The 57461-nt window shown below is 63.2% G+C and carries 51 protein-coding genes and 1 pseudogene (2 of these 52 cut by a window edge); 39 read left to right on the forward strand and 13 right to left on the reverse strand.

The window, feature by feature from the left end:
* Together ACQ4WR_RS17145 and ACQ4WR_RS17150 are read right to left on the reverse strand one after the other, a co-directional pair.
* Positions 1-517 carry the 5' portion of a DUF2239 family protein gene (locus tag ACQ4WR_RS17145; RefSeq protein ID WP_436488680.1) on the reverse strand. Its footprint begins 155 nt before the window's first position, so 517 of the gene's 672 nt are visible here — the first part of the coding sequence; its start codon is at positions 515-517; its stop codon lies off the left edge, out of view.
* Between the two features lie 89 nt (positions 518-606).
* Entirely contained in the window at positions 607-1104 is a 498-nt protein-coding gene (locus ACQ4WR_RS17150) for a pyridoxamine 5'-phosphate oxidase family protein (protein WP_436488682.1), read from the reverse strand.
* Positions 1105-1402: 298 nt separating this feature from the next.
* Here ACQ4WR_RS17150 and ACQ4WR_RS17155 point away from each other — a divergent pair, with 298 nt between their 5' ends.
* From ACQ4WR_RS17155 to ACQ4WR_RS17180, 6 genes are all read left to right on the forward strand, one after another.
* Positions 1403-2056, forward strand: a complete 654-nt coding sequence (locus ACQ4WR_RS17155; protein ID WP_102298128.1) for a PepSY-associated TM helix domain-containing protein — start codon at positions 1403-1405, stop codon at positions 2054-2056.
* A gap of 33 nt (positions 2057-2089) precedes the next feature.
* Complete coding sequence (locus tag ACQ4WR_RS17160) at positions 2090-2605, forward strand: DUF2271 domain-containing protein (protein ID WP_102298125.1); 516 nt, start codon at positions 2090-2092, stop codon at positions 2603-2605.
* A gap of 12 nt (positions 2606-2617) precedes the next feature.
* Positions 2618-3442 carry a DUF4198 domain-containing protein gene (locus tag ACQ4WR_RS17165; RefSeq protein ID WP_102298124.1) on the forward strand — a complete coding sequence of 275 codons (825 nt, stop codon included), beginning with the start codon at positions 2618-2620 and terminating at the stop codon, positions 3440-3442.
* 28 nt (positions 3443-3470) lie between these two features.
* Entirely contained in the window at positions 3471-4499 is a 1029-nt protein-coding gene (locus ACQ4WR_RS17170; RefSeq protein WP_436488685.1) for an FAD:protein FMN transferase, read from the forward strand.
* A 13-nt stretch (positions 4500-4512) separates the two neighbouring features.
* Positions 4513-5886, forward strand: a complete 1374-nt coding sequence (locus ACQ4WR_RS17175) for a sulfite reductase subunit alpha (RefSeq protein WP_436488687.1) — start codon at positions 4513-4515, stop codon at positions 5884-5886.
* A gap of 70 nt (positions 5887-5956) precedes the next feature.
* Entirely contained in the window at positions 5957-6508 is a 552-nt protein-coding gene (locus tag ACQ4WR_RS17180) for a glutathione peroxidase (protein WP_102298117.1), read from the forward strand.
* A gap of 96 nt (positions 6509-6604) precedes the next feature.
* On the opposite strand, the gene ACQ4WR_RS17185 is transcribed toward ACQ4WR_RS17180, so the two are convergent.
* From ACQ4WR_RS17185 to ACQ4WR_RS17210, 6 genes are all read right to left on the reverse strand, one after another.
* Complete coding sequence (locus ACQ4WR_RS17185; protein ID WP_436488689.1) at positions 6605-7831, reverse strand: DUF2325 domain-containing protein; 1227 nt, start codon at positions 7829-7831, stop codon at positions 6605-6607.
* Between the two features lie 39 nt (positions 7832-7870).
* The gene (locus ACQ4WR_RS17190) at positions 7871-8197 is read right to left on the reverse strand and encodes a hypothetical protein (protein ID WP_436488691.1); all 327 of its coding nucleotides are present in this window, start codon (positions 8195-8197) and stop codon (positions 7871-7873) included.
* Between the two features lie 86 nt (positions 8198-8283).
* Positions 8284-8481: a hemin uptake protein HemP gene (gene hemP / locus ACQ4WR_RS17195; RefSeq protein WP_102298110.1), complete on the reverse strand. Its 198-nt coding sequence runs from the start codon at positions 8479-8481 to the stop codon at positions 8284-8286.
* A 296-nt stretch (positions 8482-8777) separates the two neighbouring features.
* The gene (locus tag ACQ4WR_RS17200; protein ID WP_436488772.1) at positions 8778-9584 is read right to left on the reverse strand and encodes a Crp/Fnr family transcriptional regulator; all 807 of its coding nucleotides are present in this window, start codon (positions 9582-9584) and stop codon (positions 8778-8780) included.
* A 348-nt stretch (positions 9585-9932) separates the two neighbouring features.
* On the reverse strand, positions 9933-10577 hold the full coding sequence (locus ACQ4WR_RS17205) for a response regulator (protein WP_034750556.1): 645 nt from the start codon (positions 10575-10577) through the stop codon (positions 9933-9935).
* A 144-nt stretch (positions 10578-10721) separates the two neighbouring features.
* Positions 10722-11189: a universal stress protein gene (locus ACQ4WR_RS17210; RefSeq protein ID WP_102298108.1), complete on the reverse strand. Its 468-nt coding sequence runs from the start codon at positions 11187-11189 to the stop codon at positions 10722-10724.
* Between the two features lie 469 nt (positions 11190-11658).
* On the opposite strand from ACQ4WR_RS17210, the gene ACQ4WR_RS17215 reads away from it, so the two are divergent.
* The 18 genes and pseudogenes from ACQ4WR_RS17215 (at position 11659) to ACQ4WR_RS17300 (ending at position 33023) form a co-directional block, all read left to right on the forward strand.
* Positions 11659-12525, forward strand: coding sequence for a protein phosphatase CheZ (locus tag ACQ4WR_RS17215; protein ID WP_436488693.1), 867 nt, complete (start codon positions 11659-11661; stop codon positions 12523-12525).
* The gene (locus ACQ4WR_RS17220; protein WP_436488695.1) at positions 12525-14399 is read left to right on the forward strand and encodes a chemotaxis protein CheA; all 1875 of its coding nucleotides are present in this window, start codon (positions 12525-12527) and stop codon (positions 14397-14399) included. The genes ACQ4WR_RS17215 and ACQ4WR_RS17220 overlap by 1 nt, the downstream gene beginning before the upstream one ends.
* A gap of 276 nt (positions 14400-14675) precedes the next feature.
* Complete coding sequence (gene leuC / locus ACQ4WR_RS17225) at positions 14676-16079, forward strand: 3-isopropylmalate dehydratase large subunit (protein WP_436488697.1); 1404 nt, start codon at positions 14676-14678, stop codon at positions 16077-16079.
* Between the two features lie 163 nt (positions 16080-16242).
* Positions 16243-16365 carry an entericidin A/B family lipoprotein gene (locus ACQ4WR_RS17230; RefSeq protein WP_010400408.1) on the forward strand — a complete coding sequence of 41 codons (123 nt, stop codon included), beginning with the start codon at positions 16243-16245 and terminating at the stop codon, positions 16363-16365.
* A 51-nt stretch (positions 16366-16416) separates the two neighbouring features.
* Positions 16417-17064 carry a 3-isopropylmalate dehydratase small subunit gene (gene leuD / locus ACQ4WR_RS17235; RefSeq protein ID WP_436488699.1) on the forward strand — a complete coding sequence of 216 codons (648 nt, stop codon included), beginning with the start codon at positions 16417-16419 and terminating at the stop codon, positions 17062-17064.
* Between the two features lie 10 nt (positions 17065-17074).
* Positions 17075-18145, forward strand: a complete 1071-nt coding sequence (gene leuB, locus ACQ4WR_RS17240) for a 3-isopropylmalate dehydrogenase (RefSeq protein ID WP_436488700.1) — start codon at positions 17075-17077, stop codon at positions 18143-18145.
* A gap of 45 nt (positions 18146-18190) precedes the next feature.
* Positions 18191-19318, forward strand: a complete 1128-nt coding sequence (asd, locus tag ACQ4WR_RS17245; RefSeq protein ID WP_436488702.1) for an aspartate-semialdehyde dehydrogenase — start codon at positions 18191-18193, stop codon at positions 19316-19318.
* A 294-nt stretch (positions 19319-19612) separates the two neighbouring features.
* Positions 19613-22102, forward strand: coding sequence for a motility hub landmark protein FimV (locus ACQ4WR_RS17250; protein ID WP_436488704.1), 2490 nt, complete (start codon positions 19613-19615; stop codon positions 22100-22102).
* A 189-nt stretch (positions 22103-22291) separates the two neighbouring features.
* Positions 22292-23122, forward strand: coding sequence for a tRNA pseudouridine(38-40) synthase TruA (gene truA / locus ACQ4WR_RS17255; protein ID WP_436488706.1), 831 nt, complete (start codon positions 22292-22294; stop codon positions 23120-23122).
* Positions 23123-23176: 54 nt separating this feature from the next.
* Positions 23177-23872 (forward strand): annotated as a pseudogene (locus tag ACQ4WR_RS17260) (phosphoribosylanthranilate isomerase); the annotation flags it as partial.
* Complete coding sequence (trpB, locus tag ACQ4WR_RS17265) at positions 23865-25115, forward strand: tryptophan synthase subunit beta (protein WP_436488708.1); 1251 nt, start codon at positions 23865-23867, stop codon at positions 25113-25115. The pseudogene ACQ4WR_RS17260 and the gene trpB, both read left to right, overlap by 8 nt.
* Positions 25116-25200: 85 nt before the next feature.
* Positions 25201-25998: a tryptophan synthase subunit alpha gene (gene trpA / locus ACQ4WR_RS17270; RefSeq protein WP_102296572.1), complete on the forward strand. Its 798-nt coding sequence runs from the start codon at positions 25201-25203 to the stop codon at positions 25996-25998.
* Positions 25999-26195: 197 nt separating this feature from the next.
* Entirely contained in the window at positions 26196-27068 is an 873-nt protein-coding gene (accD, locus tag ACQ4WR_RS17275; RefSeq protein WP_010400390.1) for an acetyl-CoA carboxylase, carboxyltransferase subunit beta, read from the forward strand.
* 174 nt (positions 27069-27242) lie between these two features.
* Complete coding sequence (folC, locus tag ACQ4WR_RS17280) at positions 27243-28541, forward strand: bifunctional tetrahydrofolate synthase/dihydrofolate synthase (RefSeq protein ID WP_436488710.1); 1299 nt, start codon at positions 27243-27245, stop codon at positions 28539-28541.
* Positions 28542-28565: 24 nt separating this feature from the next.
* Positions 28566-29561 (forward strand): SPOR domain-containing protein, encoded by a 996-nt coding sequence (locus ACQ4WR_RS17285; RefSeq protein ID WP_436488712.1) that lies wholly within the window; start codon positions 28566-28568, stop codon positions 29559-29561.
* Positions 29562-29581: 20 nt separating this feature from the next.
* Complete coding sequence (locus ACQ4WR_RS17290) at positions 29582-30070, forward strand: CvpA family protein (protein ID WP_102296567.1); 489 nt, start codon at positions 29582-29584, stop codon at positions 30068-30070.
* Between the two features lie 39 nt (positions 30071-30109).
* Positions 30110-31633 carry an amidophosphoribosyltransferase gene (purF, locus tag ACQ4WR_RS17295; protein ID WP_102296565.1) on the forward strand — a complete coding sequence of 508 codons (1524 nt, stop codon included), beginning with the start codon at positions 30110-30112 and terminating at the stop codon, positions 31631-31633.
* A 148-nt stretch (positions 31634-31781) separates the two neighbouring features.
* The gene (locus ACQ4WR_RS17300; RefSeq protein WP_436488715.1) at positions 31782-33023 is read left to right on the forward strand and encodes a cystathionine gamma-synthase family protein; all 1242 of its coding nucleotides are present in this window, start codon (positions 31782-31784) and stop codon (positions 33021-33023) included.
* Positions 33024-33092: 69 nt separating this feature from the next.
* Here the strand turns inward: ACQ4WR_RS17300 and lexA are convergent, their stop codons facing one another.
* Positions 33093-33728, reverse strand: coding sequence for a transcriptional repressor LexA (gene lexA, locus ACQ4WR_RS17305; RefSeq protein ID WP_071322550.1), 636 nt, complete (start codon positions 33726-33728; stop codon positions 33093-33095).
* 275 nt (positions 33729-34003) lie between these two features.
* Between lexA and rpsF the strand changes: the two genes are divergently transcribed.
* The 7 genes from rpsF to ACQ4WR_RS17340 all read left to right on the forward strand — a co-directional run bounded on the left by rpsF (position 34004) and on the right by ACQ4WR_RS17340 (position 38813).
* Positions 34004-34402, forward strand: coding sequence for a 30S ribosomal protein S6 (rpsF, locus tag ACQ4WR_RS17310; RefSeq protein WP_436488717.1), 399 nt, complete (start codon positions 34004-34006; stop codon positions 34400-34402).
* A gap of 20 nt (positions 34403-34422) precedes the next feature.
* The gene (priB, locus tag ACQ4WR_RS17315) at positions 34423-34722 is read left to right on the forward strand and encodes a primosomal replication protein N (RefSeq protein WP_034750494.1); all 300 of its coding nucleotides are present in this window, start codon (positions 34423-34425) and stop codon (positions 34720-34722) included.
* Positions 34723-34747: 25 nt separating this feature from the next.
* Positions 34748-35038, forward strand: coding sequence for a 30S ribosomal protein S18 (gene rpsR / locus ACQ4WR_RS17320; RefSeq protein WP_010400024.1), 291 nt, complete (start codon positions 34748-34750; stop codon positions 35036-35038).
* Positions 35039-35065: 27 nt separating this feature from the next.
* A complete protein-coding gene (gene rplI / locus ACQ4WR_RS17325; protein ID WP_034783456.1) occupies positions 35066-35521 on the forward strand; it encodes a 50S ribosomal protein L9 in 456 nt (151 codons plus the stop codon).
* A gap of 135 nt (positions 35522-35656) precedes the next feature.
* Positions 35657-37042 carry a replicative DNA helicase gene (locus ACQ4WR_RS17330; RefSeq protein WP_071322553.1) on the forward strand — a complete coding sequence of 462 codons (1386 nt, stop codon included), beginning with the start codon at positions 35657-35659 and terminating at the stop codon, positions 37040-37042.
* 91 nt (positions 37043-37133) lie between these two features.
* Entirely contained in the window at positions 37134-37760 is a 627-nt protein-coding gene (locus tag ACQ4WR_RS17335; RefSeq protein ID WP_102296560.1) for a DUF47 domain-containing protein, read from the forward strand.
* A gap of 39 nt (positions 37761-37799) precedes the next feature.
* Positions 37800-38813: an inorganic phosphate transporter gene (locus ACQ4WR_RS17340; protein ID WP_436488720.1), complete on the forward strand. Its 1014-nt coding sequence runs from the start codon at positions 37800-37802 to the stop codon at positions 38811-38813.
* Between the two features lie 52 nt (positions 38814-38865).
* Here the strand turns inward: ACQ4WR_RS17340 and ACQ4WR_RS17345 are convergent, their stop codons facing one another.
* Both ACQ4WR_RS17345 and ACQ4WR_RS17350 read right to left on the reverse strand, forming a co-directional pair.
* Positions 38866-39036: a hypothetical protein gene (locus ACQ4WR_RS17345; RefSeq protein ID WP_180979496.1), complete on the reverse strand. Its 171-nt coding sequence runs from the start codon at positions 39034-39036 to the stop codon at positions 38866-38868.
* Between the two features lie 89 nt (positions 39037-39125).
* On the reverse strand, positions 39126-40016 hold the full coding sequence (locus ACQ4WR_RS17350; RefSeq protein ID WP_102296557.1) for an MBL fold metallo-hydrolase: 891 nt from the start codon (positions 40014-40016) through the stop codon (positions 39126-39128).
* 198 nt (positions 40017-40214) lie between these two features.
* Here ACQ4WR_RS17350 and ACQ4WR_RS17355 point away from each other — a divergent pair, with 198 nt between their 5' ends.
* From ACQ4WR_RS17355 to ACQ4WR_RS17390, 8 genes are all read left to right on the forward strand, one after another.
* Positions 40215-41837, forward strand: a complete 1623-nt coding sequence (locus ACQ4WR_RS17355) for an HD domain-containing phosphohydrolase (RefSeq protein ID WP_436488722.1) — start codon at positions 40215-40217, stop codon at positions 41835-41837.
* Positions 41837-44107, forward strand: a complete 2271-nt coding sequence (locus tag ACQ4WR_RS17360; RefSeq protein WP_436488775.1) for a CHASE2 domain-containing protein — start codon at positions 41837-41839, stop codon at positions 44105-44107. The genes ACQ4WR_RS17355 and ACQ4WR_RS17360 overlap by 1 nt, the downstream gene beginning before the upstream one ends.
* A 215-nt stretch (positions 44108-44322) precedes the next feature.
* Entirely contained in the window at positions 44323-45933 is a 1611-nt protein-coding gene (locus tag ACQ4WR_RS17365; protein WP_436488724.1) for a ShlB/FhaC/HecB family hemolysin secretion/activation protein, read from the forward strand.
* Positions 45934-45949: 16 nt separating this feature from the next.
* A complete protein-coding gene (locus ACQ4WR_RS17370) occupies positions 45950-52312 on the forward strand; it encodes a YDG domain-containing protein (RefSeq protein WP_436488726.1) in 6363 nt (2120 codons plus the stop codon).
* A gap of 4 nt (positions 52313-52316) precedes the next feature.
* Positions 52317-53039, forward strand: coding sequence for a FecR family protein (locus ACQ4WR_RS17375; protein ID WP_436488728.1), 723 nt, complete (start codon positions 52317-52319; stop codon positions 53037-53039).
* Between the two features lie 104 nt (positions 53040-53143).
* The gene (locus tag ACQ4WR_RS17380; RefSeq protein ID WP_436488730.1) at positions 53144-55564 is read left to right on the forward strand and encodes a heavy metal translocating P-type ATPase; all 2421 of its coding nucleotides are present in this window, start codon (positions 53144-53146) and stop codon (positions 55562-55564) included.
* A gap of 1 nt (position 55565) precedes the next feature.
* Positions 55566-55985 (forward strand): Cu(I)-responsive transcriptional regulator, encoded by a 420-nt coding sequence (gene cueR, locus ACQ4WR_RS17385; protein WP_102294576.1) that lies wholly within the window; start codon positions 55566-55568, stop codon positions 55983-55985.
* A gap of 21 nt (positions 55986-56006) precedes the next feature.
* Positions 56007-56735 (forward strand): glutathione S-transferase, encoded by a 729-nt coding sequence (locus tag ACQ4WR_RS17390; RefSeq protein ID WP_436488733.1) that lies wholly within the window; start codon positions 56007-56009, stop codon positions 56733-56735.
* A 62-nt stretch (positions 56736-56797) separates the two neighbouring features.
* On the opposite strand, the gene ACQ4WR_RS17395 is transcribed toward ACQ4WR_RS17390, so the two are convergent.
* Both ACQ4WR_RS17395 and ACQ4WR_RS17400 read right to left on the reverse strand, forming a co-directional pair.
* On the reverse strand, positions 56798-56998 hold the full coding sequence (locus ACQ4WR_RS17395) for a heavy-metal-associated domain-containing protein (protein WP_436488735.1): 201 nt from the start codon (positions 56996-56998) through the stop codon (positions 56798-56800).
* Between the two features lie 65 nt (positions 56999-57063).
* On the reverse strand, positions 57064-57461 hold the end of the coding sequence (locus ACQ4WR_RS17400) for a bestrophin family protein (protein ID WP_436488737.1). 544 nt of this gene lie beyond the right edge of the window; 398 of the gene's 942 nt are visible here — the last part of the coding sequence; the start codon falls outside the window, past its right edge — the gene reads right to left on this strand; the stop codon is at positions 57064-57066.

Here is a 57461-nt window from a genome sequence, read left to right on the forward strand (position 1 = left end):
CGCCAGCCAGCGCGCGCATGAATTTGTATGCCGCTTCGCGCGCCTGACGCTGTGCGTCCGCCGCCTTGTTGTCGCGCTGCGCGTGCTCCACCAGCTTGCGCAAGGCCACGGAAGCGCCGCCCGGCTGCGTGGCCAGCCACTCCCAGTGCCGCGGCAGCAAGGTGATTTCACGCGCCACCACGCCCAGCTTCGGCCGACCCGCCGTACGGGCCGTTGGCGGTGCGGCAACGGCTGGTGCAGCCACTGGCGCGGTAGCCGATACCGCCTCCGCTTGCGCCGCCATGGCTGGCGCCGCGCGTGGCCGGGGCAGGCGCTGCAGCACGTCTGCCAGGCTGCCGTGCAGGTTCAGGTCCACCTGGCTGCCGGTGGCGTCGTCGAAAATCAGGATTTGTGCGTCGGGATCGCGCGTGACCAGCGCTTTCAGCGTGTGTGCAAGCGCGTGCAAGGTGCCGGCCGCCACCTTCTGTTGGCCGGCGAAGGCCGTGAGCTGCGCTGCTGCGGGGGTATCGGTGTGCATGCGTGCCTCCATGGGAATGCAGGCAATTTTACCCGGGTAAAATGGAAAGTCAACAAACAAAGATACCCGGATAAAGTCATCCGCCCCTGCTACAGGTCGACCCGGCCGTGCTCGCCCACATCCTTCGGTGGCTCGCCCGTGATGGCGGCCTTGGCCATTTCATAGAATTGCATCATCTTGCTGGTGCCGCTGTCCCAGTATTCGGCGGACTGGATGGTGACCTTGATCAGCGACAGCTTCGGATCGTCGAGTCCGCCCGGGAACCAGGCTTTCACCAGCGGGTTCCACAGTTCTTCCGCCTTGGCGCGGTCTTTCAGCAACTGCGCGTGGCCGCAGACCGAGACATACAGGCTGTCGCCCGTATCGACAAAGCTGACATTGACTTGCGGATTGTTCGGCAGATCGCGCGTGTAGGCGGCGTCGTCCGAGACAAAGAACCAGATCTGCCCTTCGTTGTCCACCTGCTGCTGCGTCAGTGGCCGGCTGGTCAGGGTGCGCATGTCGTCGCTGGTGGTGAGCATGCCAAATTTCACGCTCTTGATCTTGGCGGCGATGCCGGCCAGTTGTTCGCTGGAATACTGTTGCATGGTGTGCTCCCTTGGTGATTGTCCTGAACAACAGCATAGGCGGTCGCCGATAGCCGCTCTGTACGGCAGCTTACCTAGCAGCCCATTCTTGCCAGGCCATGCAGGCGCGTGGCATGTTTCAGAGTTGTTACAAAACGCTGGCCTGGCGGGGGCTCCCATGTATTGACTTAATAAATGATAATCATTATCATTTGTTTGAAACTATCGGAAACTATCGGCATGGACTTTGATTGAAGGATGGGAATGAAGCACACTGACTTGTCGCGCCACCTGGCGCGCTCCTTGCCGGGAGCGGTCCATGGCTAACGCGGGCGCCGCAGACAAGGCCAAGAACAATGCCAGCCGTGCCGTCTGGCTAAAGAATTTGCACCAGTGGCACTGGATCAGTTCGGCGCTTTGCCTGCTGGGCATGTTTCTGTTTGCCATTACCGGCATTACCCTGAACCATGCCGGCCAGATCGAAGCCAAGCCGGCGATCACGCGCCAGAAGGCGGAATTGCCGGCGCCCCTCGTCACGCAACTGGCCGCCTATGCCGCCAAGCATGATGGCGCCAACGCGCCCATGCCGGCCGCCGCCGAAGCCTGGCTCAAGCAGCAATGGTCGCTGAATGCGGGCGGCCGTCCCGCCGAATGGAGCATCGACGAGGTGTACTTGCCGCTGCCCAAGGCGGGCGGTGACGCCTGGGTGCGCATCGGCCTGGAAGACGGCGCCGCCGAATATGAATTGACGGACCGGGGCTGGGTGTCCTGGCTCAACGATGTCCACAAGGGCCGCAACACGGGCGTGGCCTGGAGCTGGTTCATCGATATTTTTGCCGCTGCCTGTATCGTCTTTTGCCTCACCGGCTTGCTGATTTTGAAGTTCCATGCGGCCAACCGGCCATTTACCTGGCCGATGGTTGGCCTCGGTATCCTGATACCTTGCGCGATCGCCTTGCTGTTTATTCACTGATCGTTTTTATTCTCACTTTTTTACAGGCACACCATGAAATTACGCTACACCCTGGCGCTTGGCCTTCCCCTGATCGGTACGTCGGCGATGGCGGCCGATCTGTCCCTCAAGATTGAACTGCCGCAACTGAACGTGGCGGAATATCACCGTCCCTACGTGGCGGCGTGGCTGGAAACGGCGGACCAGAAGGTCGTGGGCAACCTGGCTGTGCTGTACGACGTGAAAAAGAAGGACAAGGCCGGTGAAAAATGGCTGAAGGATATGCGCCAATGGTGGCGCAAGAGCGGCCGCGACCTGGCCATGCCGGTTGACGGCGTCAGCGGCGCCACGCGCGCACCGGGCGAACATACCCTGACTTTCCCTGGCGCCAAGGCCTTGCTCGACAAGCTGCCGCCAGGCGAATACCAGGTCGTCGTGGAAGCGGCGCGCGAAGCGGGTGGGCGCGAACTGGTGCGCGTGCCGTTCCAGTGGCCGCTGAAATCGGCCCAGTCCGTGCCTGCCAAAGGCAAGGAAGAACTCGGTAATGTCGTCGTCCAACTCAAACCATAAGGCGCACCCATCATGTTCAAGCAATTCAACAAGACCCTGATCGTCCTGGCCCTGGCCGGCCTGTCCATGCACGCCCACGCCCACCGTGGCTGGATGGTGCCATCGAGCACGATGGTGGAAAGCAAGGACGCCTGGGTGACGGTGGATGCCGCCGTGTCCGACGGCCTGTTCGATATCGACCACCAGCCACTGCGCCTGGATGCGCTGCAAGTAATCGGCCCCGACGGCGCCAAGGTCGCGCCCGCGAACACCATGACCGGCCGTCTGCGCAGCGTCTTCGACGTGAAAATGGAAAAGCCGGGCACCTACAAGGCGGCCATCGTGTCGCAAAACGTGATGGGCAGCTATAAGGTCAACGGCGAGCAGAAGCGCTTCCGCGGCAACGAGGAAAGCTTCAAGAAAGACGTGCCGGCCGACGCGCAAGACTTGAAAATTACGCGCACGGCAGCGCGCCTGGAAACCTTCTTCAGCAATGGCGAGACCAGCACGGAAGTGTTCAAGCCAACGGGCGTGGGCCTGGAATTCGTGCCTGTCACGCATCCGAACGACTTGCGCGCGGGCGAGAAAGCTACCTGGCGTTTCTTGATCGACGGCAAGCCGGCGGCAAACCAGGCCTTCAGCCTGGTGCCTGGTGGCGTGCGCTACCGTGGTGTGCTCGGTGAAATTCGCCAGAGCACCGATGCCAAGGGTGAAATCACGTTCACCGTGCCAGCGGCCGGCATGTATTACCTGAGCAGCACCTGGCCTGCGGCCGCTCCGGCCGTGGCCGGCCAGCCGCCAGCCATGCCTGAGCGCCGCATGACGTACGCGGCCACCGTGGAAGTGTTGCCGCAGTAAGCGGCGGCGTCTGCGAGCCACATTAGCGATGCGCCGGGTCCTGCTGCCCCAGCATATTTCCGATCAGGTCGCGCCGCCCGGCGCCGCGATCCGGGACCTGCGCGGCCTGTCCATGGGCACCAGCTGGTCGGTGCGCTTGCTGGAGGCCGCCATGCCGGGGCGTGCCGGCAGCGCCGACTTGCAGCAGGGCTTGCAGCAGCAGCTGGACCTGGTGGTGGCACAAATGAGCCACTGGAGCGAGGAGTCGGACCTGGGCCGCTTCAACCGGGCCGAGCCCGGTAGCTGGCACAGCCTGCCCGCCGCCTTTTGCGAGGTGCTGGGCTTTGCCATGCACGTGGCGCAAGCGTCCGCTGGCGCTTATGATCCCTGCGCCGGCGCGCTGGTCAACCTGTGGGGCTTCGGCCCCCGCAACCGTTACGACCAGCCCGGCTTTCTTCCCCCTAAAGATGATACCGTCGCCCTGCTGCTGTCGCAGCGCCAGCGCCGCCGCCTGGAGCTGGACTTGCCGGCCCGCCGCGCGCGCCAGCCCGGCGGCTTGCAGCTGGACCTGTCCGCCATCGCCAAGGGTTATGGCGTGGACCGCCTGGCCCGCTACCTGGAAAGCCAGGGAATCAAACATTACCTGGTGGAAGTCGGCGGCGAGCTGCGCGGTGCCGGCAGCAAGCCCGACGGACAGCCTTGGTGGGTCATGCTGGAACAGGTCGATGGCGCCGGAATGCATGAGCATCCGGCGGAAATGATGCTGGCGCTGCATGGCTTGTCGGTGGCGACGTCCGGCGACTACCGGCGTTTCTTTGACGATGGCGCGGCGCGCTATTCGCACACCATCGACCCCCGCAGCGGCATGCCGATCGCCAATCAGCTCGCTTCCGTGACCGTCGTGCATGCCGAGTGCATGGCGGCCGACGCCTGGTCCACGGCCCTGACCGTGCTGGGCGTCGATGCCGGCATGGCGCTGGCCGAAGAACAGGGTCTGGCCGCGCGTTTCCTGCAGCGCGATGGCCACGGCTACCGCGAATTTCTGAGCAGCCAGATGCTGGCCATGCTCGACGAATGAATCGTTATTTCCCATGATTTTTACGCACGATACGACGCGGCTGGCCTTGCTGGCCGCCATGTCCCTCAGTTATGCCGGCGTGTGCCTGGCACCCTGGCTGCGCGCGCGCGGCAAGCGCCGCGCGGCCGATGCCGCCAAGGCAGCGCTGGCCGACAGCCGTCCGTGGCTGGTGGCCTATGCGAGCCAGACGGGCAATGCCGAAGAGCTGGCCACGCAAACGGCGCAGAGTTTGCAACTGGCCGGCATTGCCGTGCGCCTGTGTGCGCTGGCGGACGTGACGGCCGGCGATTTGCAGCAGGCCGAACGGGCCTTGCTGCTGGTCAGCACCTATGGCGAAGGCGATGCGCCCGACAATGCGGCCGCCTTCATGGGGCGCTGCATGACGCGCGCGGCGGGCGACATGGCGTTGCCGCAACTGCATTACGCCGTGCTGGCCCTGGGCGACCGCAGCTATGGCCAGTATTGCGGCTTTGGCCGCGCGCTTGACGCCTGGCTGGCGGGGCAGGGCGCGTCACGCCTGTTCGAACGCATCGAAGTCGACCGCAGCGCCAGTGCCGCCATCGAACAGTGGTTCCAGCACCTGATCCACCTGGCCGGCACCAGCGACGCGCCCGACTGGAGCGCACCGGCGTTCGCCGACTGGCGTTTGACGCAGCGGCGCCTGTTGAATCCCGGCAGTGCCGGCGGCCCCATCTATCACGTGGAACTGGCGCCGCTGGCGGGCGACTTGCCGGACTGGCAGTCAGGCGACCTGGTGCAGGTGACGGCGCCCGCCGATCCTTCGCAGCCGCGTGAATATTCGATCGCCTCGATTCCGCACGATGGCGGCGTGCACTTGCTGGTGCGCCAGCATGCGCATCCCGATGGCAGCCTGGGCCTGGCCTCCGGCTGGCTCACGGCGCAGGCCGAAGTGGGCGACGTGGTGCAGCTGCGCTTGCGCCAGCACCGCCGTTTCCGCCTGGAAGACAATGCCCGGCGGCCCTTGATTTTGATCGGCAACGGCAGCGGCATCGCCGGCTTGCGCGGCCACCTGAAAAGCCGCGTGCTGGCCGGTCAGCGGCGCAACTGGCTGATCTTTGGCGAACGCAACGCGGCCCACGATTATCACTATCGCGAAGAAATTGAACGCTGGCACGCCAGCGGCGACTTGCCGCGCCTGGACCTGGCTTTTTCGCGCGACCAGGCCGAGCGCACCTACGTGCAGGACCGCTTGCGCGGCAATGCCGACGAAGTCAGGTTGTGGCTGGAACAGGGCGCGGCCATCTACATCTGCGGCAGCCTGGCCGGCATGGCGGGCGGCGTCGACCAGGCTCTGCAGGAGCTGCTGGGGCGGCCCGCGCTCGATGCGCTGGCGGCCGAAGGGCGCTACCGCCGCGACGTGTATTGAGTTTTGGCGTAGCGCCAGCGCGTTCGCGCGCGGGCGGCTATGATGGTTGTTTCATCCAAGGAGAGCCATCATGAGCGACAGTATCTACGACATTCCCTTGCGCCGCATCAATGGCGACCCCACCAGCCTGGACGCGTATCGCGGCAAGGTCGTGCTGGTGGTGAACGTCGCCTCCGCTTGCGGCCTCACGCCGCAGTACGAGGGACTGGAAAAACTCTACGCCGACAAGCAGGCCGAGGGCCTGGTGGTGGCCGGCTTCCCCGCCAATGAATTCGGCGCGCAGGAGCCGGGCAGCAACGCCGAGATCGCGGACTTTTGCCGCGGCACCTTTGGCGTGCAATTTCCCATGTTTGAAAAGATCGTCGTCAAGGGGCCGGGCCAGCATCCGCTGTACCAGCGCCTGGTCGCGCAGCAGCCGCAGGCGCAGGAAAAGCCGGACAGCGATTTCCGCGCCAAGCTGGCCGGCTACGGCATCAAGCAGGAGCAGCCCGGCGACGTGTTGTGGAATTTCGAGAAGTTCTTGATCAGCAAGGAGGGCAAGGTGGTGGGACGCTTCTCGCCCGATACCACCGTCGACGATGCGATCTTGCGCGACGCCATCGCGCGCGAACTGGCAGCGTAAGCGGGCCAATAGAGCTGGCCAATTAAGCGTGCCAATTAAGCCTGCCAATTAAGCGAACGGCATGGGCGGGCGGCGCTGGCGCCGCCGTGGCCTGTCTTACTCTGCCGTGTTCAGCACGGCCGGTTGCATTTCTCCGCTCACTTCCTGCAAGCCGCGCGCCAGGCTGGAAATGCTGGGATTGTCGATGAAGACGCAGCGCTTGCCCGTGCGCTTGCAATAATCTTTCACGCGCCAGTAGGCGCTGTGGCTGATACAGCCGGTCTGGCAAATCACCAGGTCGGCCGCCGCCAGACTGGAATCGAGCAGGTTGGCATTGTCTTCCAGGCCGCCGTCGTGGTGGGCGAACTGGGCGCCGACCCGTTCGATCAGCGCGCGGTAGGTGGCGACATTGCCGCTGCGTCCGCCCACGCACAGCACGCTTTGGTCGACCAGGCGGATCGGCATTTTCAATTTGCCGCCGGTCGGCACTTCCAGCTTCGGTGCCGGTGGCGGCACGGCCGTTGCCGGGCGCGGCTGGGCTTGCTTCAATTCCGTGATTTGCTGGCGCAGTTCTTTCTCGCGCTCATCCATTTGCGCCAGGCGTTCGACCAGGCGCGTGCGCGATTCCAGCGCCGGGATGGCCGCCTGCAATTGCGCCAGTTCCGCGCGCAAGCCGTCGATGACGCTGTCCTTGCCGATCGATTCGGCCCGCGTGCGCAGCAGCACGGCTTCCTGACGCTCCAGGTCGCCCGTTTTTTCCAGCAGCATGGCCTGGCTGCGTTGTTGCAGCTTGGCCAGTTCGTGCGTCAGGCGCGCATTTTCTTCCTGCAAGGCCGTGAACTTGCCCATGTCGGCGCGCACGCACGCGCCCGCCTGGTGCTGGATCATGTGCAGGTCGCGGCACATCTGCTCTTCCAGTTCCGCGTCGCAGCGCGGGTGCGTCAGGCCGGCCCAGAAAGCGCCCGACACGTCGCCGTTGGCGACGGCCGTGCGCCACAGTTCGGCCACCTGTTGCGTGTTTTTGGCGCTGCGAAAACGCAGGATGACGGGCGCATAACGGCGTTCGAGTTCCTTTTGCAGCGCTTCCGACAGGCGGTTGCGCACGCCGCATTCCGTCACCGCGCCCACGTGCACTTCGTAGTCGTCGGCCAGCACGCGGCCACCCGTCATCTTGCCCACCAGCTTGCGCAAATAGCCGAGCGGCAAGCCCACGCCAACCAGCGGGCAATGGCAGGTATGCGACAGTTCCCACAGGCGCCGGCGGCGCGAGGTGAGCGCGGCTGTATCGGCCTCGGCACTGGAACAATTGCTGATGACGGGCAGGGACTTGTCTTTGTCACACATGGCGATATCCTGTTAGGCGGTGGCGGTCGGGATGCGAAATTATTGCGGCAGGGGCGCGGCAGGGCGTTTGGCCTGCAGCAGGCGGGCCAGGCGTTCGCGCACGCTGGTCTTCGGCGGCGCGGGCCGGTGCAGGGCCACCAGCGCGGCCCATTGCTGCGACAACTGCTGGCAGGTCGCTTGCAGCACGGGGCCGAGGTCGGGCAAGCCGGACAGGACTTGCAGATGGCGTTCGATGACGCCGGCCAGTTTCGGGCAGGCGCTGTCGGCATGGTAATGCGACATCAGGTGCAGCACGGCCGACAGCATCAACTCAGGCTGTTGCCCGTTCAAGTTGGAAAACTTTGAAGAAGGTCGGTCGTTCGCCATCAAACGCTCCTGTGCGGTGGTTTGGCTGGCTGGCGCGCACGGCGGCACGACTGGCTGGCAGTGGGGGGGCTGGCTGCCGTACGGCTTCAGGCAGTCAGAATCAGCTTGTTCAATTGCGTGACACGCAGGCGATAGATCTTGCCGCTGTGTTCAATCTCCACCTCGCGGCCCTGCTGCAGCAGCGCTTCGCTGGTGATGCGGCGCGCCGGCTGCGCCATGCTGACGGGAGGACGGACGTGGGCACTGGCGGCATCCTGGATCAAGGCTGGTTTTGAGCTTTGCATGTTGGGCTTTCTTTATCTCAGTTGAGAATGATTCGTATTTGCATTATTGTTGAATGTAGCCCGAAAAGCAAGGCTTATTTGTGCGGAATCCGCGCTTTTTTGGTGCGCCATGGCATGCGCGATTCTGGCGGCGTGGAAATGCGGCGCCAAGGCGGCGCGCAGGGGAGGGCGGCGGCAAAAAAGACCCGGCGAAGCGTTGTGCGCCTCGGCCGGGTCAAGCCTGTGCCAAGCTTGAAGGAAGGGAACGTGCGGCTAAGTCAGCCGCAATAAATTCAGCCACATTTCTTGAAGATGACTTAGATAGTGGCCAGTAATTGCGCCGAAGCTTCGCTGGCGGCGGCCGCATCGGCCTTCAGCTTGGCGGCGGCCAGTTGCTTGGCGCGCGAGCGCGATGGCGGCAGCCGGCGCAGGGTTTTCAGCGCATCCGGATCCTTGATGCCGATGGTGCGCTGGTCTACCGTGATCAGGCCGATTTCATTGAAGGCGGACAGGGTGCGGCTGACCGTTTCCAGGGTCAGGCCCAGGTAGCTGCCGATTTCGTGGCGCGTCATGCGCAGGTTGAACAGCTTGCTGGAATAACCCATCTGTCCGAAACGCTCGGCCAGCGAGACGAGGAAGCGGGCCACGCGCGCTTCAGCGCTGAGGGCGCCCAGCATGCCGATCATGGCTTGCTCGCGCACCAGTTCGCGGCTCATCACGCCATACATCACATTTTCCAGTTCCAGGTGCACCCTGCCCAGCGCCGTCAACTTCTTGAAGGGCAGCAGGATCAGGTCGCAGTCGGACAGGGCCACCGCTTCGGATGAGTAATGGCGCGAATGGATGCCGTCGACGCCCAGCATGTCGCCCTTCATGGGAAAGCTCAGCACTTGCTCATTGCCGAATTCATCGATGAGCACGGTTTTCAGGAAGCCGGAATTGACGATATACAGGGTGTCGAAAGGCTGGCCGATGGTGTGCACGCGCTGGCCGGTCTTGAATTGCACATGCTGGAACAGCAGCTCGTCGGCGGCGATGGCGCAGGCGCTGGAGATATGCAGCAAGTCGCATACTTCCTTCAGGTTCGACCACAGCCGTCCTTGGCGCTGGCGTCCCGCTTCCATCGAAGGCGACGGGATTTGCGATGGCGTGGCGGGGCGGTTTTCAGGCGTTTGCGTGGACAGCATGTTCATCTCCTGGTGACAGGTAGTTCAGAGTTGAATGACGGGATGCGCGAGGGCTGCGGGCACGCTAGCAGGCTATCGGCGGCGCTCAGTCCTGGCAGGTAATGCTCAATTCGCTGAAGACTTGCTGTGTGATGAAGTAACTTCCCAGCAACTTGATAACTGGTTTCAGTATGCCAACAACCGTATGGAATTCATATCAGCAGTGGCTGAATATGGCAGTAGGAGCTGCGGTAGGTAGAGTAGGATTGTTCCTACAGTTGGCGCGTGGGGCACGCGCCGGCGGGTTCAGGTCTTGAAGGGGGAAAGCAGGCGGTGGGCAACGGCGTATTGCACCATTTCCGAAAGCGAACTCATGCCCATCTTTTGCATGATGCGCGTCTTGTGCGTGCTGACGGTTTTCACGCTCAGGTGCAGGTTGTTGGCGATTTCCGTGATCGACTTGCCGGCCACCAGCAGGGAAAAGACTTCGAATTCGCGGTCCGACAGCTGCTTGTGCAGCAGGCTCTCGTTCGGCATCATGATGTTGAGCACCAGCTGCTCGGCCACTTCGGCGCTGATGTAGGGGCGTCCCGACGCCACCTTGTGGATGGCGCCCACCAGCTGCGTGCCCGCGCTTTCCTTGGTCAGATAGCCTTGCGCGCCGGCACGGATGGCGCGCACCGCATATTGCTCTTCCTCGTGCATGGTGAGGATCAGGATGGCCAGCTTGGGCGCTTCGCTGCGGATTTGCCGGATCAGGTCGACGCCGCTGCGGCCCGGCATCGACAGGTCGAGCAGCAGCAGGTCGAAACCGCCCTGGCGTACATGGTTGAGCACTTCAAAGCCGTCGATGGCCTCGCCGACGATATCGATGTCCGGCGCGCCGTCGAGTATGCGCTTCAAGCCCTCGCGCATGATGGTGTGGTCGTCGGCAATCACAATACGTATCATAGGCGGGCAATCTGCAGGGCGGCCGTTGCCGGAGACCCCAATGTTAAGAAACGAGTAAGCTTGTCATATTAACTGAAAACGGCCGTCGATTTGCCTTTTTCTTAACAGTTGCCCCTTGTTGGCACCCTGTCGCCATCTGACACGCTATTGCGGCGCGGGTTCCTTGATCAGCCTGTGCACCAGCACGGGCAATTTCGAATGCGACAGCACTTTATTGGTCACGCTGCCCAGCAGCAGCTGGCCCCAGCCGCTGCGGCCATGCGAGCCCATGAAGATCAGGTCGCACTGCTGCAGCTGCGCCACTTCCACGATCTTCAGGGCCGGGCTGTCGGAAAACGCCGTCAGGCCCGTCGCTTCCAGGCCCCGCTTGGCGGCCGCGTCCAGGATCGGCTGCCAGTGGTCGGCGCCCGCCTTGCGCATGGCGATGCGGTATTCCTCTTCGCTGGGATAGCTGGGCGGAATGATTTCGATGTAGACGGGGTACTGGTATTCGGGCGCCACGTACACGGCCAGGATGTCGGCGTGCATCTGCTCGGCAAAGGCAACACCGGCACAGGCCGTCAAATTGGAGACGGCCGACCCGTCCGTGGCGATCAGAATTTTCTTATACATGGCAGCTCCTTCATCGGTGGATCGGCACGCGCAACGCCCCTTATTGTAGACGTGGCGACAGCATTGTATTCATGTAAAGACTTGATAATTATCAACACTCCTGCACCTTCAGTATAGACAACATTGGCAGAAAGACCGTGTTTTTGCCGCACAATACAATGCGGCGGCGCCGTTGCAAGGACTCCACGCGCGCAGGATTTCTTGCGCGAAGCGTGGTCTTGCCTGCAGGCCAATGGTAGTATTTCAAAATACAACAGTAGGAACACTTATTTCCTGGTGGAAAAGCTCTTGCAAGCCCGCTTTGCACCAGGAAGCGCGTTTTGAGATTTACCAACAGGGCGGCGCCCTGCTACACTCGCACCATCGCAGCGGTATTGCCTCAAATCATCTTAATCGAGAAATTGCGGGTATCAGTCTGTAAAACGCACAGTTCAGGCGGAATTTTGACAAATTATGGAGAAGCAGGGATATGACCAACGCCGCTGATGATTTCGATGCATTATTCGATGAAGTATCCGCGCAAAGCGCGGCCGCAGCCAAGCCGGCGCCTGTCGCCGCGCCCGCTCCCGCCGTGATCGCGGATGACGATTTTGACGCGCTGTTCGATTCCGTATCGGCCAGCGCCGCCGTGCCTGCACCGGCACCCGCCGCCGCACCCGCCGCCCCGGAAGCGGCGCCGGCGGCTGCCGCCGTAGCCGCCGACGCGGCTGACCCGGCCGATCCGGTCGACCAGTCCGACAAGCCGATGTTCGAGCGCCTGGGCGGCATCGTGCGCCTGCTGCACGATTCGCTGCGCGAACTGGGCTACGACAAGGCCCTGACGGAAGCGTCGTCGCAGATCGTCGACGCCCAGGACCGCCTGGAATATGTTGCCACCTTGACCGAGCAGGCCGCCAACAAGGTCCTGAACACGCTCGACGAAGGCATGCCGGCACAGGACGTGCTGTCGAAGAAGGCCAAGGACATGGACAGCCGCTGGACGGCCCTGTTCGACGGCAAGCTGAGCCTGGAAGAATTCAAGGCCTTGGCCGGCGACTCGCGCCAGTTCGCGCAAGCCGTGACGGAGGCAACGGAAGCGGAAAAAGCACGCTTGCTGGAAATCATGATGGCCCAGGACTTCCAGGACATCACGGGACAGCTGATCAAAAAAGTGGTCAATATCACCAAGACGGTGGAAAACGAGCTGGCCCAGCTGCTGCGCGACAACGCGCCGGCCGAAGTGCGCGAAAAACTCGCGCAGAAGCAGGATGCGCCGCTGATGCAGGGCCCGTCCGTGCCGTCGGTGGCGCTGGACCAGGATAATGTGGATGACCTTCTTGCGGATTTGGGATTCTAATGGACGATATGCTCAAGGATTTCGTCGTCGAGGCGATGGATCTTGCGGTTAATGTTGAAGAGCACTTATTGCGTCTCGAACGCGATCCGGATAACAAGGAAACACTGAATGCCGTGTTTCGTTCTTTTCACACCATCAAGGGCGGTGCCGGCTTCATGGGCCTGCCTGCGCTGGTGGCAGCCTGCCATCTGACGGAAAACCTGTTCGATGCCTTGCGCACGGGCGCCGCGCCCGTCACCCCGATCGCCATCGAGGCGGCGCTGCAAGCGTCCGGCTTTGTTGCCGACCAGCTTACGGAACTGGCTAACGGTTCCGCTCCGGAAAGCTTGCCGGCCATGCCGGAAGAGCTGGAACATATCCTGACGAACGCCATCGAAGGCAAGGGCATGGATGCGCCCGCCGCTGCCGCGCCCGCCGTGGCGGTGCAAGCCGTCGTGGCCGAAGTGCTCGTCTCCGCGCCCGCTTCTGCCACGTCCACTGCCAGCGCCGATGGCCTGGACTGGGAAGGCATGTATAACGCCGTCGTGCCTGCCGGCAGCCAGCTGGCCGTCGTGGCGGCGCCTGCCGCCGCGGCCGCACCAGCCGCCGTGGCCGCCGCGCCAGCCGCTGCCGCCGCCAAGCCGGCCGGCAAGAACTGGGATGGCGTCGACCGCCGCGAAGAGCGTCCCGACGTGCGCCACGCCGCGCCCGTCAAGGAAGACAGCATCCGCGTCGACGCCGTCAAGCTCGACGCCTTGCTGGAAGTGGCCGGCGAATCCGTGCAGGCCGCCAACCAGGCTGCCGTGCTGCTCGAGCGCTTGCTGCAATTCAAATTCGAAGGCCAGGCCGCCACCTTGATGGCGACCCTGGCGGAAACCCTGGAACGCGCCTCGCGCTACTCGACGGAACTGCAGCGGGCGACCCTGGCCACGCGCATGCAGCCCGTCGGCCGCCTGTTCCAGAAATTCCCGCGCCTGGTGCGCGAACTGGCGAAAGACCTGGGCAAGGATGTCGAGCTGACCATCGAAGGCGCGGAGACGGAAGTCGACCGCGTGGTGGTCGACAGCCTGTACGATCCGCTCGTGCACATGCTGCGCAACTCGCTCGACCATGGCGTCGAATCGCCGGAAGCGCGCCTGGCCGCCGGCAAGCCCGCCAAGTCGTATATCTCGCTCAAGGCATGGCAGGAAGCCAACAGCGTCATGATCGTGCTGCAAGATGACGGCAAGGGCATGGACCCGGTCTTTCTGCGCAGCAAGGCGCAGCAAAAGGGCCTGATCAGCGAAAACGCGCAACTCAGCAACGACGAGTGCTTCCAGCTGGTCTTCCTGCCGGGCTTCTCGACCAAGGAAGTCGCGTCCAGCGTTTCCGGCCGTGGCGTGGGCATGGACGTGGTGAAAACGGCCGTGGAGAAAAACCGCGGCGCCATCCACATCGAATCCATGCTGGGCAAGGGCACGAAGTTCGCCATCCGCCTGCCGATCGAACTGTCGATCGTGCCGACCATGCTGGTCTCCACCTCGGGCGCCGCGCTGGCGCTGCCGATGGCGGTGGTGCAGCGCGTCGTCGAATTGCCGGAAACTTTCATGGAAGTGGGCGGCGCGCCGGTCTTGAAAGACCAGGGCCGTCCATTGCCCGTGCGTTCGCTGGCCGGCGCCCTGGGCTACGAATCGTGCAGCGAGCGCGTCGGCATTGTTGTCGCCGCGCCACAGCCGTACATTCTTGCCGTGGAAGCCGTCGATGGCACGGCCGACCTGGTGATCAAGCCGATGACGGCCATCACCGTGGAAGGCATTACCGGTACCGCCCGCTCGGCCGAAGGCGAGCTGGTGCTAGTCGTGGGCCTATCTTTCCTGATGGATGGTTGCAGGGGAAGTGTGCGCATGGCTGCCTAGAAACACAGGCACGTACACCAAGCCCGCTGCGGACCTCTGCAGCGGGCTTTTTTTTCGGCTTTTTTCGATTTTTATTCGCCCCGCCGGCATTTTGGCGGATTTTCGTATCAGCAATTTTTTAGTCATATCCGCAAAGCGCGCCGAATTTTGTATCGCCCATCCCACGCTGGGGTGGCTTTTGGTTCTGCATTGAACAAAATATGGCATAATCATTGCCGATCCCTTCGATCAGTACGACAGATCACTTAAACAGGCTGTGGCAACGCTGCATATATCATGATGAAGACGCTTTACGACAAACTTTGGGAATCCCACGTTGTTCGGGCCGAAGATGATGGCACGACAATTCTGTACATCGACCGGCACTTGCTGCACGAAGTCACCAGCCCGCAAGCCTTTGACGGCCTCAGCGTGGCGGGCCGCCAGCCATGGCGCATTTCCGCCAACCTGGCCGTGGCCGACCACAACGTGCCCACCACCAGCCGCGTCGACGGCATCGCCGATCCGGTCTCGCGCCTGCAGGTGGAAACCCTGGACAAGAACGCCAAGCACTACGGCTTGACCTACTTCAACATGAACGACAAGCGCCAGGGCATCGTGCACGTGATCGGCCCCGAGCAGGGCGCGACCCTGCCTGGCATGACGGTGGTCTGCGGCGACTCGCACACGTCCACGCACGGCGCTTTCGGCGCGCTGGCGCACGGCATCGGCACGTCCGAAGTCGAGCACGTGCTGGCCACGCAGACCTTGCTGCAAAAGAAATCCAAATCCATGCTGGTGCAAGTCGATGGCGCCTTGCCGGCCGGCGTCACGGCCAAGGATATCGTGCTGGCGATCATCGGCAAGATCGGCACGGCCGGCGGCACGGGCTACTGTATCGAGTTCGGCGGCTCGGCCATCCGCGCGCTGTCGATGGAAGGGCGCATGACGGTGTGCAACATGGCCATCGAGGCGGGCGCGCGCGCCGGCATCATCGGCGTCGACGACACCACCATCAATTACGTCAAGGGCCGCCCGTTCTCGCCGGCCGGCCCGCACTGGGAACGCGCCGTGGCCTACTGGCGCACCCTGCACTCGGACCCGGGCGCGCGTTTCGACCTGGTCGTCACGCTCAATGCGCAAGAGCTCGAGCCGCAAGTGACGTGGGGTACTTCGCCGGAAATGGTGATCGGCATCGATGGCCGCGTGCCGGACCCGGACAATGAAAAAGACAGCGTCAAGCGCGACGCCATCGAAAAAGCCCTCGTCTACATGGCCCTGAAACCGAATACGCCGATTACCGACGTGCGCATCGACAAGGTCTTCATCGGTTCCTGCACCAATTCGCGCATCGAGGACTTGCGCGCGGCCGCCGCCGTGGTGCGCGGCAAGTACCGCGCCTCGAACGTGACCCTGGCGCTGGTCGTGCCCGGTTCCGGCCTCGTCAAGGATCAGGCGGAACGCGAAGGCCTGGACCGCATCTTCAAGGATGCCGGCTTCGAGTGGCGCGAACCTGGCTGCTCGATGTGCCTGGCCATGAATGCGGACCGCCTGGAACCGGGCGAACGCTGCGCCTCCACCTCGAACCGCAACTTCGAAGGCCGGCAAGGGCAGGGCGGGCGCACCCACCTGGTGTCGCCCGCGATGGCGGCCGCGGCCGGTATCGCCGGCCACTTTGTCGACGTGCGGGCATTGCGATGAATTAAGGGAGTTGCGTGGTAACGCAGCCAAATTCCGGGGTCAGACCCGCCGGGGGAATTTTTTCCAGTGGAAAAAATTCCGAGCCGTAGGACTGACCCCAGCTTTAAGCCGCTGGGTTACACTGATGCTTCCGGCTTTCTCAATATACGCATAAAAAATCATCATGAAAAAACTCTTCGCCCTCCTCATCGCCACCGTCATCCTGTCTGGCTGCAACACCGTATCCGGCATCGGCCGCGATGTGCAGAAAGTCGGCCAGGTTGTCACTGGCGCCGGCGGAAAATAAACCGTGGCGGGCCGGTGCAGCGCGCCGCCCGTCCTACCGAGTAGAAACAGCATGGATAAATTTACGATTTACGAAGGCCTGGTCGCCCCGCTGGACCGCGCCAACGTCGACACCGACGCGATTATTCCGAAGCAATTCCTGAAGTCGATCCACCGCAGCGGTTTCGGCCCCAACCTGTTCGACGAATGGCGTTATCTCGACCATGGCGAACCGGGCCAGGACAACAGCCGCCGCCCGCTGAACCCGGAGTTCGTGCTCAACGAGCCGCGCTACCAGGGCGCTTCGATCTTGCTGACGCGCAAGAATTTCGGCTGCGGCTCCTCGCGCGAACACGCGCCGTGGGCGCTGGATCAATACGGTTTCCGCGCCATCATCGCGCCATCGTTTGCCGACATCTTCTTCAATAACTGCTACAAGAACGGCTTGCTGCCCATTGTGCTGCCGGAAGCGCAGGTCGAGCACCTGTTCAATGAAGTCAAGGCTTTCCCCGGCTTCAAGCTGGTGGTGGACCTGGAGCAGCAATGCGTGCGCACCAGCAATGGTTCCGTGTCGTATCCATTCGAGATCGATGCATTCCGCAAATATTGCCTGATGAATGGACTCGACGATATTGGCCTGACCCTGCGCCACGCCGACGATATCCGCGCCTTCGAAGAACGTCACCTGAATAGTCAGCCCTGGTTGGCCAACGTAATCTAAAGATCACTCCATGAAAATTGCAATCTTACCCGGCGACGGCATCGGTCCTGAAATCGTCGCGCAAGCCGTCAAGGTACTGAATGTACTGGGCGAATCGTTCGAGCTGGAAAGCGCGCCCGTGGGCGGCGCCGGCTATGCGGCCCATGGACACCCGCTGCCCGAAGGTACTCTTGCCCTGGCGAAAGCGGCCGATGCCGTGCTGTTCGGCGCTGTCGGCGATTATCAATACGACAATCTGGAGCGCCAGTTCCGTCCGGAACAGGCGATCCTGGGCCTGCGCAAGAACCTGGGCCTGTTCGCCAACCTGCGTCCGGCCATCCTGTATCCGGAACTGGCGGGCGCCTCGACCCTGAAGCCGGAAGTGGTTTCCGGCCTGGATATTTTGATCATCCGTGAATTGACGGGCGACATTTATTTCGGCCAGCCCCGTGGCGTGCGCGAGTGCCCGGACGGCCCGTTCAAGGGCCAGCGCGAAGGCTTTGATACCATGCGCTATGCGGAAGGGGAAATCCGCCGCATCGCCCACGTGGCTTTCCAGGCCGCGCAAAAGCGCGACAAGCGCCTGACCAGCGTGGACAAGGCGAACGTGCTGGAAACCTTCCAGTTCTGGAAAGACATCGTCATCGACGTGCACAAGGAATACCCGGATGTGGCGCTTGACCACATGTATGTCGACAACGCGGCCATGCAGCTGGTGCGGGCACCGAAGAAATTCGACGTCATGGTGACCGGCAACATGTTCGGCGATATCCTGTCCGACGCGGCCGCCATGCTGACGGGGTCGATCGGCATGCTGCCGTCCGCTTCGCTGGACGCCAACAACAAGGGCCTGTACGAGCCATCGCACGGTTCGGCGCCCGATATCGCCGGCAAGGGGATCGCCAATCCGCTGGCGACGATCTTGTCGGCCGCCATGATGCTGCGCTATTCGCTGAATCGCGAAGAGCAGGCCGACCGGGTGGAAGCGGCCGTGAAGAAAGTACTGGCGCAGGGCTTGCGCACGGCCGACATCCATGAAGCGGGCACGACTTTGGTCGGTACCGAGGCGATGGGTGATGCAGTTGTAAAAGCGCTGGGATAAAATAGTCTAATGACGGCAGTCGCCGTCTCATCTTGAGGAATGGTAATGAAATTAGTTGGCTTGGTAGGTTGGCGCGGTATGGTCGGTTCGGTCCTGATGCAACGCATGCAGGAAGAGGGCGATTTCGCCCACATCGAACCGGTGTTTTTCACCACTTCAAACACGGGCGGCGCGGCGCCGGCCATGGCGAAGAATGAAACCATCCTCAAGGATGCCAACAACATCGCCGAACTGTCCAAGTGCGACATCATTATTTCCTGCCAGGGCGGCGACTACACGAGCGCCGTGTTCCCGCAGCTGCGCGCCAGCGGCTGGAACGGTTACTGGATTGATGCGGCTTCGACCTTGCGCATGGAAAAAGACGCCGTCATCGTGCTCGACCCTGTCAACCTGCACGTCATCAAGGATGCGCTGGGCAAGGGCGTCAAGAACTACATCGGCGGCAACTGCACCGTGTCGTGCATGATGATGGGCCTGGGCGGCCTGTTCCAGCACGACCTGATCGACTGGATGACGTCGATGACCTACCAGGCGGCATCGGGCGGCGGCGCCCAGCACATGCGCGAACTGCTGACGCAGTTTGGCACCATCAACGGCTCCGTCAAGGCGCTGCTGGACAACCCCGCTTCCGCCATCCTGGAAATCGACCGCCAGGTGCTGGCCACCCAGCACGGCTATTCCGCGGATGAAATCAAGCAGTTCGGCGCGCCGCTGGCCGGCAACCTGATTCCATGGATCGACAAGGACCTGGGCAACGGCCAGTCGAAGGAAGAGTGGAAAGCCGGTGCGGAAACCAACAAGATCCTGGGCCGCGGCGTCGATTTCGGCACCAAGGAAATCCCTGTCGACGGCCTGTGCGTGCGCATCGGCGCCATGCGCTGCCATTCGCAGGCGCTGACCATCAAGCTGAAAAAAGACGTGCCGCTCGATGAAATCAACGACATCATCGCCAGCAACAACGAGTGGGTGAAATTCGTGCCGAACACGCGCGAAGCGTCCGTGCGCGACCTGTCGCCAGCGGCCGTCACGGGCAGCCTGACGATCCCTGTCGGCCGCGTGCGCAAGATGAGCATGGGCGGCGAATATCTGTCCGCCTTCACCGTGGGCGACCAGTTGCTGTGGGGCGCGGCCGAGCCGCTGCGCCGCATGCTGCGTATTTTGCTCGACGCGTAACAAGAATAAATCAGCAAATAATCCGCTATAAATCAGCAATAAATCAGCAGTAAAGCGCTGATGAGTATCAAGCCGGGGTGGTTTTCCCGGCTTTTTTTTCGTCCTGAGCCCGTCAAGGCTCAACCATGCGGAGCTTGCATAGCTCTGGGCATGATGATATGTTGATACCTCTGGAAAAGTAACAGTTTTCCCATGTCAACTAAGATGCCGCCAACTATGCCTGTACACACTCGTCCCCGGGTCGCCTCCCTTGCCATCAAAACGCTCAGCAGCGCTGTTGCCTGCGCGGTGTTATTGTCACCGGCGGCATACGCGGCCGAACTGGGCAAGATCACGGTGCTGTCCGCCGCCGGCCAGCCGCTACGCGCCGAGGTCGAGTTGTCGGCCATCAAGCCGGGCGAAGCTGCCAGCCTGCTGGCCAAGCTGGCGCCGCCGGATGCGTATCGCCAGGCCAATGTGGAATTCAATCCCGCCCTGAATGCCTTGACGTTTGCCGTGGAAAACCGCAATGGCAAGCCTTTCATTCGCATCAGCTCGGCACAGCCGGTGGCTGAACCAATGGTCGACCTGCTGCTGGAACTGAGCAGCAAGAGCGGGCGCCAGGTGCGCGAGTATGCGTTCGTGCTCGACACGCCGGAAGCGCGCCAGACGCGCGGCGCGCAGGTGGCTGCACCGGTAGAGCCAGGCAAGGCCAAGGCCGCCGCCACTGCCGCTGCTACTGATGCCGCACCGGCCGCGGCGAAAAAGGCCGCCAGCGAATACAAGGTCAGGACGGGCGACACGCTGAGCCGCATCGCCAGCGAACTGAAGCCGTCGGGCGTGTCGCTCGACATGATGCTCGTTGCTCTGTACCGCGCCAATCCGGATGCCTTCAAGGGCGAGAACATGAACCGCATGCAGGCGGGGCGCATCCTGGCCGTGCCGGGCGCGGACACCATCCGCGCCACCAGTGCGGCCGAGGCGAAGGGCGTGGTGACGGCGCACGCCATCGATTTCGAAGCCTACCGCAACAAGCTGGCGGGCCAGGTCGCCCAGAGCAAGCCGGCCAAGGCGGCGCAGGCGACGCAAAGCACGGCCGGCAAGATCGGCGCCACCAAGGTGCAGGAAAAGCCGACGGCCGTGAGCGAGTCGCAAGACAAGCTGAAACTGTCGAAGGCGGAACCGGCGGCCAAGGCCCCTGGCAAGAGCGCCGTGGCCAGCGAGGAAGACAAGATCGCCAAGGCGAAGCAGGTCGATGAAGCGGCCGCCCGCGTCAAGGAACTGGAAAAGAACGTCAGCGACCTGGAAAAGCTGATGGCCGTGAAGAGCAAGGCCATGGCTGACAAGAGCGCGCCGGCGCCGGCCAAGCCGGCCGAGACGGCCGCCAGCGCGCCGGCCCCGGCCGCCGAGGCGCAGCCGCCCGTGCCGAAGGCCAAGCCCGTGCCGCTGGTGAAAAAACCGTCGCCGCTGGAACCGACCTTTGCCGACAAGATCAATGACCACCTGGGTGCCATCGGCATCGGCCTGGCCGCGCTGATGGCTGCCGTGGCGGCCCTGGTGATCGCGCGCCGCCGCAAGGACGCGCCGCCGGCGCAAGACGATGCCGCACCCGTGTTCGAGCCGGAAGCGCCCGTGACGCCGCCAGCCGGCGTGGCGCCGGAAGACCAGCAGTCCGAAGCCAGCAATCACCTGTTTGGCGCCGGTGCCGCCGCCGCTGGCATCGCCGCCGCCACGGCGGGTGCGGGTGCGCTCGATGGCAATGAAGTGGACCCTGTGGCCGAAGCCGATGTGTATATCGCCTACGGCCGCGATGGCCAGGCGGAAGATATCCTCAAGGAAGCACTGCGCATCCACCCGGACCGCCATGCGGCGCGCCTGAAGCTGCTGGAAATCTATTCTGCCCGCAACGATGTGCGCGCCTTTGAAGATCAGGCTAGCGAACTGTACAGTTTGACGCGCGGCCAGGGCGAGGAGTGGCCGCAAGCCGCTGCCCTGGGCCTGGCGCTCGATCCCGCCAACCCGCTGTATGGTGACACGGAAGATGATGCCGTCGTCAGCCTGAGCAAGGGCGCCGGCGACGATTTGCGTGGCCAGAGCATGGACCTGCCTGACGAACCGGCCAACTCCGCGCAGGCGGACGTGGCGCCGGTAGCCGACCTGGCGCCGGCCGGGCCGGCTGCCGTTCCGTCGCGCGATGTCCGCGATCCGCTCGACTTTGACCTCGACAGTCTCGATTTCGAGCCTGTTTCCACCAGCGACCCTATCGTCATGCCGGGACCGGACGTCAAGCCGGCGCCGGTGCTGCAGGAAGCGCAGGATGCACACTACGACGCCAGCATGGATTTCGGCCTCGACCTGGAGCCGCCAGCCGGTCCCGTGAATGGCGTGGGCGCGGGCCTGACGCCACTGCCTGATCCATTGAAGGATGTGGACCTGGCGCACTTCGACCTGGATGAGCCCGTGGCGCCGGCTGCGGCCCCGGTAGCGGCAGCCGACTCTTCGGTCGACAGCCTGTTCGACGACGCGCAAGCGCCGGCCGCGCCGCCGGAAAATATCCCGCCTGCGCAGGAATTCGACCTGTCCGGCATCGACTTGGACCTGAACGACGGCAAGACGGCCAGCGCCGGCGTGGACGACCCGCTGTCGGCTATCCACATGGAAATGGATACCAAGCTGGACCTGGCGATCGCTTACCAGGAAATCGGCGACAAGGAAGGCGCGCGCGAGCTGATCGATGAGGTCATCAAGGGCGGCAGCGAAGAGCAGGTTGCCAAGGCGAATACGATGAGAGCTTTGCTGAGCTAACCTGAGCGTCGATACGACGGCCATGGCTGCGTTGCGCGGTCATGGCGTTCACCTTGTACTATTTCACCTTGTACTATTTCACCTTGTACTATTCGTACTGTCTTCGACCGCGCGCCTTGCCCAGAACGCCAGCTCGCTCGCGTAGGTCGATGCGGCGCACCGGGGCTGCCGCGCCGGTATAATGCTTCGATGCAAAATATTACGACAGCAACGCCATTCAAGCGTATCGCCCTGGGTCTGCAGTATGACGGCACGGCCTGGCATGGGTACCAGAAGCAGGAAGATGGCCAGACGGTGCAGGACCAGCTGGAAAACGCGCTGCAGCAGTTTGCCCGCGTGCGCCTGGCCACCACCTGCGCCGGCCGCACGGACACGGGCGTGCATGCGCTTGAACAAGTCGTGCACTTCGATACGGACCTGAACCGCGACGTGCACTCGTGGGTGCGCGGCGTGAATGCCTTCCTGCCGAAATCCATTGCCGTGCGCTGGGCCAAGGAACTCGAAGGCGATCCGACGGTCAATGACTTCTTCCACGCCCGTTTCAGTGCCCGCGCGCGCACCTATCATTATGTGTTGTACAACAACGCCACGCGTTCGCCACTGGTGGAAGGGCGCGCCGGCTTCTTTTTCCGTCCGCTGGACGTGGAACTGATGCGCCAGGCCGTGCAGCCGCTGCTGGGCTGGCATGACTTCACAGCCTTCCGCGCCGCGCAATGCCAGGCCAAGTCGCCTGTTAAGCTCATGCATGACATCCGCATCGAGCGGCACGGCGATTGCGTGATTTTTACGATCACGGCCAATGCCTTCCTGCATCACATGGTGCGCAACCTGGTCGGCTCGCTCGTGTATGTCGGCACGGGGCGGGAAAAGCCGGACTGGCTCGGGCATTTACTGGAAAGCAAAGACCGCCACGCGGCCGCGCCCACCTTCATGCCGGACGGCCTGTATCTGGCGAAGATCGATTACGATCCCAAGTGGGGCTTGCCGCAAGACAGCAGCAGCGCGCTGCCCTGGTTCTGACGTTTTGCATCAAGCAAGTTTGCATCAAGCAATTGCGCATCAAGCAATAACTTCAAGGAAGACAGCATGCCACGCACACGCATCAAGATCTGCGGCCTGACCAGAGTCGAAGACATCCACGCCGTCGTGGCGGCGGGCGCCGACGCCATCGGCTTCGTGTTTTACCCGAAAAGCCCCCGCTACGTGACGCCGCAACAGGCGGCCAGCCTGATTGCCGCCGTGCCGCCCTATGTGACGACGGTGGGCCTGTTCGTCAACGCCACGCTGGACGAGGTGCGGGCAACGAAGGCAGTGGCGCCCTTGTCGCTGCTGCAATTCCATGGCGACGAGACGCCAGAACACAGCGCCGCGCTGGCTGGCGCCGTGCAAACGCCATTTACGCAGGTGTTCCGCGTCAAACCTGACACCTCGTTTGAAGATTTGCTAGAATACGAACAGCGCTATCGTGCCGCCAGTCCCTTGTTTGCCAGCCTCTTGCTGGATACCTATGTGGACGCCTATGGCGGTGCAGGAAAGGTATTTGATTGGTCCCTCATTCCAGAAGAACTCGCGCCTCGGGTCGTTTTAAGTGGTGGCTTGAGCGTACAAAACGCGACTGATGCAGTGGTGCGCGTGCGCCCTTACGCCGTCGACATCAGCAGTGGTGTCGAGGCGTCCAAGGGCATCAAGGACGCATCCAGAGTCCGCGCGTTCATCGCCGCGGTACAGGATGCCGATGCCATCATTGCCAGAGGAAACCATCATGAATGACCGCACCACAGCGCCCGGCGCAGCCGCCGCATTGTTCCACGCCACCGATTACCCGTTTCCCGACCTGCGCGGCCACTTCGGTCCGTACGGCGGCTCGTTTGTTGCCGAAACACTCACCCATGCGCTCGCTGAACTGAAGGACGCCTACGCCCGCTACAGCGCGGACCCGGAATTCCTCGAAGAATTCCGCTACGAGCTGAAACATTTCGTCGGCCGCCCGTCGCCCATCTACCACGCCAAGCGCTGGTCCGAGCTGGCAGGCGGCGCGCAGATCTATTTCAAGCGCGAAGACTTGAACCACACGGGCGCGCACAAGATCAATAACGTCATCGGCCAGGCCCTGCTGGCCAAGCGCATGGGCAAGCCGCGCATCATCGCCGAGACGGGCGCCGGCCAGCACGGCGTGGCCACGGCCACCATCTGTGCCCGCTTCGGCCTCGAATGCGTGGTCTACATGGGCAGCGAAGACGTCAAGCGCCAGGCGCAGAACGTGTACCGCATGAAACTGCTGGGCGCTACCGTCGTGCCTGTCGAATCCGGCTCCAAGACCCTCAAGGATGCGCTGAACGAAGCCATGCGCGACTGGGTCACGAACATTGAAAACACGTTTTATATCATCGGCACCGTGGCCGGCCCGCATCCTTACCCGATGATGGTGCGCGACTTCCAGTCCGTGATCGGCGAGGAGTGCCTGGTGCAGATGCCGGAAATGACGGGCCGCCAGCCCGACTACGTGCTGGCCTGCATCGGCGGCGGTTCGAACGCCATGGGCATTTTTTACCCGTATATCGACCAGAAGGACGTCAAACTGATCGGCGTGGAAGCGGCCGGCGAAGGGCTGGACACGGGCAAGCACTCGGCCTCGCTGACGGCCGGTTTCCCGGGCGTGCTGCACGGCAACCGCACCTATCTGCTGCAGGATGACAACGGCCAGATCATCGAGACGCACTCCGTCTCGGCCGGCCTCGACTATCCTGGCGTGGGTCCGGAACATGCGTGGCTGAAAGACTCTGGCCGCGCGCAATACGTGTCCATCACGGATGAGGAAGCGCTGCAGGCTTTCCACGACTGCTGCCATATCGAAGGCATCATCCCGGCCCTGGAATCGTCGCACGCCTTGGCCTACGCGGCCAAGCTGGCGGCCACCTTGTCGAAAGACCAGATCGTGCTGGCCAACCTGTCGGGCCGTGGCGACAAGGACATGCATACCGTGGCGGAACGCATGGGATTGAATTTCAGTTAAATAACTGACAACCCCAGTATTGCGTAGGTCGGATTAGCGCGCAAGCGCGTAATCCGACACCCTCCACCGATAAAGAAAGCATCCCATGTCCCGTATCGCCACCACCTTTGCCAATTTAAAATCGAACAACAAGACCGGCCTGGTCACCTTCATCACCGCCGGCGACCCCGGCCCTGACGCCACCGTGCCGCTGATGCATGCGCTCGTCGAGGGCGGCGCCGACGTGCTGGAACTGGGCGTGCCGTTTTCCGATCCCATGGCGGAAGGCCCCGTCATCCAGCGCGCCTGCGAGCGTGCGCTGAAATTCAATGTCGGCATCCATGACGTGTTCGGCTACGTGCGCCAGTTCCGCGAGACGAACCAGACGACGCCCGTGGTACTGATGGGCTATGCCAATCCCATCGAGCGCATCGGCAGCGCCGCCTTCATCGCGGCGGCACAGGCGGCCGGTGCCGATGGCGCCATCGTCGTCGACTATCCGCCGGAAGAATGCGAAGAGTTCGGCGCCGCCATGCGCGAAGCGGGCCTCGACCTGATTTTCCTGCTGGCGCCCACTTCGACCGAGGAGCGCATCGCCCAAGTGGCCAAGGTCGGCGGCGGCTTCAGCTATTACGTGTCGCTGAAAGGCGTGACGGGAGCGGGTAACATTGATACGCAACAGGTGGCTGAACGCCTCGCGGCCATCCGCCAGCATGTAAAATTACCCATCGGCGTGGGCTTCGGCATCCGCGATGGCGCCACGGCCAAGGCCGTTGCCAAGGTGGCCGATGCCGTCGTCATCGGCAGCCGCATCATCCAGGAGATAGAAAACGCGCCGGCAGGCGGCGCCGTGGACGCCGTGCGCAGCTTTACGGCCGGCATCCGCGCCGCACTGGATGCCTGAGCAAGCTTGCCGTTTACGCAAGATGCGTTGGCGGCAAAGTTCGACAGCCCGGCGATAAACGGCTACACTTCGGCCACTGATTTGCCTGTTATTGTGCAATAGATAAAATTTTTGGTGGCGTCCTGCGGGGCGCCGCCGTTGACCGTCTGCCGGGGGTGTCCACCGACGCTACCCCTACAAGGGCCCAAGGAGAAAATATGAGTTGGTTGGAAAAACTGCTGCCACCGCGCATACAGCGTTCGGACGCCGCCGCGCGCAAGACCATGCCGGAAGGCCTGTGGGTCAAGTGCCCGTCGTGCGAAGCCGTGCTGTACCGTACGGACCTGGAATCGAATTTGCACGTCTGCCCGAAGTGCGACCACCACATGCGCATCCGCGCGCGCGAACGCCTCGACAGCCTGCTCGACGCGGGCGGCCGCTACGAAATCGGCCAGGAAATCCTGCCCGTCGATACCCTGAAGTTCAAGGACAGCAAGAAATACCCGGACCGCCTGAAATCCGCCATGGAAGCGACGGGCGAGACGGATGCGATGGTCGTCATGGGCGGGGCCATCATGAGCCTGCCAGTGGTCGTGGCGTGCTTCGAATTCGAATTCATGGGCGGCTCCATGGGCTCCGTGGTCGGCGAGCGCTTCGTGCGCGGCGCGCAGATCGCGCTGGAACAGAAAGTGCCGTTCATTTGCATCACCGCCACCGGTGGCGCGCGCATGCAGGAAGGCTTGCTGTCGCTGATGCAGATGGCGAAAACCACGGCCATGCTGACCAAACTGTCGGAAAAGAAATTGCCATTCATCAGCGTGCTGACCGACCCGACCATGGGCGGCGTGTCCGCTTCGTTCGCCTTCATGGGCGACGTCGTCATCGCCGAGCCGAAAGCGCTGATCGGCTTTGCCGGCCCGCGCGTGATTGAAAACACCGTGCGCGAAAAACTGCCGGAAGGCTTCCAGCGCGCCGAGTTCCTCGTTACCAAGGGCGCCGTCGACATGATCGTCGACCGCCGCAAGATGCGCGAAGAAATCGCCCGCCTGCTGGCCTTGCTGCAGAATCAGGCCGTGGAAGTGCTGGCTTGATTGTATTGAATGGAATAATGTCCATTTGCCTGAACCCATGAACTGCTGGGGTCGGACCCGACGGGGAGATTCACTCCAGTGGAGTGAATCTCGATCCCGCAGGGACCGACCCCAGATGTTGTTTAGGGTCATCTGTTTTTCTGCCTCGCGCATCCTTACCTCAAGAAGTCTCCCATGCAAAACCTCCCCACCACCTTGCCGGACTGGCTCGCCATGCTGGAAACCCGCCATTCGGAAACCCAGATCAACATGGGCCTGGACCGAGTGCAAGCCGTCAAGGCGCGCATGCAGCTGGCTTTTATTTGCCCCGTGATCATGGTGGCGGGCACGAACGGCAAGGGATCCACCTGCGCCATGCTGGAATCGGTGCTGTTGCGCGCTGGCTACAAAGTGGGCCTGTACATCAAGCCGCACTTCCTCGATTTCAATGAGCGCGCGCGCGTGCTGGGCGAGATGGCCAGCGATGAACAGCTCGTCGCCAGCTTCAACGCTGTCGAGGCCGTGCGCGGCGACACGCCGCTGACGTATTTTGAATTCACCACCCTGGCGATTTTGCACCTGCTGGCGCAGGCAAAGCTGGACGTGGCCATCCTGGAAGTGGGCCTGGGCGGGCGCCTGGACGCCGTCAACGTGATCGACGCCGACGTGGCCATCGTCACCAGCGTCGACATCGATCATACGGATTACCTGGGCGATACGCGCGAAGCGATCGGCTTTGAAAAGGCCGGCATCTTCCGTCCGGGCAAGGCGGCCATCTGCAGCGACCCCGTGCCGCCGCAGTCGCTGATCGACCATGCCGAGGCCATCGGCGCCGACCTGTGGCTGATGGGCCGCGATTTCAATTATTCGGGCGACAAGCAGCAGTGGAACTATGGCGGGCGCGAGCAGCGCCGCAATTCGCTCGCGTATCCAAGCTTGCGTGGCGCCAACCAGATCCTCAACGCGACGGCCGTGCTGGCCGCGCTGGAAGTGCTGAAGCTGAAACTGCCCGTGGGCGCGCAGGAAGTGCGCACGGGCCTGGTGACGGTGGAACTGCCGGGCCGCTTCCAGGTCTTGCCTGGCCGCCCCAGCGTGATCCTCGACGTGGCGCACAACCCCCATGCTGCCTCGGCGCTGAACCAGAACCTGGGCAATATGGGTTTCCATCCGTACACCTATGCCGTCTTCGGTTCCATGCAGGACAAGGATATCGATGGCGTACTGGCCGCCATGTCCGAACACGTCGACCACTGGTGCCTGACGGGCCTGCCTTCGCCGCGCGCTGCCACAGCCTCCGAGCTGGCCGCCAAGGTGCAGATCATGCTGGAAGACAAGCCTGACAGCAGCGAACATACTGTGTCTATTTTCGATGATCCGGCACAAGCTTTTGCAAATGCAATGAGCCGGGCCGGTGAGAATGATAGAATTGTGGTCTTTGGTTCTTTCCTCACCGTTGCCGGCGTGATGAAGGCCCGAAAATCCTCACTTCACTGAAACGCACTCGACTGAAAATCACGCATGGGCTTGTTCTCGAAACTGTTTAAAAACAAGCAAGAATCCTCTGGCGAAGACAGCGGCTTTTATGTCCCTGGCGAAGCACAGTCGCCGACCCGCAAGCGCGCTGCCAACACCTCCGGTGGCGGCGGATCGCGCCGTGGCGGCAAGGACGCAACGGATCCGGTCTTGCCTGAAAAGAAGCGCGCACGCCGCCGCCTGGTCGGGGCCATCGCCCTGGCCCTGGGCGTGGCTGTCGGCTTGCCGATGCTGCTCGATTCCGAGCCGAAAGCCCCTTTCAACGATATCGCCATCGACATCCCGTCGAAGGAAAAAGCCGCGCCGGCACCTGCACCCGTGCCGGCCGTCCCGGCCCAGGCCGCGGCAAGCAATGGCCTGGACCAGTCCGAGGAAATCGTCGACACGCCGCTGCCGCCGGCGGCCAAGCCGGCGCCAGCGCCAGCACCCGTGCTTGCCGCTGCCCAGCCAGCTCCCGTCAAGCCCGCGTATGTGGAGCCGAAACCGGAGCCGAAACCGGAGCCGAAGCCCGAGCCCAAGCCGGTCAAGGTGGAGCCGAAACCTGAACCGAAACACGAACCGAAGCCGGAACCGAAGCACGAGCCCAAGGCGGAAACCAAGCCTGAGCCCAAGCATGAGGTGAAACCGGAAGCCAAGCCCGAAGCGAAACCTGCCAAGCCGGCGCAGTCTGCCGACGATGCGGCGCGCGCACTGGCGATCCTGGAAGGCAAGCCCGTGGAGAAGCCGCAGGAAAAAGCCCACGATGCCGGCAGCGGCAAGTTCGTGGTGCAGGTGGCGGCCCTGGCGACGCAGGACAAGGTCGACGAATTGCAGGACAAGCTGCGCGAAGCAGGCATCAAGTCGTACACGCAGAAAGTCTCCAGCCCTGCTGGCGAGCGTATCCGTGTGCGGGTGGGCCCGTTCGGCAGCCGCGAAGACGCGGAAAAGACACGCGCCAAGCTGCAAAAGCTGGGCCTGGGCGGTTCGCTGGTGCCAGCGTGATCATGCAAGGCTGAGCGCGCGTGACGATCTTCGATTACCTGGTGCTGTTCGTGCTGGTGACGTCCGTGCTGATCAGCATGATGCGTGGCCTGGTCAAGGAAATACTGTCATTGGTCAGCTGGATCGTGGCCTTCGTCATTGCCAACGCCTATGGCGCCACCCTGGCGAAATTCCTGCCGGAAGCCGTACCGGGCGAAGCCATCCGGTTATTGCTGGCCTTCGTCGTGCTGTTCATCGGCGTGCGTATTCTGATGGGCTTGCTGTCCATGACGGTCGACGCGCTTGTCAAGGTGACGGGCCTGAGCCTGGCCGACCGCACCCTGGGCAGCCTGTTCGGCCTGGCGCGGGGCCTTGTGATCGTGCTGACCGCCGTCATCTTGTGCGGTATGACGACCATCCCGCAGCAGCCATTCTGGAAAAACGCGCTGCTCAGCCCGGTCGCGGAACAGGGCGCGCGCGCCATCAAGCCTTATCTGCCTGCCGCTTACGCGCAGCATGTGAAATTTTGAATTTTTTTTAAAATCAGTAGCACAGTTTAGGAGCACACCATGTGTGGCATCGTCGGCGTCGTTTCCCATCAACCTGTCAATCAATTGCTCTATGATGCATTGTTGCTCTTGCAACATCGCGGTCAGGATGCGGCAGGGATTGCGACCAATCACAGCAGTATGTTTTCCATGCACAAGGCCAATGGCCTCGTACGTGACGTCTTCCGTACGCGCAACATGCGTTCGCTGCAAGGCACCACCGGCATCGGCCACTGTCGCTACCCGACGGCCGGTTCGTCGAGCGAAGAGGAAGCACAGCCGTTTTATGTGAATGCGCCGTTCGGCATCACCCTGGCGCACAATGGCAACCTGACCAACTGGGAGCAGTTGAAACAGGAAATGTTCAAGAACGACCGCCGCCACATCAATACCGATTCCGACTCGGAAGTGCTGCTCAACGTGCTGGCGCATGAAATCCAGGAAGCGACGACGGGCCTGAACCTGGACCCGGAAGCCATCTTCAAGGCCGTCACCGTGCTGAACCGCCGCGTCAAGGGTGGCTACGCCGCCGTCGCGCAAATCGCCGGCGTGGGCTTGCTGGCCTTCCGCGACCCGCACGGCATCCGTCCGCTGTGCCTGGGCATCAATGAAACGGAGCAGGGTCCTGAATACCTGATCGCTTCCGAATCCGTGGCCCTGGAAGGCATGGGCTTCCGCTTCGTGCGCGACATCGGTCCTGGCGAAGCCGTCTTCATCGACGCCGACAAGCAATTGCACAGCGCCCAGTGCGCCGACAATGCCAGCCTGAATCCGTGCGTCTTCGAATTCGTCTACCTGGCGCGTCCCGATTCCGTCATCGACGGCGCTTCCGTGTACGCCACGCGCCTGAAAATGGGCGAATACCTGGCCGAAAAGATCCGCACCGAATTGCCCGGCGTGCATATCGACGTGGTCATGCCGATTCCCGATTCCTCGCGACCGGCCGCCATCCAGCTGGCCATGGCGCTGAACATCGAGTACCGCGAAGGCTTCATCAAGAACCGCTACATCGGCCGTACCTTCATCATGCCGGGCCAGGCGGCGCGTAAGAAATCCGTGCGCCAGAAGCTCAACGCGATTCCATCCGAGTTCAAGGATAAAGTCGTGCTGCTGGTCGACGACTCCATCGTGCGCGGCACCACCAGCCGTGAAATCGTGCAGATGGCGCGCGAAGCGGGCGCGACTAAGGTCATCTTCGCCTCGGCCGCGCCACCGGTGATCTACCCGAACGTGTACGGCATCGACATGCCGACGCGCGACGAATTGATCGCCTACGGCCGCACGACGGAAGAAGTGTGCCGCGAAATCACGGCCGACTACCTGGTGTACCAGGATATCGAAGCGCTGAAGCAGGCGATTGCCGACGTCAACCCGGCCCTGACCAACTTCGAGGCATCGTGCTTCGATGGCGTCTACGTGACGGGCGACGTGTCGCAGGAATACCTGGACCGCCTGGAATATGCGCGCCACCATCCGAAGGCGGCAGCGCCCGAAGATACGCCGCGTTCCCAGCTGAACCTGAACCTCGCTACTACCGAGGCTTGATACTGGGCCCGGCTATTGCCGGGCTTTTTTTTCGGGGTCAGACCCGCCGGGGGAGTGCGCGCCAGTGGTGCGCATTCCGATCCCGAAGGGACTGACCCCAGCACTTGCCTTGGGTTAAGCGGCAAGACGAGTATTTGGAACTTCCACCATGACTACCAAAAAAAACTACGGCTTCACCACCACCATCCTGCACAACGACCGCCGCAAGGGCATCGAGCACGGCTCCTTGCACAAGCCCGTGCACACTTCCGTTGCCTTTGGCTACGCCGATGCGCGCCAGCTTGCTTCCGTGTTCCAGGGCAAGGAGCCAGGCTTCCGCTATGGCCGCCAGGGTAACCCGACCGTTTCCGCGCTGGAAGACAAGGTCAACAAGATGGAAGACGGCGTGGCGACTTTGTGCTTCGCCACCGGCATGGGCGCCATCGGCGCCGTGGTGCAGTCGCTGTTGCGCGCGGGCGACCATGTCGTCTCGTCGGCGTTTTTGTTTGGCAACACCAACAGCCTGTGGCAAACGGTGACGGGGCAGGGCATCGGCGTGTCGTTCGTCGACGCCACCGAGGTGGCCAACGTGGCGGCCGCCATTACGCCGGCCACGCGCATCGTGTTTGTGGAAACCATCGCCAATCCCCGTACGCAGATCGCCGACCTGAAGAAAATCGGCGACCTGTGCCGTGAAAAAGGCATCCTCTACATCGTCGACAACACCATGACGACGCCGTATCTGTTCCGCCCGAAAGCCGTGGGTGCGGGCCTGGTGGTGAACGCCTTGACGAAATCCATCGGCGGCCACGGCAATGCGCTGGGCGGCAGCCTGACGGATACGGGCGTGTTCGACTGGACGCGGTACCCGAACATCTTTGAAAATTATAAAAAGGCGGCGCCGGCGCAGTGGGGCATCGCGCAAATCCGCGCCAAGGCCTTGCGCGATTTCGGCGCCTCGCTGGGTCCGGAAGCGGCGCACCATATTGCTGTCGGCGCGGAAACCATGGCCTTGCGCATGGACCGCACCTGCTCGAACGCCCTGGCGCTGGCGACCATGCTTGCCGCCGACCCACGAGTGGCTGCCGTGCATTACCCGGGCCTGGCGTCGCACCCGCAACATGCGCTGGCGACGGACCTGTTCCGCAGCTATGGTTCGCTGTTCAGCTTTGAGCTGAAGGATGGCATCGACTGCTTCGATTTCCTCAATCGGTTGAACCTGGCTATTCCCGCGAGCAACCTGGGCGACACGCGCACCCTGGTGATTCCTGTCGCCCACACGATCTTTTATGAGATGGGCGCCGAGCGCCGCGCCAGCATGGGCATTGCCGAGTCCTTGATTCGCGTGTCTGTCGGTATCGAAGATGAAGCAGACTTATTGGAAGATTTCAGCAACGCACTGGACGCATAAGCAGCCGCGCACCATGTAAAAAGGGCCGCGACAGTGATGCTGTCGCGGCCCTTTTTTACGTGCGGCAATTTAATGCCAGCTGCGCATCAAGCCTACCGCCAAACCTTCCAAAGCAAACTCGTCTTCCGGCGACACGGTGATCACCTTGAAGTCGGGGTTTTCCGGCAGCAGTTCGATGACGGAACCGGTTTTTTTGTAGCGCTTGACGGTGACTTCGTCGCCGATGCGGGCGACGACGATCTGGCCGTTCTTGGCGCTGTCGACCTTTTTCACGGCCAGCAAGTCGCCATCCATGATGCCGGCGTCGCGCATGGACCAGCCGCGCACCTTCAGCAGGAAGTCGGGCTTGGCCGAGAACAGGGCAGGGTCGACGTTGTAGCTCGCTTCCAGGTTTTCCTGCGCCAGGATGGGCGAGCCGGCCGCCACCCGGCCGATCAGCGGCAGCGACATCAGCAGCGCTGCCGGCACCTTCGATGGCAGGGTTTCTGCGGCAGCGCCGATCAGGCGGATGCCGCGCGAGGTGCCCGGCGAAATCTCGATGGCGCCCTTGCGGGCCAGGGCCTGCAAATGCTCTTCGGCCGCGTTGGCCGATTTGAAGCCCAATTCATTGGCGATCTCGGCACGGGTGGGAGGGAAACCCGTATTTTCAATCGCGTCCTTGATCAGGTTCAGGATTTGTTCTTGTCGTGCTGTCAGCTTGATCATGAGCGGTGGGTGCATACTAAAATGCTGTCTATATGAACAGTCTGTATTTTTGTACAGTATCGTCCACTATGCAAGGGGATTTCCGTATTTTGGGCGGATTTCGCAAGAAATACTTGTGCACCGATGAAAAGCGGCGCGGCGCGCGGACTTTTCGGGTGCAGGTGGAAGGAATGATTGAAACGTTTGCAAAAGGCGGTTATAATCTTCGGCTGACCTTCCCACACCCGTCTTGACGCCGGGGTGGGCGATTATCAATCCGACCTGAAGGAGTTTGCATGCGTCATTATGAAATAGTCTTTATCGTCCATCCGGACCAAAGCGAGCAAGTGCCCGCGATGATCGAACGCTACAAAGCCAGCGTAACCACCCGCGGCGGTTCGGTTCACCGCGTGGAAGATTGGGGCCGCCGTCAAATGGCTTACTCGATCCAAAAGCTGCCTAAAGCACACTACATCTGCCTGAACATCGAATGCGACAACGAGACCCTGGTCGAGTTGGAAACAGCATTCAAATTCAATGATGCCGTGTTGCGTCACCTGACCGTTAAAATGAAGAAAGCTGAAACAGCTCCTTCGCCGATGATGAAATCGGTACAACGCGAAGACGCGGCCAAAAGCCACCGCACCGAAGCACCAGCAGCCGCTCCAGCCGCTCCAGCCGCAGCAGCAGCTTAATTCTTGACCAGGATCGTGCGCTGAACCAGCTACAAGTAACCGCCATCATTGCCGAGCGCGAAATATTGCGCTATACCCCGGCAGGGCTGCCGATTGTGAATGCAGTATTGCAGCACAGTTCGCAGCAGATGGAAGCAGGGATTGCCCGTTTGACCGAGTTTGATGTTGCCGCGCTAGCCGCTGGCGAAATCTCAGGCCGGTTCAGTCAGGCAAACTTGGGTGGGGTGTATCAGTTCACGGGTTTCCTGGCCAGGAAGAGCCGCAACAGCAAGAGTTTGGTGTTTCACATCATTGATTTTAGTGCAGTCAATTCTGACTAGCGCATTTTAGATACAGGAGCCTGACATGGCATTCGGTAAAAAGTTCGACAAAAATAAGCTCAAGCTTAAAGAAAAACGCAAACAGCAAAACCCGTTGTTCAAACGCAAGAAGTTCTGCCGCTTCACCGCAGCTCACGTTGAGCAAGTCGACTACAAAGACGTCGACACGCTGAAAGACTTCGTCCAAGAAAACGGCAAGATCATGCCAGCACGCCTGACCGGTACCAAAGCGCACTACCAGCGCCAAGTTGACACCGCAATCAAGCGCGCTCGCTTCCTCGCGCTGCTGCCATACACCGATCTGCACCACGCTTAATCGGTCAGATATTCCTGGAGAAGAACTATGCAAATCATTCTGTTAGAAAAAGTTGTTAACGTCGGTAACCTCGGCGAAGTCGTCAAAGTCAAAGACGGTTACGCACGTAACTTCCTGATCCCGCAACGCCTGGCACGTCGTGCCACGGCAACCGCTGTGGCTGAATTCGAAGTCAAGCGCGCCGAACTGGAAAAAGCTGCTGCCGCCAAACTGGCCGCATCGCAAGCCCAGGGCGAAAAACTGAGCGGCCTGACCGTTCAAGTTGCTCAAAAAGCTGGTGTTGATGGCCGTCTGTTCGGTTCCGTCACCAACTTCGACATCGCTGAAGCGCTGACCAAGCAAGGTTTTGCTGTTGAAAAAGCACAAATCCGCATGCCTACCGGCCCGTTGAAGATCGTTGGCGAGCACAACGTTTCGGTTGCTCTGCACACCGACGTGGTCGTGGAAGTTGTTATCGCTGTCGTACCAGACGCGAACGCGTAATCGTCTGCGGGCCTGGCCCGCAAGCGCTGCCGCACTATGAAAAGCCGGGTTCGCCCGGCTTTTTTGTGGCCTTTTTTTCCGCGATTTTTCGCCCTTTTTTTTTGCCCTGACGCCGAAGCGGGTATAATTCGCGCCATGAACGCCCCCTCTGATCCGCAACTGGATTCCCTCCGTATTCCGCCGCATTCGATCGAAGCAGAACAATCCGTCATCGGTGGTCTGCTGCGCGACAATGCCGCGTATGACCGCATCGCCGACTTCATGCATGCGGAGGATTTCTATCGCTATGACCATCGCATCATCTTCGAGCAAATCGTCAAGATGGTTAACGCTTCCAAGCCAGCCGATGTCATTACTGTTTTTGAAACCCTGACCCAGCTCGGCAAGGCCGAGGATGTGGGCGGACTCGCTTACCTGAACGCCATGGCGCAAAACACGCCATCGGCCGCGAACATCCGGCGCTACGCCGAGATCGTGCGCGACCGCGGCGTGCTGCGCAAACTCATCACCGTCGCTGACGATATTTCCGGCACGGCCTTCAGCCCGCAAGGCAAGGAAGTCAAGCAGATGCTTGACGAGGCCGAGTCGAAGATCTTCGCCATCGCCGAAGAAGGCGCGCGCGGCGCCCAAGGCTGGACCGCGATCCAGCCCCTGCTGACGCAGGTGGTCGAGCGCATCGATGAGCTGTACAGCCGCGACAACCAGAGTGAAATCACGGGCGTGCCCACCGGTTTCATCGACCTCGACCGCATGACCTCCGGTCTGCAGCCGGGCGACCTGGTGATCGTGGCGGGACGTCCTTCGATGGGCAAGACGGCGTTTTCCGTCAACATCGGCGAAAACGTGGCCATCGACAGCGGCTTGCCCGTGGCCGTGTTCTCGATGGAGATGGGCGGCGCCCAGCTGGCCATGCGTATGCTGGGCTCCGTGGGACAGCTGGACCAGCACCGTCTGCGTACCGGCCGCCTGAACGATGAAGACTGGCCGCGCCTGACCAACGCGATTCAAAAGATGAACGACGCCCAGTTGTACATCGATGAAACGCCGGCGCTGAACTCGATCGAATTGCGCGCCCGTTCGCGCCGTCTGTCGCGTCAATGCGGCAAGCTGGGCCTGATCATCGTCGATTACTTGCAACTGATGTCGGCAAATACTCCGGGCGATAACCGCGCCACGGAAATTTCCGAAATTTCGCGGGGCTTGAAAGGCCTGGCGAAAGAACTCGGTTGTCCCGTGATCGCGCTGTCCCAGCTGAACCGCTCGCTGGAACAACGCCCGAACAAACGTCCGGTCATGTCCGACTTGCGCGAATCGGGCGCTATTGAGCAGGATGCCGACGTGATCCTGTTCATTTACCGCGACGAGGTGTATAACCCCGACTCGCCAGACAAGGGGACGGCCGAAATCATCATCGGCAAACAACGTAACGGTCCAATCGGCAGCATCCGCCTCACCTTCATGGGGCAGTACACCAAATTTGGCAATTACAGTGGTGGCCTGGCGCTTTACCAAGGCGACTAACACAGCAGCACTGATATTCCATTGGCCGCCCCCGACAACGGGGCGGCTTTCTGTAGTAAATAACACGACTCAATGCTTAACGGAGAATGACATGTTTGGACGCTTGATGCCCACTGAGGGCAAGTTTTTTGAATTGTTTAACCAGCACGCGGAACTGTGCGTCAAGGGCGCAAAAGAGATGCTCGGCCTGATGACCAATTTCGACGACCTGGAAAACCGCGTACATGCGATTGAAAGCATCGAGAAACAGGCGGACAAAGTCACCTACGCCACCGTGGAAATGCTGCACAAGACCTTCATCACGCCGATCGACCGCGATGACATCCATCAGCTGATCACGCGCCAGGACGACATCCTCGACCTGCTGGAAGATGCGGCGCAAACCGTGTCGCTGTACGACCTGAAAGCCGTCACGCCGGAAGCCAAGCGCCTGGCCGAACTGGTACTGGCGTGCACCGAGAAAGTCCGCGACGCCGTGGCCATGCTGCACAACATGGATAACTCGCGCAAGATCGTCGCCATCTGCGAAGAGATCGACCGCCTGGAATCGGACGCCGACCACGTGATGCGCGCCGCCATGTCCAAGCTGTTCCGCGACGAACCGGACGTGCGCACCCTGATCAAGCTGAAGGCGATCTATGAAATTCTGGAAACCGTGACAGACCGTTGCGAAGATGTGTCCAACATTATCGAAGGCATCATCGTCGAAAACGCGTAACAGCGTCTGTCCTGAAACAGAATCAGAAAAGAAAAATCCATGCAAACCATCCAAATGAGCATCTACGTGCTAGGCCTGCTCGTCATCCTTGCACTGCTATTTGACTTCATGAACGGCTTCCACGATGCCGCCAACGCGATCGCCACGGTGGTCTCGACAGGCGTATTGAAACCGCAGACCGCGGTTGCCATGGCTGCCACCTTCAATTTCGTCGCCATCTTCGTCTTCCACCAGCTGACCGTGGCCGCCACGGTGGGCAAGGGGACGATCGACCCCGCGGTGATTGACCAATATGTGATATTTGGCGCCCTCATGGGCGCCATCGTGTGGAACCTCGTCACCTGGTACTACGGCATTCCTTCGTCGTCCTCGCACGCCCTGATCGGTGGCCTGGTGGGCGCCGCTGTGGCCAAGTCCGGCACGGGCGCGCTGATCTCGGCCGGCCTGTGGAAAGTCGTGCTGTTCATCGTGCTGTCGCCGGTGCTGGGCTTCCTGTTCGGTTCGCTGATCATGCTGCTGGTGTCGTGGATCTTCGTGCGCTCGACGCCGCGCAAGGTCGACAAATGGTTCCGCCGCCTGCAGCTGGTTTCGGCCGCGGCGTACAGCCTGGGCCACGGCGGCAATGACGCGCAAAAAACCATCGGCATCATCTGGATGCTGCTGATCGCCGCCGGCTATTCGAGCACCACCGACGCCGTGCCACCGCTGTGGGTCATCATCTCGTGCTACACGGCCATCAGCTTCGGTACGCTGTTCGGCGGCTGGCGCATCGTCAAGACCATGGGCCAGAAGATCACCAAGCTCAAACCGGTCGGCGGCTTCTGCGCTGAAACGGGCGGCGCCATCACCCTGTTCATCTCGACGGCCATGGGCATTCCCGTGTCGACCACGCACACCATCACGGGCGCCATCGTCGGCGTCGGCTCGGCACAAAAAATGTCGGCCGTACGCTGGGGTGTCGCCGGCAACATCGTCTGGGCCTGGATCTTCACGATTCCTGCCTCGGCATTCGTTGCGGCGATCGCCTGGTGGATTGGCCGGCACATCATGTAATGGATAGCCAGCGCCAGTAAGAAGGGAGCCTCGCGGCTCCCTTTTTTTTTGCCTACTGGCCGCGTGGACCCTTGTCGCCGCCTTGATGCGGCTTCAGGCCATCATTCTGGCGGATCGCGCCTTTATCATGTTCCGCTTGCTGGCGGATCTTGTTTGCTTCCTGCTGGGCTTGCTGGTCTTCCCGCTGTTGCTGCTCACGTGGCGTATCGTGGGGTTTGCTCATGGCGCTCTCCTTGAATGATGAGTGTCCATGATGCCGCGTGGCGGTCTGTGCCACCGTTCGGTGCACAACATAGCGCCGGCCGCAGTTGCTCACGCCAGTTCCACCGTCAGCCCCTCGTACGCGAGGAAGACTTGCAAGCCGGCCAGGCGGCCCGCGTGGCGGCCCATCACGTCGGCAAACACGGCTTCGAGCTGCTCGTCGCTGCGCGTCGGTTCGTGGTGGGTGCAGTACAGGCGCCGGGCGCCGCAGCGCAGGGCCAGCTCGAACGCGGCGTCGAAGGTGCCGTGGCCCCAGCCCTGCTTGGCCGGGTATTCCTCGCGCGTGTAGGAGCAGTCCATGATCAGCGCGTCGACACCGGCCACCAGCGCGTCGATGCCGGCCTGGCGCTGCGCATTGCGCGCGGCGCAGGCCGCGTGTTCGGCATGGCCGGGCGGGTGCAGGTTGTAGAACGGTTCATGGTCGCCGCTGAAAAACAGCGAGGCGCCGGCGCAGTCGATGCGGTAGCCCAGATTGATGACGGGGTGGTTCATTTCCGCGCCGCGCACGCGCGCGCCGCCCACGTCGATGGTTTCGCCGGGCGCCACGGTGCGGTAGTCGATGCTGGCCGCCATGGCCGCTTCGCTGACGGGGAAATAGCTGTCCTGCAGCTGCACCGCCATCACGTGCTCGATGCCGCGCCCGGCCACCGCATCATAGGCGCCGTGCAGGCGCATGCGGTTGCCGGCCACGAACAGGGGCGAGAACATCGGCAGGCCGTGGATGTGGTCCCAGTGGCTGTGGGTGATGAAGACGTGGGCGTCCACCGGCTGGCCGGCCGGTAGCTGCTGCGCCAGCGCAAAGATGCCGCTGCCCGCATCAAGGATGATCAGGCTGTCGTTGTCGGTGCGCACCTCGATGCAGGTCGTGTTGCCGCCATAGCGCGCCGTGCGCGGACCGGGGGAGGGGATAGAGCCGCGGACGCCCCTGAACGTGAATTTCATCCAGTACCTTGTTACTGTGTAATTATTGTTGATTCTATTCTAATTAATGAGATTGGCGGCAACATTTGTGTGTGTTGCAATAGAGAAAGTTATTTCATTTTGTTGTGACTAAGTAATGTACAGTGCGCGGGGTGGCCGGTACACTGGCGCTTGCCAACTTCTCCTTTTTTGCTCGCCCATTACCTGATTGCCGCCACCATGCCTCAGCTTCAACCTGAGAAAATCGCCCACAGATTGGAGCAATTGACAGAGCTCAGCGTCGCGCTCGGCCATGGCCTGGGCGGCGAAGGGCGCGATATCGGCCCGCTGCTGCAGCGCATCGTGCTGCTGGCCAAGGGCATGAGCGGCGCCGATGGCGCCACCCTGTACCGGCCCGCGGACCAGGGCCGCCAGCTGGCCTTCGATATCAGCGTCAACGACAGCCTGGGCATCGGGCAGGGCGCCGACATCGGCTTGCCCGGCGTGCCCCTGTCCGATGCGGCCGGCCAGCCCAACCTGGCGTCGGTGGCCGCGTATGCGGCGAATATGCGCCGCAGCGTCAATATCGCCGATGTGTACCGCGACGAGGCCTTCAATTTTTCCGGCATGCGCGATTTCGACCGCCTGCACGGCTACCACACGCAGTCGATCCTGACGGTGCCCATGAGCGACCACGAGGGCGACCTGATCGGCGTGCTGCAGCTGATCAATGCCAAGGATGACGCCACCGGCCAGGTGCGCGCGTTTTCCTCCACCGACCAGCGCTTCATCGAGGCGCTGGCCGCGCAGGCCGGCGTGGCGCTGACGAATCAATTATTGATCTCGCAGCTGGAAGAACTGCTCGAGTCGCTCGTGACCCTGATCAATATCGGCATCGATGAAAAATCGCCGTACACGGGCCGCCACTGCCAGTTCGTGCCCGAGCTGACGATGCTGCTGGCCGATGCCGCGCACGCCACGCAAACGGGGCCGCTGGCCGATTTCCGGCTCAGCGAGAACGAACGCAAGCAGCTGTGGCTGGCCGGCCTGCTGCACGATTGCGGCAAGATCACCACGCCCGTGCACGTGGTCGACAAGGCCACCAAGCTGGAAACCATCTTCGACCGCATCGCCCTGATCGACACGCGCTACGAAGTGCTGCTGCGCGACGCCGAGATCGCGGCCCTGCGCCAGCAGGCGGCGCAGCCGCAGCAGGCGGGCGACATCGCCCAGGCGCTGGCGCGCGAACAGGCCAGCTTGCGCGAAGAGCGCGACTTCATCCGCACGGTCAACATCGGCGGCGAAAGCATGGCGCAGGCCGACCAGGAGCGCGTGCGGCAGATCGCGCGGCGCCGCTGGCGCGCGGCCGACGGCGAACTGCACGATTTCCTTGACGCCAACGAAACAGAAAACCTGACCATCCGTGCCGGCACCCTGACGGCGGCCGAGCGTGCCATCGTCAACAACCATATCAGCGTGTCGATCCGCATGCTCGAAGCGCTGCCATGGCCCAAGCACCTGCAGAAGGTGCCGGAATACGCGGGCGGCCACCACGAGCGCATGGATGGCAAGGGCTACCCGCGCGGCCTGACGAAAGAGCAGATGTCGGTGCCGGCGCGGCTGATGGCCATCGCCGATATTTTCGAAGCGCTGACGGCGCGCGACCGTCCCTATAAAAAGGGCAAGTCGCTGTCGGAATCGCTGCGCATCCTCGGCAACTTCAGCCTGAACGGGCATATCGACCCGGAGCTGTTCGACGTTTTCATCCGCAGCAAAGTCTATTTGACCTTCGCCGAAAAGCACATGCATCCGAGCCAGATCGATAGCGTCGACGAGGCGGCCATTCCGGGCTATACGCCGTGATGCGGGCCGGGCGCGCGGCGCTGGCGCAGACGTTGCGCAAGCATGGCGCGCGTTTTTTTCTGGGCGTGCTGCTGACCGTCGCCGCCGCCATCCTGTGCCTGGCCGGCAACGGGAATATCGCGCGCCTCGATGCCATGCTGGGCGACTGGCGCATGCGCTTTGATGCGCCGCAGCTCGACGCGCGCATCGTCATCGTCGACATCGACGAGCAAAGCCTGGCCCGCGTCGGGCGTTTTCCATGGAGCCGCGACATCCAGGCGCGCCTGGTGCGCCAGCTCACCAGCCATTACGGCGTGGCCGCGCTGGGCTTTGATATCGCGTTTCCCGAAGCGGACACCAGTTCCGGCTACGCCGTGCTGCAAGGCCTGGCGCAGGGAGAGCTGGCCGGCGTGCCGGGCTTGCCGGCGCAGCTGGAAAAGCTGCGCCCGGCCATGGACTACGATGGCCTGTTCGCCGAGGCCATGCGCGGCCAGCCCGTGGTGCTGGGCTACAGCATCTCGGCGCAGCAAGCCAAGGGCGTGCTGCCCGAGCCGGCTTTCACCGTCGCCGACTTGAACGGACGCACGCTGACGGCCTATGTGGCGCGCGGCTACGAAGCCAATATCGCGCCGCTGCAGGCGGCCGCGCGGGGCGCCGGCATTTTCACGGCACTGACGGACAACGATGGCGTGGTGCGCTCATCGACCCTGCTGACGCGCATCGGCGATGGCTACTATCCATCGCTGTCGCTGGCCACGGCCGCCGTCTACCTGCAGGCGCGCGCCATCGCGCCGCGCTTCACGGCCACGGCCGACAGCCTGTCGGCGCGCCAGCTGGATAACGCGGGCCTCGAACACATCGTGCTGTTTACCCCGCGCGGCGCCATGCCGGTTCCCGTGGGCGAGGCATTGACCACCACGGTGCAGTACCGCGGCACGGGCGGCCCGCATGGCGGCGCCTTCCGCTATGTCTCCGCCGCTGACGTGCTGGCGGGCACGGTGCCGCCCGCGCTGCTGAAAGGCGCCATCGTGCTGGTGGGGACCACGGCGCCCGGTTTGAACGATATCCGCGCCACGCCCGTGAACGCGGAGTATCCGGGCGTGGAGGTGCATGCCAACCTGATCAAGTCCATCCTCGACGGCCGCTTCAAGGCGCGTCCCGACTACGCGCTGGCGTTCGAGCTGCTGCAGATCGTGCTGTTCGGCGTGCTGCTGGCGGGTGCGCTGGCCGTGCTGCCGCCGGCCGGCGTGATGCTGGCGACCCTGGGCGCGCTGGCGCTCACCATCGGCATCAACCTGTATTTGTACGCCGTGCGCGACCTGGTGCTGGGCGGCGCCGTGGTGCTGCTGCTGATCGTCGCGCTGTTCATCGTCAACCTGGCCTGGGGCTATTTTTTCGAAGTGCGCAAGGGGCGTGCGCTGGTGGCGCGCTTCGGCGAATACGTGGCGCCCGAACTGGTGGCCGAGATGGCGGACAATCCGCAGCGTTACACCATGGATGGCGAAAACCGCGAACTGACGGTGCTGTTCGCCGACGTGCGCGGCTTCACGGCCATCTCCGAACAGCTGGCGCCGGCCACGCTGCGCGAATACATCAACGCCTACCTGACGGCCATGTCGCACGATATCCGCGACAGCCATGGCGGCACCCTGGACAAATACATCGGCGACGCCGTGATGGCCTTCTGGGGCGCGCCCGTGGCCTTCCCCGACCACGCCAGCCGCGCCGTGGCCAGCGCGCTGCTGATGCAGCGCAGCGCGGCGCGCCTGAACGATGAGTTCAGCGCGCGCGGCTGGCCCGCGCTGCGCATCGGCATCGGCATCAACACGGGCGCCATGCACGTGGGCGACATGGGCTCGCGCATCCGCCGCGCCTATACCGTGATGGGCGACAGCGTCAACCTGGCCGCGCGCCTGGAGGGGGCCAGCAAGCGCTATGGCGTGGGCATCGTGGCGGGCGCCGCCACGCGCGCCGCCGCCGCCGAATTCCTGTACCGCGAACTGGACCTGGTGCGCGTGCTGGGCAAGCAGGAAGCCGTCGCCATCTTCGAGCCGCGCGGCCTGCTGGCCGACGCCACGCCTGGGGAACTGGCCCAGCTGGAGCGCTGGCACGCGGCCCTGGCCCGGCTGCGCGCGCGCGACTGGCCCGGCGCCGGCGCACTGATCAACGCGCTGCAAGCGGATTTTCCCGCCGATGGACTGTACCAGCTGTATGCGGCGCGCCTCGACGAATACCGCCGCACGCCCCCCGCGCCGGACTGGGATGGCGTGACGGTGCTGGATAGCAAATAAATAGTGGGCAACATGGAAAATATTAATGATCAAGCCATGTTCATCCTTGTACGGACGATGTATGCTGCGGCGCGATAAAAAACGGGAGAAAACCTTAGAAATTTCTGACTGGAAACTAAAAGCCGTCTAAAATTTGTCTTCAATCCACTGCTGGACACGCTGCCGCTGGCGCCTGCGGGCCGCGCGCTGGTCCGGCTACACAAGAAATCCTTTACATGACATATCGTTTGGTGCACCTGCTTGCGGGTTCCGCGCTGCTGTTCGCTGTCGGCGCCGCCGGCGCCGCCGTTTCCATGGACGCCGCCGCGCCGGCGGCGGCCGAGGACGGCATTCCCCGTTTCGACATCAGCCGCTTTGACGTGCAGGGCAATACCCTGCTGGACGAGGCCAGGCTGCAAGCCTTGCTGGCGCCGTACACGGGCCGCCAGCGCGATTTTTCCGATATCGCCCGCGCCGTCGAGACGCTGGAAGCGGTCTACCGCGCCCTCGGCTACAGCGCCGTGCAGGTGCAATTGCCCGAGCAGGAACTGCAGCGCGGCGTGGTGCGCCTGAGCGTGCTGCAAACGCCGCTGGGCAAGGTCGCCATCAGCGGCAACACGCATGTCGACGACGCCAACGTGCGGCGCGCCTTGCCGGCTCTGCGCGAAGGCGAGACGCCCAACCTGAATGCCCTGTCGCAAAGCCTGAAGCTGGCCAATGAAAACCCGGCGCGCAAGATCGAAGTGCGCCTGCAGGCCGACGAGCAGGCGCAGGCCATTGACGCCGCCGTCACGGTAGCCGATGAAAAGGCGTGGAAGGCCATGCTCAATGTGGACAACACGGGCAATGCGCAGACGGGCAAGACGCACGTGGGCGTGGTGCTGCAGCACGCCAATCTGTGGGGCCGCGACCATGTCGCCAGCCTGCAATACACGAGCAGCCTGGAAAAGCCGGACAAGGTGGGCGTGTATGGCGCCGGCTACCACTTGCCGCTGTATGCGCTGGGCGACTCGATGGATTTCTTTGCCAGCTACTCGAACGTCGATTCGGGCAGCGTCTCGGCCGGCATCTTCGACCTGGCCGTCAGCGGCCAGGGCAGCATGGCGGGCATCCGCTACAACCAGAATTTTGCCCGCCGCGACGATTTCGAACCCAAGCTCGTGTACGGCATCGACTACAAGGCCTACCGCAACAGCGTGCAGCTGTTCGGCATGGAACTGGGCGCCGACGTTACCGTGCATCCGCTCAGCATCAGCTACATCGGCGCCTGGTCGCTGCCCACGGGCGAGACCAGCGTGGCCGTCACGTTTGCGCACAACATCCCCGGTGGCAAGCATGGCGCGCAAGCCGATTTCGACCGCGTGCGCGCGCATGCCAAGGCGGCCTACAACACCGTGCGCCTGAGCGCCAGCTCGGGGCGCGTGCTGGCCGACGACTGGCAATGGCGCGCGCTGTTCAATGCCCAACTCACGCCCGACGCGCTGGTGCCCGGCGAACAGTTCGGCGCCGGCGGCGCCTCGTCCGTGCGCGGCTTTGCCGAGCGCGAAGCGTCGAATGATTCCGGCGCCAGCCTGAACCTGGAACTGTACACGCCGAACTGGTGCGCGCAGGCGGCCGGCTATCAATGCCGCGCGCTGGCCTTTTATGACACGGCCTGGCTGCGCCGCAACCATGCGCTGCCAGGCGAAAGCGCTTCCCAGGGCATCAGCAGCGGCGGGCTGGGGCTGCGCTTGCTGCTGAGCCGCTACGCCAATCTGCAACTCGATTACGCCCATGTCGTCAACGGCGGCGACACGCGACAGCGTGGCGCCAACCGCCTGCATTTCCGCCTTGCCTTGGCTTACTAGCATCAGGATGAACACCATGCATAACCGCGTCCACTACGCTTCCGTTTCCGCCCAGATGCTGCCACCGTGCGGTCCGCCCATGCGCCGCACGGCGCTGGCCCTGCTGCTGGCCAGCTGCTTCGGCGCGGCGCAGGCCAACCCGGCCTTGCCGCAGGTGGTCAATGGCCAGGCGACGTTCAATCAGCAAGGTAACATCTTCTCGATCACGAACACGCCCAACACCATCATCAACTGGCAGAGTTTTTCCATCCATGCGGGGGAAATCACGCGCTTCATCCAGCAAAACGGCAATAGCGCCGTGCTCAACCGCATTACGGGACAGGACCCCAGCAAGATCCTCGGCAGCCTGGAATCGAATGGCAAGGTGTTCCTGATCAACCCGAACGGCATCGTCTTCGGCCAGGGCGCGAAGGTGGACGTGAATGGCCTGGTGGCGTCCAGCCTGGGCTTGTCGAACGAGGATTTCCTGTCCGGCAAGCGTGCCTTCACGGCAGGCGCCACCGCTGGCGGCGTCAGCAATGCGGGTGTCATCAATGGTGGCAAGGGCGGGCAAGTGCTGCTGATCGCGCCCAATGTGGAAAACACGGGCATCATCACGGCGCCGAATGGCGAAGTGATCCTGGCGGCAGGGCGCAGCGTGCAGCTGGCCGATCCCGGCAACCCGCAGCTGCGCGTGCTGGTGTCGGCGCCAGCGGACCAGGCGCTGAACCTGGGGCAGATCATTGCCCAGGGCGGCAGCATCGGCATGGCCGGCGCGCTGGTCAGCCAGCGCGGCGTGCTCAATGCGAACAGCGCCGTTGTCGGCGAGAACGGTAAGATCGTGCTCAAGGCCAGCAGCCAGACGGTGCTGTCGGCCGGCAGCGTGACGTCGGCGACGGGTGCGGGCAAGGGCGGCGAAATCCAGGTGCTGGGCGAGCAGGTGGGACTGTTCGGCAATGCCAGGGTCGATGCCAGCGGCGGCACGGGCGGCGGCACGGTCTTGCTGGGCGGCGACTATCAGGGCAAGAATGCGGCCGTGCAGAATGCGCGCCAGCTGGTGGTCAACAAGGATGCCAGCATTGCCGCGGACGCCATCGGCAGCGGCAACGGCGGCAAGGTCATCGCCTGGGGCACGGAATCGGCACAGGTGCACGGCAGCATTTCCGCGCGCGGCGGCGCGCAGGGCGGCGACGGCGGTTTCGTCGAGACCTCGGGCCGCTACCTGGCCGTCGATGCCATCCGCGTCGATACGTCCGCGCGCGCGGGACGCGGCAAGCGCGGCAACTGGCTACTCGATCCCTACGATATTGACGTGGTGCAAGGCGCTGGCGGCAGCCTGGGTGATGTGGACCAGTTTGCCGAAGGCCCGCCCGCCACCAGCACCAGCATCGGCGCCGACGTGATTTCCAACGCCAGCAGCAATGTGACCTTGCAAGCCCTGCACCGCATCAATTTCAGCAGTGCCGTGAACATGGTGAACGCCGGCGTCGGCCTGAGCGCCACGGCAGGCGAGACGATCAATGTGTATGCGGCCATCAGCACGAATGGCGGCAACGTGAACCTGTCGGCGAACGACGCCAGCAGTGGCGCGGCGCTGGGCCTGGGCTCGAACATCAACCTGGCCGCGCCGGTCAGCACGCACGGCGGCAACATCAGCCTGTCCGGCGCCAGCATCACGGGCGCCGGCGTGCTCAACTCGGGCAACGGCAACCTGTCCCTGCGCGCCAACCTGGCGGCGGGCGACATCCACCTGACAGGCAGCGGCAGCCAGCTGGTCGCCAGCGGCGTCGGCGGCCAGAGCATCACCTTGCAGGCCGACAGCATCACCCTGGCCGGCGGCATCCAGGCCGGCGGCACGGCGGGCGGTGCAAATGTCACCATCAAGCCCTTGAGCAGCGCGCGTGCCATCGACCTGGGCAGCAAATCGGGCACGGCCCTGGGCTTGAGCACGGCCGAACTGGCCGGCATCTCGGCCGCATCGCTGACCATCGGCGACGGCACGAACACGGGCGGCATCCTGATATCGGATGCCTTGACGACGGCGGGCGACCTGCGCTTCAATTCCGCTTCCGCCATCACGGCCACGGCCGCCGTCAGCGTGGGCGGCCAGTTCGCGCTCGATGGCGGCGCCTGGACGCAGAACGCGCCAGCCCTGGCGGCTTTTTCCGCGCGCGGCTTCAGCATCGCGCCAGGCGCCAGTTTCCTGCGCGTGACTGGCGGCGATGGCGGTGCCGCCACGCCCTACCTGATCGCCGATATCTACGGCTTGCAGGGCATCGGCAGCGTAGGCCTGGGCAACAGCTACCGCCTGGGGGGCAACATCGACGCCAGCGGCACGCTGAACTGGAACCAGGGCGCCGGTTTCGTGCCCATCGCCAGCGGCGACGGTGCCGGCTACGCGGGCGTGTTCGACGGTGCCGGTTTCAGCATCAACGGCTTGTATATCAATGCCAGCAACGCCAGCGTGACTTCGGGCGTCGGCCTGTTTGGCAAGCTGCAGGGCGGGACAGTACAGAACCTCGGCCTGCAAAATGGCAGGGTGACGGGAAGCAATAATGTGGGGGCCGTGGCCGGCATCAGCCTGGGCGGCACGCTGGAAAATATCCACAGCGGCACGGCCGTGGTCGGCGCCAACACGGCCGGCGGCCTGGTGGGCAGCAATGGCGGCAGCGTGCGCAATGCCAGCGCCAGCGGCGATGTGGCAGGCGTGAATGCGGATAACGCCGGCAACATCGGCGGCCTGGCGGGCATGAACCAGGCTGGCGCCAGCATCACGGCCTCGTACGCGACGGGCAGCGTGACGGGTGCGCGCGCCAATATTGGCGGCCTCGTGGGCCATAACGCTGGCGCCGTGACGCAGTCCTACGCTGCGGGTGCCGTCAGCGGCGCGGCGAATATCGGCGGCCTGGTGGGGCGCAACGCCGGCAGCATCGAGAATGCCTACGCCACCGGCGCCGTGGCGGCCTCCGGCAGCAGCGACCCGCAAGTGGCGCATGAAAACCTGGGCGGCCTGATCGGCTGGAGCGAGGCCGGCAGCACCGCCAGCCACGTCTACAGCAGCGGCGCCGTGGCCGGCAACGGCTTTGCCGGCGGCACGGTGGGCGGCCTGGTGGGCCGGGCCGACGCGGGTGCTGGCGTGGCGTACGGTTTCTGGAACTATGAAACGGCCGGCACCATGCTGGACCGGGGTGGCGCCAGAGGCCTCACGACGGCGGAGATGCGGCAGCAGGGCAGTTTCAACGACTACAATTTCAACAGCGTCTGGCGCATCTATGACGGCTACACGACGCCGATGCTGAAAGCCTTCTTGAAGCCGCTGCAAGTGACCGTGACGGCCGATGCGAGCAAGGTCTACGATGGCCAGCTGGCCAGCTTCCTTGGCAGCTTGAGCTATTCGGGCTTGCTTGACGGCGATACGGGCGCGAATGGCAGCCTTGGCTATGGCAATGCACGCAACGTCGGCAGCTATGGGCTGACGGGCTTGTGGTCGACCAAGTACGACATCAGCCTGGGCGGCAGCACCACCCTGGCCATCACGCCGCGCACGCTGACGGTGAGCATCGGCGGCAGCAAGGTCTACGATGGCCAGCTGGGCTTTGGCGGCGCCATCTTCACCTTGGGCAATGTCGTCAATGGCGACAGCGTCAGCGCGCAGGGTACGGCCGTGTTTGCCGACAAGAACGCGGGCAGCGGCAAGGTGGTCAATGCCAGCGGCATCAGCTTGTCCGGCAACGACCTGGGCAACTACAGCATTGCTGCCGACGCCAGTGGCGTTGCCGACATCAGCCGCGCCGTGCTGAACGCGGGTGGCTTCAGCGCCGCCAGCAAGGTGTATGACGGCAATGCCAGCGCCAGCCTCAGCGTCCTGTTTGAAGGCCTGGTCGGCAACGACCAGGTGGCCTTGTCCGGCGCCCTGGCCAGCTTCAGCGACAAGAACGCGGGCAAGGGCAAGAACGTCAATTACAGCTATGACAGCAGCAACCTGCAGGGCGCCGATGCGGGCAACTACGTGCTGGCCAGCGGCAGCGGCAGCACCACGGCCGACATCACGCCGCGCGCGCTCAATGTGCAGTTCAACGGCATCAATAAAACCTATGACGGCACGACGGGCGCCGCGCTGAATTTCGGCGATGACCGCGTCGCAGGCGACCGGCTGGATGTCTCGGCCCTGGCCAGCTTTGGCGACAAGAATGCGGGCGCGGGCAAGACGGTGTTCGTGACAAATATGGGCCTGGGCGGCGCCGACGCGGGCAACTATGTGCTGGCCAGCGGCAGCGGCAGCACCACGGCCGACATCACGCCGCGCGCCCTCAATGTGCAGTTCAACGGCATCAATAAAACCTATGACGGCACGACGGGCGCCGCACTGAATTTCGGCGACGACCGTGTGGCAGGCGACCGGCTGGACGTCTCGGCCCTGGCCAGCTTTGGCGACAAGAATGCGGGCGCGGGCAAGACGGTGTTCGTGACAAATATGGGCCTGGGCGGCGCCGATGCGGGCAACTATGTGCTGACCAGCGGCAGCGGCAGCACCACGGCCGACATCACGCCGCGCGCGCTCAATGTGCAGTTTAACGGCATCAATAAAACCTATGACGGCACGACGGGCGCCGCGCTGAATTTCGGCGACGACCGTGTGGCAGGCGACCGGCTGGACGTCTCGGCCCTGGCCAGCTTTGGCGACAAGAATGCGGGCGCCGGCAAGACGGTGTTCGTGACAAATATGGGCCTGGGCGGCGCCGATGCGGGCAACTACGTGCTGGCCAGCGGCAGCGGCAGCACCACGGCCGACATCACGCCGCGCGCGCTCAATGTGCAGTTCAACGGCATCAATAAAACCTATGACGGCACGACGGGCGCCGCGCTGAATTTCGGCGACGACCGTGTGGCAGGCGACCGGCTGGATGTCTCGGCCCTGGCCAGCTTCGGCGACAAGAATGCGGGCGCGGGCAAGACGGTGTTCGTGACGAATATGGGCCTGGGCGGCGCCGATGCGGGCAACTATGTGCTGGCCTCGGCGGGCGGCACGACGCAGGCTACGATTGCGCAAAAACAATTGTCCACCTGGGTGGGCAGCGGCAACGGCTTGTGGAGCGACGCGGCCAACTGGGACGGCGGCGTGGTGCCTGAAGGGGCCAACGTGCTGGCCGTGGATTTCTCGCGCAGCAACGGCGTCGTCACGTACAGCGCCGCGGCCGGCAGCACCATCCTGAAAAACCTGAACTCCGCCTCGGGCCTGCGGCTGACGGGCGGCAGCCTGAGCGTGGGGGACGGCGTGCAGGACCGCTCCCTGCTGGCCAGCCTGGAAATCAGCGGCGGCAATTTCCTGCTGAATGGCAGCCTGTCGGCCGACCGCTATGCGCAAGGCGGCGGCGTGTTGAGCGGCAATGGTAACTTGCTCGTCGCCAATAGCTTCAGCCAGGCGGCCGGCGCCATCCGCCTGGCGGGCCAGCTGGTCATCACGCAGGCGGCGGGCGATCTGCGCTTCGCCAGCCTGGCGGCGAACGCGGTGACATTGACCGCACTGAACGGCACCATCGGTCAGGACGGTGCGCTGCTGGCCGGCAGCCTGGCTGCGCAGGCGAAAAATGGCATCGTGCTGGGCCATGCGGGCAACCAGCTGGGCAGTTTCAGCGCCAGCAACAGCGCGGGCGGCGGCATCGTGCTGAACAATACCTCGGCGCCCGGCACCCTGGCGCTGGGTTCCCTGGCCACCGGCGCGGGCGATATTGCCATCAATAACACGGGCGGCATCGCGGCTGGCAATATCAACGCCAATGGCGGCAATGTGTCGTTGACGGCGCGCAGCCCCATCAGCGTGAACGGCAAGATCGAAGGCAACGATATCGCCCTTAATGCCAGCACGGACGTGCTGCTGGGCGACGGCGCCCAGCTGGCCGCCGCGCGCGACATCAGCCTGGCGGCCGGGCGCGACATCGGCATCGATGGCAACGCCAGTGTGGCCAGCGGCGGCAACTTTGCCGCCAGCGCGCAGGACCATGTGCGCCTGGGCGGCAGCGCCAGCTTCACGGTGCCGGCCGCGGCCAGCATGAGCTTGCTGGCGAAAACGGGCAGCATCACGGGCGGCACGGGCGTGCGCATCGCGCGCCAGCGCGCCAACGTGAGCTTGCTGTCGCCGAACGGCACGGTGAGCGTGCCGGACGCCGTCTTCCTGCCTGCCACGGTCGACAAGCCCGTCATCGATCCCGCCACCAGCGCGGCCATCGACAATGCGCTGGCCATCATCAAGCAGGCGGACCGGGCCAACGACATCATGTCGCCGGTGGCGCTGGCCGAGACGAACACCGGCAAGAAGGATGACAAGGACGCCAGTGGCGCCGCAAATAAACCGACAGGAAGCAAATTCGATGATCCGAGCAAAAAAATGTATTGCAACTAAGGCGTTGCTGTGCCTGGCACTGCTGTGCGCCGGTGCGCCGGCCTGGGCCGGCCTGGTGGCAGGCACGGTCATGCAACTGAGCGGCCCGCTGATGGCCAAGAAGGCCGATGGCAAGGTGAAGCTGCTGGCGATCAGGTCTGAAGTGGAGCAGGGCGATACCTTGCTGACGGAAAAGGACAGCTATGCCTTGATCAAGCTGATCGACAATAGCGAAATCACCCTGAAGCCCAATTCCAGCTTCGTGATCGAGCAATTCAGCTACACGGCCGAGCAGCCCGACGGCGACCATGCCGTTTTCAGCCTGCTCAAGGGCGGCTTGCGTTCCGTCACGGGGCTGCTGGGCAAGCGCAACAAGGAGCGCTTCGAGATGAAGACGCCGGCCGCTACCATCGGCATCCGTGGCACCACCTTCATTGCCAGTTACGTGGCGCCAGCGGCACCGGGCGGGCCCGCGCTGCCGAAGGCGCCGGCGCCTTCGGCGTTGCCGCCCGGCCTGTATGTACAGGTGCTCGACGGCATGATCCATGTGACCAATCCTGCCGGCACGCTCAACTTTGCCGCCGGCCAGTTCGGCTTTACGCCCAACTTCCAGCAGCCGCCCGTGCTGCTGCCCGTCAATCCCGGCCTGCAGTTCACGCCGCCAGCGGCCTTCATCCCGTCGTCGGCCAGCGGCGGCGCCACTGCTGGCGGCAGCAAGCCCGCCGCCATCGATTGCGTGGTGCGCTAGGTTTCTCGGCCAAGCCCCTGTTTCCGTTGAAATAGGGCTTGACCTTCCCATCGTTGGATAGCAGATCCTGACCGTATCAGTCATTCATTCGTACAGGATCTGCCATGCACCAGACCGCACTCGCTCCCGACACTTCTTCCTCCGCCACCCACGCGCAGGCCCTGGCCATCGAAGGCATGACCTGCGCCTCCTGCGTGGGCCGTGTGGAAAAAGCCCTGGCCGCCGTGCCTGGCGTGACCGGGGCCAGCGTCAACCTGGCCACGGAAACGGCCCGTGTCACGTCCAGCACGCCGCTCTCCCTGACCACCCTGCAGGCGGCCGTGGAAAAAGCCGGCTACACGGTGGCGCAGCGGGAAATCGACCTGAATATTTCCGGCATGACGTGCGCCTCTTGCGTGGGCCGGGTGGAAAAAGCCCTGCTGAAAGTACCGGGCGTGGTGGCTGCCAGCGTCAACCTGGCGACAGAAAGCGCGCGCATCAAGGTGACGGGCGATGCCGATGCGGGCAGTCTGATCGCCGCCATCGACAAGGCTGGCTACGCCGCCAGGGTGCCGGCCGCCAGCCAGGCCAGCGCACCGCTTGCCGCGCCGAACCGTGACGGGTTGAAGGTGGCGCTGGCCGCCGTCCTCGCCTTCCCCCTGATGCTGCCGATGTTGCTGGAATGGGCCGGCATCCATCTGATGCTGCCTGGCTGGCTGCAGTTCACGCTGGCCACCCCCGTGCAATTTTACTTTGGCGCGCGCTTCTACAAGGCGGGCTGGAAGGCGGCGCGCGCCGGCAGCGGCAATATGGATCTGCTGGTGGCGCTGGGCACGAGCGCCGCGTATGGCTTGTCCATCTACCAGTGGCTGACGGCAGGCGAGATGCTGCCGCACCTGTATTTCGAGGCGTCGGCCGTCGTCATCACCCTGGTGCTGCTGGGCAAATGGCTGGAAAGCCGCGCCAAGCGCCAGACGGCGTCGGCCATCCGCGCCCTGCAAGTGCTGCGTCCCGATTCGGCCCGCGTGCGCCGCGATGGCGTGGAACTCGACTTGCCCGTGGAACAGGTAAAAGTGGGCGACCTGGTGGTGATCCGCCCTGGCGAGCGGGTGGCCGTCGATGGCGTGGTGGTGGAAGGCGCCAGCCAGATCAATGAATCCCTGATCACGGGCGAAAGCTTGCCGGTCGATAAGCATCCGGGCGACACGGTGACGGGCGGCTCCATCAATGCCGATGGCTTGCTGCTGGTGCGCACGCAGGCCGTGGGCGGCGAGACGACCCTGTCGCGCATCATCCGCCTGGTGGAAGACGCGCAGGCGGCCAAGGCGCCGATCCAGCACCTGGTCGACAAGGTCAGCGCCATCTTCGTGCCGGTGGTGCTGGTGCTGGCGCTGCTGACCATGCTGGGCTGGTGGTTCGCTACCGGCGAGCTGGAGAATGCCATCATCAATGCCGTGGCCGTGCTGGTCATTGCCTGCCCCTGCGCGCTGGGCCTGGCTACGCCGACGGCCATCATGGCCGGCACGGGCGTGGCCGCCCGCTACGGCATCCTGATCAAGGACGCGGAAGCGCTGGAAGTGGCGCACGCCGTCACCACCGTCGTGTTCGACAAGACGGGCACCCTGACCATCGGCAAGCCGGCCCTGGCAGCCCTGCATGCGCACGGCATCGACGAAAGCCGGCTGCTGCAGCTGGCGGCCAGCATCCAGCGCGGCAGCGAGCACAGCCTGGCCACGGCCGTGCTGGAGGCGGCCAGTGCGCGCCACATCGAACCCTTGCCAGCCACGGCCCTGTCGGCCTTGCCGGGACGGGGACTGGCGGCGCAGGTCGACGGCCTGGAGTTGAAACTGGGCAGCACGCGCCTGATGCAGGAATTGAATGTGGACATGACGCCTTTGGCAGCGCAGGCCTTGTCGCTGGAAAACACGGGCAACACGATTTCGTGGCTGTCCGCGGGTACGCAACTGCTGGGTCTGTTTGCTTTCAGCGACCAGATCAAGCTGAACGCGCAGGCGGCCATTGCCCATCTGCATACCCTGGGCATTCAGACGGTGATGCTGACCGGTGACAACCAGGGCAGCGCCGACGCCGTCGGCAAGCTGCTGGGCATCGACATGGTGGCGGCGAAAATGCTGCCGGCCGATAAAACCGCTAAAATTGTGGCGCTGAAAAACGAGGGAGCCAAGGTGGCCATGGTGGGCGACGGCATCAACGATGCGCCCGCGCTGGCGGCGGCCGACGTCGGCATCGCCATGTCGACGGGCACGGACGTGGCCATGCATGCGGCCGGCATTACCCTGATGCGCGGTGATCCGGCCCTGGTGGCGGACGCCATCGATATCTCGCGCCGCACCTACAGCAAGATACGGCAGAATCTGTTCTGGGCATTTATCTACAATATGATCGGCATTCCGCTGGCCGCCTTCGGCTTGCTCAACCCCATGGTGGCGGGCGCGGCGATGGCCTTCAGTTCCGTCAGCGTGATCAGCAATGCCCTGCTGCTGCGCCGCTGGAAAGCCCGCAGTGCGCATACCAAGGAGGCATAGGATGAATATCGGCCAAGCGGCAAGCGAGACGGGCGTCTCGGCAAAAATGATACGCTACTATGAAAGCATCGCACTGTTAAAGCCCAGCGCGCGCAGCGACGCGGGTTATCGCATCTACACGCCGAACGATTTGCACGCCTTGCGTTTCATCAAGCGCGGGCGGGGACTGGGCTTTTCGCTGGAACAGATCCGCGAGCTGCTGTCGCTGTGGCAAAACGACCAGCGCGCCAGCGCGGACGTGAAAGGCATCGCCCTGGCGCATGTGGCGGACCTGAACCAGCGCATCGCCGAACTGACGGAGATGCGCGATACCCTGGCCCACCTGGCGCAGTCGTGCCACGGCGATGACAAGCCCGATTGCCCCATCCTGCAAAGCCTGGGCCTGGCTGGTGACAAGGAAGCGAAAGCATGTTGCCCTTGATGTAAGTCAACGGAGGTGCATATGGCGTATGAACTGTACTATTGGCCCACGATACAGGGGCGCGGCGAATTCATCCGGCTGGCCCTGGAAGAGGCGGGCGCGGCTTACCGTGATATCGCCCGCTTGCCAGAGCGCAAGGGGCAAGGCGTTTCCGCCATGCTGGCCTGCCTCGATGCCGGCAGCACGCCCCAGCCGGCCTATGCGCCGCCCGTGCTGCGCGATGGCGAACTGCTGATCGGCCAGACGCCGAACATCCTGTTCTACCTGGGCCGGCGCCTGGGGCTGGCGCCGCGCGCGGAAAGCGGCAGGCTGTGGCTGAACCAGCTGCAGCTGACCATGGCCGACTGGCTGACGGAAGTGCACGACACGCACCATCCGCTATCGATGAATCAATATTACGCGGAACAAAAGCAGGCGGCCATGCTGCGCAGCGCGGATTTTCGCGCCACCCGCCTGCCGAAGTTCCTCGATTATTTCACGCAAGTGTTGCTGAGCAACAGCAGCCGCGGCCACTACCTGGTGGGTGCCAGAATCACGTATGGCGACCTGTCGCTGTTCCAGATGCTGGCGGGCCTGCGCTACGCGTTTCCGCAAGCCATGGCGCGCCTGGCGCCCGAATATCCCGCCCTGTTCGCCTTGCACGATGCCGTGGCGGCGCGGCCGAACATCGCCCGTTACCTGAAGTCGAAGCGCAGGATACCCTTCAATGAAGATGGCATCTTCCGGCATTACCCCGAACTGGACGGTTAAACGGGACGCGTAAATAAAAACAGCCGGCGCAATGGCCGGCTGTCGTGACGCTGCTGTGGCGGTTACTGTGCGCTGCTAACGGGAAAGCCAGCGTCCACGATGGCGGCGCTGATGGCGCCCAGTTCGCTGGTCGATTCCACGGTGACGCGCTTGCTGGCCAGGTCGATCTGCACCTGGGCGGCGGGGTCGATGGCTTGCACCGCTTTCGTGACCGAGCCGACGCAATGGCTGCAGCTCATGTTTTCAACTTGTAACTGGTACATGGCAAGCACTCCTTGAATGGTTAAGTGTGTCCACTGTAAGCCTTACCCCAATGGTAAGGTCAAGCTTAGTGCAGCAGAAAATCGACGGCTTGCATGGGCGGCGGCACGTTCTCGTCCTGCAGGGATTCGCGCAGGCTGATGTCGATGGCGCGGCACATGGCCGACAGCGGCAAATCGTTGGCGTCTTCGCCGAACGGCTCCTCGATCTCGTCGCCCAGCGCATCGAGGCCAAAGAAGGTGTAGGCGACGATGGCGACGACGAAGGGCGTCATGAAGCCCAGCGAATCGACGAGACCGAAGGGCAGCAGGAAGCAGTACAGATACGCCGTGCGGTGCAGCAGCAGCGAATACGAGAACGGGATCGGCGTGCTGCGGATGCGTTCGCATGAAGCGCCCGCACCCACCATGGCCGAGACCGTGTTATCGATCTGCGTGGCGAGAATGCTGTCGATGCGGCCCTGTT

The sequence above is a fragment of the Janthinobacterium amylolyticum genome, assembly GCF_051380655.1.
Taxonomy (GTDB): Bacteria; Pseudomonadota; Gammaproteobacteria; order Burkholderiales; family Burkholderiaceae_D; genus Janthinobacterium.

Excerpts from the sequence above, each read along its gene's own strand:
- ACQ4WR_RS17340 (WP_436488720.1), top strand. The coding sequence starts at position 37,800 with ATGCAAACCATCCAAATGAGCATCTACGTGCTAGGCCTGCTCGTCATC.
- leuC (WP_436488697.1), top strand. The coding sequence starts at position 14,676 with ATGATGAAGACGCTTTACGACAAACTTTGGGAATCCCACGTTGTTCGG.
- ACQ4WR_RS17230 (WP_010400408.1), top strand. The coding sequence starts at position 16,243 with ATGAAAAAACTCTTCGCCCTCCTCATCGCCACCGTCATCCTGTCTGGC.
- ACQ4WR_RS17185 (WP_436488689.1), bottom strand. The coding sequence starts at position 7,831 with ATGTGTGACAAAGACAAGTCCCTGCCCGTCATCAGCAATTGTTCCAGT.
- ACQ4WR_RS17355 (WP_436488722.1), top strand. The coding sequence starts at position 40,215 with ATGCCTCAGCTTCAACCTGAGAAAATCGCCCACAGATTGGAGCAATTG.
- rplI (WP_034783456.1), top strand. The coding sequence starts at position 35,066 with ATGCAAATCATTCTGTTAGAAAAAGTTGTTAACGTCGGTAACCTCGGC.
- ACQ4WR_RS17190 (WP_436488691.1), bottom strand. The coding sequence starts at position 8,197 with ATGGCGAACGACCGACCTTCTTCAAAGTTTTCCAACTTGAACGGGCAA.
- trpB (WP_436488708.1), top strand. The coding sequence starts at position 23,865 with ATGAATGACCGCACCACAGCGCCCGGCGCAGCCGCCGCATTGTTCCAC.
- ACQ4WR_RS17220 (WP_436488695.1), top strand. The coding sequence starts at position 12,525 with ATGGACGATATGCTCAAGGATTTCGTCGTCGAGGCGATGGATCTTGCG.
- purF (WP_102296565.1), top strand. The coding sequence starts at position 30,110 with ATGTGTGGCATCGTCGGCGTCGTTTCCCATCAACCTGTCAATCAATTG.
- rpsR (WP_010400024.1), top strand. The coding sequence starts at position 34,748 with ATGGCATTCGGTAAAAAGTTCGACAAAAATAAGCTCAAGCTTAAAGAA.
- lexA (WP_071322550.1), bottom strand. The coding sequence starts at position 33,728 with ATGATCAAGCTGACAGCACGACAAGAACAAATCCTGAACCTGATCAAG.
- ACQ4WR_RS17205 (WP_034750556.1), bottom strand. The coding sequence starts at position 10,577 with ATGATACGTATTGTGATTGCCGACGACCACACCATCATGCGCGAGGGC.
- ACQ4WR_RS17360 (WP_436488775.1), top strand. The coding sequence starts at position 41,837 with ATGCGGGCCGGGCGCGCGGCGCTGGCGCAGACGTTGCGCAAGCATGGC.
- hemP (WP_102298110.1), bottom strand. The coding sequence starts at position 8,481 with ATGCAAAGCTCAAAACCAGCCTTGATCCAGGATGCCGCCAGTGCCCAC.
- leuD (WP_436488699.1), top strand. The coding sequence starts at position 16,417 with ATGGATAAATTTACGATTTACGAAGGCCTGGTCGCCCCGCTGGACCGC.
- ACQ4WR_RS17350 (WP_102296557.1), bottom strand. The coding sequence starts at position 40,016 with ATGAAATTCACGTTCAGGGGCGTCCGCGGCTCTATCCCCTCCCCCGGT.
- ACQ4WR_RS17345 (WP_180979496.1), bottom strand. The coding sequence starts at position 39,036 with ATGAGCAAACCCCACGATACGCCACGTGAGCAGCAACAGCGGGAAGAC.
- ACQ4WR_RS17200 (WP_436488772.1), bottom strand. The coding sequence starts at position 9,584 with ATGGAAGCGGGACGCCAGCGCCAAGGACGGCTGTGGTCGAACCTGAAG.
- ACQ4WR_RS17150 (WP_436488682.1), bottom strand. The coding sequence starts at position 1,104 with ATGCAACAGTATTCCAGCGAACAACTGGCCGGCATCGCCGCCAAGATC.
- ACQ4WR_RS17160 (WP_102298125.1), top strand. The coding sequence starts at position 2,090 with ATGAAATTACGCTACACCCTGGCGCTTGGCCTTCCCCTGATCGGTACG.
- asd (WP_436488702.1), top strand. The coding sequence starts at position 18,191 with ATGAAATTAGTTGGCTTGGTAGGTTGGCGCGGTATGGTCGGTTCGGTC.
- ACQ4WR_RS17335 (WP_102296560.1), top strand. The coding sequence starts at position 37,134 with ATGTTTGGACGCTTGATGCCCACTGAGGGCAAGTTTTTTGAATTGTTT.
- ACQ4WR_RS17170 (WP_436488685.1), top strand. The coding sequence starts at position 3,471 with ATGCGCCGGGTCCTGCTGCCCCAGCATATTTCCGATCAGGTCGCGCCG.
- ACQ4WR_RS17285 (WP_436488712.1), top strand. The coding sequence starts at position 28,566 with ATGGGCTTGTTCTCGAAACTGTTTAAAAACAAGCAAGAATCCTCTGGC.
- leuB (WP_436488700.1), top strand. The coding sequence starts at position 17,075 with ATGAAAATTGCAATCTTACCCGGCGACGGCATCGGTCCTGAAATCGTC.
- ACQ4WR_RS17180 (WP_102298117.1), top strand. The coding sequence starts at position 5,957 with ATGAGCGACAGTATCTACGACATTCCCTTGCGCCGCATCAATGGCGAC.
- truA (WP_436488706.1), top strand. The coding sequence starts at position 22,292 with ATGCAAAATATTACGACAGCAACGCCATTCAAGCGTATCGCCCTGGGT.
- cueR (WP_102294576.1), top strand. The coding sequence starts at position 55,566 with ATGAATATCGGCCAAGCGGCAAGCGAGACGGGCGTCTCGGCAAAAATG.
- ACQ4WR_RS17365 (WP_436488724.1), top strand. The coding sequence starts at position 44,323 with ATGACATATCGTTTGGTGCACCTGCTTGCGGGTTCCGCGCTGCTGTTC.
- trpA (WP_102296572.1), top strand. The coding sequence starts at position 25,201 with ATGTCCCGTATCGCCACCACCTTTGCCAATTTAAAATCGAACAACAAG.
- ACQ4WR_RS17330 (WP_071322553.1), top strand. The coding sequence starts at position 35,657 with ATGAACGCCCCCTCTGATCCGCAACTGGATTCCCTCCGTATTCCGCCG.
- ACQ4WR_RS17300 (WP_436488715.1), top strand. The coding sequence starts at position 31,782 with ATGACTACCAAAAAAAACTACGGCTTCACCACCACCATCCTGCACAAC.
- ACQ4WR_RS17395 (WP_436488735.1), bottom strand. The coding sequence starts at position 56,998 with ATGTACCAGTTACAAGTTGAAAACATGAGCTGCAGCCATTGCGTCGGC.
- ACQ4WR_RS17165 (WP_102298124.1), top strand. The coding sequence starts at position 2,618 with ATGTTCAAGCAATTCAACAAGACCCTGATCGTCCTGGCCCTGGCCGGC.
- folC (WP_436488710.1), top strand. The coding sequence starts at position 27,243 with ATGCAAAACCTCCCCACCACCTTGCCGGACTGGCTCGCCATGCTGGAA.
- ACQ4WR_RS17370 (WP_436488726.1), top strand. The coding sequence starts at position 45,950 with ATGCATAACCGCGTCCACTACGCTTCCGTTTCCGCCCAGATGCTGCCA.
- ACQ4WR_RS17210 (WP_102298108.1), bottom strand. The coding sequence starts at position 11,189 with ATGTATAAGAAAATTCTGATCGCCACGGACGGGTCGGCCGTCTCCAAT.
- ACQ4WR_RS17390 (WP_436488733.1), top strand. The coding sequence starts at position 56,007 with ATGGCGTATGAACTGTACTATTGGCCCACGATACAGGGGCGCGGCGAA.
- ACQ4WR_RS17155 (WP_102298128.1), top strand. The coding sequence starts at position 1,403 with ATGGCTAACGCGGGCGCCGCAGACAAGGCCAAGAACAATGCCAGCCGT.
- ACQ4WR_RS17380 (WP_436488730.1), top strand. The coding sequence starts at position 53,144 with ATGCACCAGACCGCACTCGCTCCCGACACTTCTTCCTCCGCCACCCAC.
- ACQ4WR_RS17215 (WP_436488693.1), top strand. The coding sequence starts at position 11,659 with ATGACCAACGCCGCTGATGATTTCGATGCATTATTCGATGAAGTATCC.
- rpsF (WP_436488717.1), top strand. The coding sequence starts at position 34,004 with ATGCGTCATTATGAAATAGTCTTTATCGTCCATCCGGACCAAAGCGAG.
- ACQ4WR_RS17175 (WP_436488687.1), top strand. The coding sequence starts at position 4,513 with ATGATTTTTACGCACGATACGACGCGGCTGGCCTTGCTGGCCGCCATG.
- accD (WP_010400390.1), top strand. The coding sequence starts at position 26,196 with ATGAGTTGGTTGGAAAAACTGCTGCCACCGCGCATACAGCGTTCGGAC.